This is a genomic window from Bacteroidales bacterium (assembly GCA_013314715.1).
Lineage (GTDB): Bacteria > Bacteroidota > Bacteroidia > Bacteroidales > GWA2-32-17 > Ch61.
On record JABUFC010000016.1, the window covers coordinates 1 to 57,671 of the forward strand.

Consider the following 57,671-nt stretch of genomic DNA (forward strand, 5'->3'; position numbering starts at 1 on the left):
AGGATGGACAAAGGGCAAAATAGAAATAGCAGATTTCCCAATTACTTTTGATAATCATTTTTATTTTACATATCCAGTATTTTCTAATATTAGAATAGCCATTATTGGTGGCGATAATATCGATAATTTTAAAGCTTTTTTTTATTCCGACAGTAGTTTTCAAGCAAGTTATTACAATAGCGATAATATTCCATACAGTCGTTTAAGCTCATTTGAAATTATCATTCTGAATCAAATTAAAAATATAAGTTCAGGTTTGTGGACATCGCTAAAAAACTATGTTTCAAAAGGCGGAACGGTTATCGTTATTCCTTCAGACACATGGAACAAAGAAAATATCAATAGTTTTTTAGGCGAAATCGGATTTAATATACAGGGAGTTGACACCCATCGTCTAAGTATGCAAATCAATGCTTTTGAGCAAGATTTTTATGAAGGATTATTTTCTAAAAAAGATCAGCAAGTTAAAATGCCATGGGCTCGTAATATTCTTAACGTGAAATCGATAATGAATATCAAAAATGATGTACTTTTACAATTTGAGAACGGTCAAATAGCTTTTAGTCGTGTGTTTATTGAAAAGGGGAAATGGTATTTATTTAGTTTTTCGTTCGATAAAAAAAACACTGATTTTATTATTCATCCACTTTTTGTTGCTATTATGCATCGAATAATACAATTGTCGATTCCTCAAACAAATCTATATTACACGCTAAATTCTGATACTTACATTAAAATAAATGTCGATACCAATGTGAGCGAACATGGAGTTACTATTAAGAAAAATAATTCGCAAAAAGCTCTTATTCCAATGCAGCAACAATTATTCAATGAATTAATAATACAGATAAAAGAGCAAGATTTAGAAGATGGGATATATGAATTAAAAAACGAAAATGTTGTGTTGAATTATATTGCATTAAATTATAACCGACATGAGTCGAATATGGAATTTTATAATAGCAATGAGCTTATTAAATTTTTGAAAGATAGGAATATCGAAACTATTTTGTTAAAAACGGTTGAATCAGAAGAAATAAAAAGCACGATTCAATATTTAAATAACGGAATAAGCTTATGGAAATGGCTAATTGGATTTGCTTTATTCTTTTTAATTATAGAAATGGCATTACTTCGTTTTTGGAAAGTTTAAGCTTTGAAATTCAAAAATAAATATGTAGGTTTGCAGCAAACTAAAAATCAATTTTATATGGCTACAGCAGTTAAATCAAAAACAACAAAATCAACTTCAAGCGATTTTATAGCAAAAGAAGACAAATTTGGAGCACATAATTATCATCCACTACCAGTAGTTCTAGAACGAGGCGAAGGTGTGTATGTATGGGATGTAGAAGGGAAGCGTTATTATGATTTTTTGTCTGCTTATAGTGCTGTTAACCAAGGGCACTGCCATCCCAAAATTGTTAAAGCAATGATAGAACAAGCTCAAAAACTTGCTTTAACATCGCGTGCTTTTTATAATAACATGTTGGGTCAATACGAAGAGTTTATAACCAAGATGTTCGGATACGACAAAGTATTGCCTATGAATAGTGGCGCCGAAGGAGTAGAAACTGCGATGAAATTATGCCGTAAATGGGGATATGTAAAAAAAGGAGTTCGCGAAAACGAAGGAAAAATAATAGTTTGTCGCGACAATTTTCATGGACGCACCATTACCATTATTTCCATGTCAACCGATCCGGAATCGTATGGTCAGTATGGTCCGTTTACACCTGGTTTTATTACTGTTCCATACAATGATGTAGAAACTTTTAAAAATGTTATTGAATCAGATCCCAATATCATAGGTTTTCTTGTAGAACCTATTCAAGGCGAAGCTGGAGTTGTGGTTCCCGATGATAAATTTTTGAAAGAAACCTATAAACTATGCAAAAAACACAATGTATTATTTATTGCCGACGAAGTACAAACAGGAATTGCTCGTACAGGAAAATTATTAGCTTGCGATCATGTAGGTATTCGTCCTGATGTTGTTATTTTAGGCAAAGCTCTTTCTGGTGGTATGTATCCTATTTCTGCTGTATTAGCCGATAACGATATTATGCTTACTATTAAACCTGGCCAACATGGCTCAACTTTTGGTGGTAACCCATTGGCTGCTCGCATCGCTATTGCTGCGCTCGAAGTTGTACGAGATGAAAAGTTAGCCGATAATGCCGATAAAATGGGGAAAATTTTCCGCGAAGAACTTTCAAAAATAAAATCACCTATGATTGAAACAATTCGTGGAAAAGGTTTATTAAATGCAGTAGTTATTAAACCTATGAATGGAAAAGAAGCATGGGATGTTTGTTTGGCTATGAGAGATAATGGATTGTTAGCAAAACCAACACATCAACATATTATTCGCTTTGCACCACCTCTTGTGATAAATAAAGATCAAATTCTCGAAGCAGTAGATATTATTAAACGTAGCTTAAAGTCGTTCGAAAAAAATAAAAAATAAATTGATTATAGGCTTTCCGAAGGTTTGTTTTTATAATCTTCGGAAAGCTTTTTTATTGCAAGCATTTTTTTTATACTCTCTTTTACAGGGATAAAAGAATATTGAAGCACATCTTTAATTTTATCGTTACTATAGGCTAAGTCTTTATTCAATAATTTTGCAGTTTGTAAATTTATTACATAATTCTTTTTAGAGATTAACGATATTGCTTCGCCAACATATCCTAACATTAGTAGTTTTTTCTTGCCTATTGGTTTTAAGGGGGTATTAATTTTTAATTCTTCGCATATATAGGTATATAGTTTTTTATAACTAATATTTTCAGAGGTTAAAATAAATCGCTCATTGGTAATTGAAGTATTAAAAGTAAGATGTGTCATGATTTTTACAACATCGCTAATGTCAACAAAACTACCAGAACCACATGGATAATAGTATTGTCCTTCTTGGAGCCGTTTAACTATTGATGTAAAAGTTTTCCATTGACGACTATATCCTAAAATTACAGAAGGATTTACAATTACAGCAGGTAATCCCTCTTGTATGCCTCGCCAAACTTCTAGTTCGGCCAAACACTTGGATATTGTATAAGGATGGTCTGTTTTAAGAATTTCGAATGCAGCATTTTCTCTGCCAATGCCATCAATATTATTGGTAATACTTGCTATAGAACTTACATAGCAAAAACGTTTAACTCGATGCAGTAATGCAGCATTAACTACATTTTCGGTTATTTTAACGTTTTTTTTAATCATTTGTTCTCGCGTTTTACCGTTCAAATCAACTTGTGCAGCAGCATGAAATACAATGTCTATTCCGTTAAATGCTTCAAATACATCGTTATATTTTGATAAATGACAATCGACCCAATGGATTTTTTTAAACAATTGAGGAACTCCTTGTAATTGAAATACTTTTTGAGTATATGAAACATCCGATTTGTCTCTTTTAAAAGCAACAACTGCTAAATCTTTTTTAAGAAGCTCTATTAATAAATGAGAGCCAACAAAACCTGTTGAACCTGTAACAGCTATCATAATCCAAACAAAGGTAGGTATTTTTTGGTTTATTTAACACAATCATGTAGTTTTACATCATGAAATTTAATATTTTCTTAATCTATATTATATTTTTGGTAAACTTAGCTCACGCACAGCTTTTTCCCTATTTATATTATGGAATAGAGGAAAAAACAATTGAACGAAAAATTTATGGAGATTCAAATTTGCATGCGTCAGTAAAACCGTGGTTAATTCTTTTTAATGAATGGCAACAAATCGATTCAACTCGCCCTATGGTTAAGAATAAAAATATTACAGCTTTTGTAAAACCACTATTAAATATCGAAACAAATCAGAATTTTAATCAATTTTATCAAATAGGGACAGAGGCTTTAAGTTCGTTTGGCAAAAAAATATCGCTTCATCTATCATTGAGTCAATGTATTATAAAACCAGATTCGATTCTAATAAAAATGTATGATTCTATAGGGACATGGCCTCGATGGGGCTATGTTAAAAAAAATCGTTCGGTTTGGCTGCATACTCATTACGAAGGAAATTTATTTTGGCAAGCCTTGCCATATCTATCTTTCAGAACTGGGATAAGTCGACATTTTTTAGGAGATGGATACCGATCTTTGTTTTTGTCGGATAATACAGCTCCATATCCTTATATACTAGGAATTGCAAAAATTTGGAAAGTTGAATATCTGGTTTTGTATAGCTTCTTAAATGAGCCTCAATGGCATTATTTTAATGAGATTTATGAAAGAAAAAATAGTACTTTACATTATTTAAGTTGGAATATAAATAAGCGTTTTAATATTAATGCTTTCGAAACCGTTATTTGGCAAGTTAACGATTCTATAGGATATCGTGGTTTTGATATAAATTATATAAACCCTTTTATTTTTTTCCGTCCTATAGAATTTTCTCTTGGTTCACCTGATAATGTAATCATGGGCATAGGTTTTAGGTATCGTTTTTTTGAAAATTCACATTTATATGGACAATTTTTGCTTGATGAATTTAAGCTTAATGAATGGAAAGCAAATAACGGATGGTGGGGTAACAAATTTGGTTTTCAGCTTGGAATTAAAACATATAAATTGTTTAATAGCTCCAAGTGGTTTGCTTTGCTTGAATGCAATACAGTTAGACCATTTACATATACACATAGCGATTATTTAAGTAATTGGGGGCATATGCATCAACCTATGGCGCACCCACTTGGAGCTAATTTTATTGAATGGATATCACAATTGGCTTACAATACAAAGGCATGGACTTTCAGCTTACAATTGTTTTATCAGCGACAAGGTCGAAGTAATAACACATATAACGCAGGTGAAAATATTTATTGGTCGTATAATCAAAATAGGCAAGAATATGGCTATCATTTGCTTTCTGGAGCAAATGAAAACCTTAAACAAGTCAATCTTAGGATAAGCTATGAAATAAGCCGTCGTTTACATTTAAAAGGATATATTCAAACGATTATTATACATAAAAATTTTGAAACTTTTGATCAAAATACCCATTTATATTTAAATTTAGGCATTGCTCAAACTATATATAATTATCGGTAAAACTCCAAAATAAAAAGTCTTAAATAAAACAAAATAAACTTGTTTAAACAGCGATTTTATTGTATATTTGTTGTCCCAAAATTTGGGGCTGAAATGGTTTTGACAGCAAGTGAATGGAATTGTAAGCATGCCGAGCCATGAGAATACGCTCGTAAAACAGGTTCTCGAGCCAATAAATGGCAACGTTGATTATGCACTCGCTGCTTAATAAATAGCAGTTTATTCTTCTGGTCAAGGATCAGGAGAACGAGCACTTCGCGGAAGCCTTTCCCTGTGGCGTCCGGTTACGAAGTGTCGTAAAACGGGGATAGAATCGGCAGCGCTTCGATGCCGATTCGAAAATTAGAAGCTAAGGAATAAGTAGGTTGCTTATGACCAGCTTATTCCCGACAATCAAGCATAAGCTAAGCATGTAGAAAGCAGTTTGGTTCCTTGTTTGGACCCGGGTTCGACTCCCGGCAGCTCCACATCAATTTATATATTGTATTTATTATCGCTCTTTATAGAGTCGTTAATCAAAATAGAAGTTTGACAGATTAAATAAATGCTTAAAAAGCGTACATTTTAAGAAATTTAAATCGCTGTACCAATTTTTTTCTGCTTAAAAAAACAATGACAAAATGTTTGAATCCATTAAAGAAACTTTAAATCGGTTAAAACAATGCAATTCAAATAAAGAAAATATTCAATTTGCATGTAAGCATATATATTAATTTTTTTATTGAAGAGTTTTTTTTTATTTATCAAAAAAATAATTTTACTTAGCAACTATTTACTACTTTTATACGTCCAATAAGTTAAATAAATTAAAATAATCATGAAAAAAATTCTATTTAGCCTATTTTTGTCCATTGCTGCAATTAGCTTTGGAACAAACTATTCGTGGATTATGCTTCCTGGGTCCACAGAGGCAACAGCAATTTTTAAATCGTTAAGTGCTAAAAGCGATTACACTTCAACCAAAGTGGTGTTTTCTTTAGGCGCTTATAATTTAAGGGAAGTTACAACTCCTAAAGGGACTTCCTTTGTAGTAGAAGCTCCCCATGCAGCACGAATTATGAAAACTGGAGCACCCGATTTGCCACTTTATGCTAAGTCGGTTATTATTCCCGATGCCGACAATATGGAAGTTGTTGTTAAGCGTTCCAAGTACGTTGATGTTCCTAATGTTGATGTAGCACCATCTAAAGGTAATTTGCTTCGTAATGTAAACCCTGACGATGTGCCTTATAGCTATGGTATCGAGTATCAGCAAAATGCTTTTTATCCCACACAATTGGCTTATTTGCGTGAACCTTATATTTTACGCGATTTTAGAGCTCAAGCATTGGTAATTCAGCCGGTACAATACAATCCTGTAACAAAAACATTACGTATTTATTCTGAAATAGAGGTTGAAGTTAAATCGACGGCAACACCCGGATTAAATATTTTTAATCGAACTAAGGCATTAAGCAAAATCGATCAGGAATTTCATGAGATTTATAAACGTCAATTTGTAAATTATGAGAATACGCAAAAATATACCCCTTTGAGCGATTTACCAGGTAATATGCTTATTATTTGTTACGATAATTTTATGTCAACTATGCAGCCATTTGTAAATTGGAAAATAATGAAAGGAATACCCACCGAAATGGTTGCAGTTTCAACGGTAGGCAACAATGTTACATCATTAAAAAATTATATTACTAATTATTACAATACCAAAGGCTTAAAATATTTGCTATTAGTAGGCGATTTTGCACAAGTAACCTCTCCAACTGGCAGTTTTAGTGGCGTAACCGGTGCTAAAGACAATGAATATGCTTACATAACAGGTAATGATCATTACCAAGAATTTTTTGTCGGACGTTTTTCAGCAGAAACGACTGCTGATGTTCAGACACAGGTTGATCGTTCTATTTATTATGAAAAAATCTTATCCAGTGGCGATTGGTTAGCTTCTACTTTAGGAATTGGCTCAGATCAGGGACCCGGCGATGATAATGAGTACGATTATCAGCATATCCGAAACATGCAAACCGATTTAATGGGCTTTACCTACACTACTAAATACGAATTGTTTGATGGTAGCCAAGGCGGTTTAGATGCTTCGGGCAACCCAACTGCTGCCAATGTTTCAACTGTTGTTAACCCCGGTGTTGGAAGCATTTTATATTGTGGTCATGGAGGCGATACAGAATGGGTAACGACTGGTTTCTCAAATACTAACGCTACAGCATTAACCAATGTGAATAAACTACCGTTTATTTATACCGTTTCTTGTGTTGTAGGGCATTTTAATGCAGGTACTTGTTTTTGCGAAGCTTGGATGAGAGCCAAACAAACCTCTGGTCCTGCCGGAGCAATTGGTATATTTGGTTCTACTATTAACCAATCGTGGAACCCACCCATGCAAGCACAAGACGAAATGGTGGATATTTTAGTAGAATCATACACCAACAATATTAAACGTACTTTTGCCGGTATAGGTATTAATGGCTGTTTCAAAATGAATGACGAATCAGCCGATTATGATATGACCGATACATGGACCATTTTTGGTGATCCGAGTTTGATGATACGCACCAAAGCTCCTTTGACCATGACGGTTTCGCATGCTTCAACCATTACTTCAGGAACAAGTACAGTCGATGTTAATTGCTCTGTTAATGGAGCTTACATTGCTATAACCAAAAATAATCAAATACTCGGTACCGCTTATGTAAGCGGTGGGGTGGCTCATGTAACCCTTAATCCAGTTCCTTCAAATGTGGGCGACACGCTAACAGTTTGTGCTACTGCATTTAATTACACAACGTATATTGGAACCATTGAAGTGGTAGCCAACAATATTCCTGTAGATGCTCAACTTTATTCGGTAATAGAACCCGTTCAGAATTATTTCTGTGAAAATATTCAGATATCACCTAAAATTGTTTTACGTAATCAAGGCGTTAATACATTAGTTTCGGCTGTTTTAAATTATCAGTTAGATGGTGGAACCGTTGTTTCGCAAAACTGGACGGGAAGTTTAGCAACTGGACAACAAGATACCATAAACCTTTCTCCAATAACATTAACTATTGGCAATCATTCCCTTAGAACCTTTGTTTCTAATCCAAACAATGATAATGATGGATTCCCTACCAACGATGAAAAAATAGTCAATTTTACAGTTGTAGCGAATGGTGTTAGTGTTGATTTTGCTGCAAATAATGTATCAAGTTGTCAGGTTCCATTTACAGTTAATTTTACGAATCATAGTATCAATGCAAATTCATATTTATGGGACTTTGGCGATGGTACAACTAGCACAGAACCGAATCCTACGCATACCTATACAAGTTTAGGAAATTATAATGTTATGCTAACAGCGAATGCTGGTGCTTGTGGAAATTATACCGAAAATAAAGCAAATTATATTCAAATAGGAAGCCCAATTCCGAGTGTACAAGATACAATGGTATGTATTGGGAGTAATATTTCTTTAAATGCTACATCAACTGGAACAACTAATTGGTATGTTAATCAAAACGATGTATCACCCGTATTTACTGGAAATACTTATGTGCTAAATAATGTAACTCAGAATACTACGGTTTGGGTTGAGAATTTAGTAACCGCAACTCCAGTATATGGTGGTGAGATAGCTTCTACTATTAATGGGGGATTTTTTACATCGTCTGTTGAACATTATTTAATTTTTGACTGTACAAGTCCAGTTACACTTGTTTCGGTTGAAGTAAACGCTGGAGCTACAGGTAACCGTACCATACAATTACGCGATGCGAATAATAATGTTTTGCAAACAGCAACCATAAATATTCCGGCAGGTGTTAGTAGAATTACTTTAAATTTTAACATACCAGCTCAAAACGATTTACGTTTAGTGGGTCCTGTTTCGCCCAATTTATATCGAACCGGACCGGGTAATTGTTCTTATCCTTACAATATAGATAACAAAATTTTAATCAAAGCTAGTTCTGCCAGCACAAATCCTACAGGATATTATTATTATTTCTATTCTTGGGAAGTAAAAGGTGCTGATTGTATTAGCGAACGTATTCCTGTTAATGTAAATATCGATGAAGTATCGGTTAATATTACAGCTACGGACGAAAGCTCAAATGGTGCTTACGATGCCTCAGCAACAGCTAATCCTACAGGAACCGCTCCTTTTACCTATTCATGGAGCACAGGTGCAACTACTCAAACCATTACAGGTATTACGGCAGGAACCTACTCGGTAACAGTTACTGATGCTCTTGGATGTACTACAAGTGGAACCGTTACAGTTGTTTCAACAGGGATAAATGAAGCTAATGTTTTAAATTTTAGCATCATTCCAAATCCAGCTTCAGACTTTTTGCAAATCAATTTAGATAAGAAACTTAATGTTGAATATACCGTTTTTGATATTCATGGTAAAAAAGTTTTTGATACCCAATACTTTTCTAACCAGATAGTATTAAACATTGAATCATTGGCAAAAGGCATTTATATACTACAATTAAAATCAAGTGACTTTGTAGTTCAAAGAAAATTCATTAAACAGTAATCCATTAAACAAATTACAATCAAAAAGGCTGTCAAAAAAAAAGCAGCCTTTTTTTGTAACATTGAACTATTAAATATATAACTTATGTGTGTCAATACTGATATTTTAGTTTATTGATTTTAACTAGATATTTTAAAATATAGAGCCCTTTGCAAAACTAAAAAACGTACTTGTTTATTTTGATAAAAATCTCAAACTTATTTTAATTATTTGTATTGCTTTTTATCTATTACATTAGAACAATCTAAATAAAAAAAGCAATGTGTAACTCTCACGTCGTGGCAAGCGAACGTATCCCCTAACTGTCATTGCGATTCTTCTCTTAAAAAAGAGAAGAAGAAGCAATCTCCACCCCACACACAACACAATGGAAACGAGCATCGGGAAGATTGCTTCTCCCGATTTCTCGAGATCAAAACACCATGCCAACCCTTCATTTGCAATGACGGGAAGGGATGGCAATGACAAAAAAGAGTTTTGCAAAGGTCTCATATTATTTTCCAATGCTTTCTTAATAATATAAACAAACAGATGATATGACTATTTTAGGCTTTAGATATATTTAGTTATTTTTGTCAAAAAAATCTGTGACTTTTGCTGGATTAAATTTAAGCGACAAACCCTTGTTTCTTGCTCCCATGGAAGACGTAACAGATAGCACATTCCGCTATATCTGTAAAATGATGGGGGGGGTTGATGTTGTTTTTACTGAGTTTGTTTCTTCGGATGGGTTGGTATATAATGTAAAAAAAAGTTTTAAAAAGTTGCAAATATTTGATTATGAACGACCTATTGGTATTCAAATATATGGAAACATACCTGAGCGTATGGTTGAAGCAGCTAAAATGGTAGAAGAAGCACAACCCGATTTTATTGATATTAATTTTGGATGTCCAGTAAAAAAAATTGCAAACCGAGGAGCTGGAAGTGGCATGATGAAAAATGTTCCTCTCATGGTCGAAATAACCGAAAAAGTGGTTAAAGCAGTTAAAACACCAGTTACAGTTAAAACCCGCTTGGGATGGGATGAGCATTCCAAAAATATTCTCGAAATTGCCCTAAGATTACAGGATGTGGGCATTCAAGGTTTAACGATTCATGGACGTACAAGAAGTCAAATGTACACAGGAACAGCCGATTGGACTCTTATTGGCGAAGTAAAACATCATCCGCTGATTCATATCCCCATTATAGGTAATGGAGATGTTACAAGTCCTATTATTGCTCTAGAAAAACTACAACACTATGGCGTAGATGGCATTATGATAGGGCGTGGAAGCATTGGTAAACCTTGGATTTTTAAACAAATTAAACATTTTCTTGAAACAGGAGAGTTGCTTCCAGAGCCTACCATTGACGAAAAGATAGCCATAGTAAAAACGCATTTAATGAAATCTGTCGAAGATAAAGGTGAATATGGTGGTATTTTAACGATGCGTCGTCATTATGTGCAATATTTCAAGGGATTATTAAATAGTCGTCCACTACGTATCAGATTATTAACATCAGTTGATTTTCAAGAAAATTTAAAAATATTAGACGAAATACACGAACGCTATAAAAATAATTCAGAAAAATTAGACTAATGCAAACATTGTTTTTTATATTATCGAAGTTATTTAATTTTATTTTTTCGCCCTACACATGGATATTTTTACTTTTAATCTTTGCAATATTTACAAAAAAACCTAAACGCCAAAAGAAGTTGCTTATTATAACCTTTATTGTTTTTTATTTATTTTCGAATAATTTTATTCTAGATGAAGTAATGCGTTTGTGGGAAAAGCCTCCAGTAAAAATTGATGCAAACAAAAATCATTATACCTATGTTGTTGTACTAGGTGGTGTTATGAGTTATTATGACACAAAAAATCATCAAATAGGTTTTAATAGGAGTGTAGATCGGCTTATGCAAGGGATTAAAATGTTAAATCAAAAAATTGCTGATACACTAATTTTTACGGGTGGTGATGGCTCATTATTAAAAACCATAGGACCCGAAGGAGAGTATATTAAAAAATATCTTTCTGATATAGGTTTAGATACACTTCGAATTAAAATCGAAAGTCGATCGCAAAATACATACGAAAATGCTAAAAACACTTCGTTATTATTGCATCAACATCAAAATAAAATATTACTTATTACCTCGGCTTTTCATATGCGAAGAGCTATTGCTTGTTTTAAAAAACAAGGTATTAATGTTGACTATTATCCGGCAGATCGAATTGCTGGTAAACGTAAGTTTATAATCGATCATCTTTTAATACCACAGATAGAAACGATGGATCGTTGGAATTTGCTTATTCATGAATGGATAGGGTATTTTGTATATTGGATCGTTGGATATATCTAAATAATTTTAAAAAATCGAAAAACACTTGTTTGAATTTAAAAATAATATATCTTTGCAAAAATAAACACAATAAGTAATTATACTAAAAATCAAATAGTTATGTATTGGACACTTGAACTTGCATCGAAACTAGAAGATGCTCCATGGCCTGCAACCAAAGAAGAGTTAATTGATTATGCTATGCGAAGCGGTGCTCCGTTAGAAGTAATCGAAAACCTTCAAGAACTCGAAGACGACGGCGAAATTTACGAAAGTATTGAAGACATTTGGCCAGATTATCCTTCGAAAGAAGACTTTTTATTTAATGAAGATGAATATTAATGTTAAACCGGCTGGTGCCGGTTTTTTTATTCTTTAATTCATATGTATCAACGAGATAAAGCAATAAAAGACATTATACGCCACGACGAAATGGTAGATATTATCAAACGTTGTAAAATTTGTCATGTGGGTTTTGTGGATGGCGATAAACCTTATGTTTTGGGTTTTAACTTTGGATTTGATGGTAATAAAATATATTTGCATTGTGCCAAAGAAGGTTACAAGCTCGATATTTTAGCCAAGAATAACCATGTTTGCGTATATTTCGATACCGATCATGAGTTTTTTGCACGACACGAAGAAGTTGCGTGTAGCTATCGAATGCGTTATAAAAGTGTTATGGTAATGGGTAAGGCAAGTATTGTAAACAATTTACAACAAAAGGAGAACGCATTAAAAGTATTTATGAAACAATATAGCGATCGCGAATTTCAGTTTTCTAAACCTGCTTTAGAAAATGTAAATATTATAGTAATAGAAATTGAAAAAATGACGGGCAGAAAATTTGAATATTTATAAAAAAAACACTATGTTTACAACCTCATGTTTATATTCGAACAACATAGGGCTTTAAATATAGATGAATGGTTGCACGACCCTTACAATGGAACAATAATTTATGCCTATAAAGGTAGTATAAGTGCTTCGATAGTGTCTGAGTGTGTTCAAACATTAGAAGAATATATTGTAAAAAATGGTGAAGGCATTGTTTCAAAACCCAAAACAGCAGTTCATGTTACCATTGAGCTTATTCAAAATATTTTTCATCATAGCATGCCCTATTGGGGTATAGATAAATTTGGTGCTGTAAAGCTTATACATTTGCCCAATGGCTTATTGCTCGAATTTTTAAATGTTTTATCTAAAGACAAAGCCATTATACTTGGTGAGCGTATTCAACAATTAAATGTATTATCGAAAGAAGAGCTTAAAAAACTTCATTTGCTTATTTTAAGTAATAACGAATATTCTGTAAAAGGTGGAGGTGGATTGGGATTAGTCGATGTTGCTCGTAAAACAAGTTCAAAACTTTTAGCAGAATTTTATCCATTTGAAAAAAATAATTATCTTTACTTGTTGAAAATTCATTTAAATTGATATATATTTACAAAAAATTTTGATTATGGATCCAATAGTAATTGAAGGCACATCTAAAACACCATCGGTAAATTTTAATGCATCTACCGGAGTACTTGAATTAAAAGGTCGTTCAATACCTGAAAATTCTATTGAATTTTATAAACCACTTATTGAATGGATTGAAAAATATGGCACTGCACCACAAGCAAAAACGATTGTAAATGTGCAGTTAGAATACTTTAATACGAGCTCATCAAAATGTATCCTTGATGTTTTTAAACGTCTTGAAACTATTGCTAATAATGGGCATGATGTTGTTATTAATTGGCATTATGAAGAAGATGATGAAGACATGCTCGAAGCAGGAGAAGACTATCAAAGCATTATTAAAGTGCCTTTTAAAATGATAGAAGTAGAAGCATAAAAAATATAAAATGTAATAATAAGGGAAGGCTGTCTCAAAATAGAGTCAGCCTTTTTATGTTTTTAAAATATGGATACCTGTATTGGTAAGAAATAGTTTAATTGCAATTGCAAGCAGAATTACTCCAAAAACTTTGCGTAATATCATAATACCACTTTTGCCTAATATTTTTTCGAAAAAACGAGTAGATTTAATTACTATATAAACCAATAGCATATTTAGACTTAAGCCAATAAAAATATTGACATTATGAAATTCTGCTTTTAATGAAAGCAAGGTAGTAATAGAGCCGGCTCCTGCGATAAGCGGAAATGCAAGGGGTACAATGCTCGCACCATCGGGCGTGGTTCCTTTAAAAATTTCAATATCTAATACCATTTCTAAGGCAAGAACAAAAACAACAAAAGAACCTGCTATGGCGAATGAGTAAATATCTACTCCAAATATACCTAATAACGATTCGCCAAAAAAGAAAAATGCTAGCATAATAATATACGAAACCAACGACGCTTTTCCGGCTTGAACTTTGCCATATTTAGTTTTTAGATTTATAATAATTGGTATTGATCCTGTAATGTCTATTACAGCAAACAAAACCATAAAGACTGAAAATATTTCTTTAATACTAAAATGAGTAAATAGTTCTATCATTATTTTATAAGTTTTATTTCGTTAACTAAACGCGTTGCACCAGAGTATTTGTCAATAATAAATAAAACATAACGTGCATCAACACAGATGGTTCGTTGTAGGTTTGGTTCGTAGTTGATGTCGCCACTCATTGCTTCCCAGTTGCCATCAAAGGCAATTCCAATAAGGTTTCCGTCGGCATCTAATACACAACTGCCACTATTACCACCCGTAATATCGTTAGTAGTAATAAAACAAACAGGAACTGTCCCATGTTCATTAACATATTGGCCATAATCTTTATTTTTATATAATTCTTTAAGGCGAGTCGGAACATTGAATTCTTCATTTTTTACATCTTCTTTTTCCATAATACCATCAATTGTAGTGTAATAATCGTAGTGAACGGCATCGCGTGGGATATAATCTTTTACATTTCCATAACTTAAACGAATGGTAGAATTGGCATCAGGATAAAAAATACTATCAGGATGCATTTCCATTTGGGCTTTAATCCATAAACGTTCGGCTTCGTGCAAGCTGTCTTCGTTTATATTCATAAACCAATAAGTATAAAATGCATCTTGGGCTATTATGAAAAAAGGATCGTTATTTAATATTTTTATGTCAGGTTTTTCTAAAAATTTATTGAATCGTTGTTGGTCAGAGAAAATAGATTTTGCATAAATTTTATCGGCATAAACGCTAAAATTTCCTTTATATTTTTTTTCGACCAGATTCATAACATTCAGATGAAAGGTTGGTTGTATGTCTTGTGCATACATAGTGAATAAATTAACAAATAATTCTTTATCAATTTCAGCATCGAAATTTTTATAGAAATTATCCGACTGTTTTTTTATTTCTTCAATATAAGGTTTGATTGAATCCATGGGCATTTGGTATTGAAGCAATTCATATAATCCAAGAATTTTAAATGGGAAATAAACCAGTTCGCAACCGCCAAAAATAGCTTCGTTTAAGTATTGATAAGCTTTAATACTTTCTTTATATTCTTGATAATAATTCTTAATGACAAGCAATACGCTATCGTATTCTTCTTTTTTAGTTGGGTTTTGCATGAGCCATTGGTTAAATTTATCTTCTATGGCTTTCTTTTTATCTATTACTTTGTTGCGAATGAGCTGTTCGCGCTCGCCAATATAATATTTATAATAATTCGAACATTCGCTGTATTTAGAAGCATATTGAATTTTTGTTTTAGCCGATTTTTTCATGCCTTTTTCAATAATATCTAATTTTTTTGCTCGTATTTTAATGACAGAAGGTGCTACTATATCAATTTCGTTTTGAACAGCATACGAAGTCATGTATCGGTTTGTTGTGCCCGGGAATCCTATAGTCATGGCAAAATCACCTTGTTTAATGCCTTTGATACTGACATTTAAGTTTTTGATGGGTTGATATGGAACGTTTAAAGGTGAATATTTAGCTGGTTTTCCATCGGGTGAAGTATAAATTCTGAAAATTGAAAAATCGCCGGTATGGCGTGTCCACATCCAATTGTCGGTGTCGCCACCAAATTTGCCTATTGCCGAAGGCGGAGCACCTACTAATCGAACATCGTAAAAGGTTTTATACACAAATAGCAAATACTGATTACCTCCAAACATATCTACTATTTGATAATTATTTTCGGTATCTTCTGCAAATTCACTTTCAATGGTTCTGATTTTTTCTTCAATTTTTGCCAGTCGCTCATTCAAAGGCATTTTAGCATCGATGCCGTCTAATACATCGATAGTAACATCTTCTATTTTGACTAAAATAGAAGCACAAAGATCTTCGTTTGGTAATTCATCTTTAAAATCTTTGGCCCAAAAACCATCGACTAAATAATTATGCTCAAGGGTACTATGTTGTTGTATGGCATCGAAACCACAATGGTGATTAGTAAAAACAAGTCCCTTTGAAGAAACTAAACTTGCCGAACAGAAAAAACCTAATGGACTATCGACATTGCTTAAACCTACAATTGCATCTTTTAGCGAAGCATGATTGATATTGTAAATATCGTCGGGAGTTAATTTTAAACCTTGCTTTTTAATGTCTTCATATTTTTTGTTGATGAGCGATAATACCCACATGCCTTCGTCGGCGCTTGCTATAATGGTTAAAAACACAAACCAAAATAAAAATATTTTTTTCATGATTTTAATTAGTTACTTTGTTACAAAGATAATGCAAATAAAACCAAATTACTTACATAAATATTTTTTTCGAAAGAAGTATTTAAGTGGTCAGTTAATTCTAAGGGAAATTCTGCAATAAAATAGTAAAAATTGGTAGCCTTCAAATTAATCGTCGCAATGATCGCAGTTATAGCCTTTATTAATGATTTCCATTGCACGTAGGCTCATGCCCATGCTCGAAAATCCACCGTCGTGATAAAGGTTTTGCATAGTAACTTTTTTGGTTAAATCGCTAAAAAGTGTAACACAATAATCGGCACATTCGTCGGCAGTTGCATTACCGAGAGGCGACATTCGGTCCGAAAAATCCATTAGGTTGTTCATGCCTTTTACACCCTTACCGGCAGTTGTAAGCGTAGGCGACTGCGAAATAGTATTGATTCTAATTTTTTTGTCGCGTCCGTAAATATATCCAAAGCTACGAGCAATCGATTCGAGTGTTGCTTTGGCTTCGGCCATGTCGTTGTATCGGTAAAATGTGCGTTGAGCTGCTATATAGGTTAAAGCTACAACCGACCCCCATTCGTTAATAGCATCTAATTTTCGTGCTACTTGAAGCATTTTATGAAACGAAAGTGCTGATATATCGAGTGTTTTTAAAAAATAATCATAATCTAAATTGTCATACTTATTACTTTTTCGAACATTCATCGACATACCTATACTGTGTAAAAAAAAGTCGATTTTGCCACCAAAATGATGCATGGTGTTTTTAAAGACTTCTTCTATTTCTTTTACATTTGTTGCGTCAGCTGCGAAAAAAGGAACATTATATTTTTCGCAAAAGCTTTTAATTTCGCCCATGCGATAGGCAAGAGCTGTGTTTGACATGGTTATTTCAGCTCCTTCTTCAATACATCTTTCTGCTATTTTCCATGCAATAGATTGTTCATTAAGAGCACCGAAAATTATCCCTTTTTTTCCTTTGAGTAAATTATAAGCCATAATGTTAAAATTTTAATGCAAAATTATATATTTATTTTAATACAAATGTACATATTCACATTTATGCTGTGTTTATTGAATAATATGCTTAATTTATTAGTGTTAAATATATAAAAACCTTTGGTTAAAAGCATGAAGTTCTTTTATTGATTCGCAAAAAATACATACCTTTGAAGTTCATTTTTTATTAAAAATGAATAGTACCGAATACACATTATTAGCAAAAATTCAGAACCCTGATGATTTAAAACTTTTAAATCATCAGGAATTATTGCAATTAGCTTCCGAACTAAGAAAATATATTATTGAAGTTGTTTCGTGTAATCCAGGTCATTTAGGGGCAAGTCTCGGTGTAGTTGAATTGACAGTTGCTTTACATTATGTTTTTAATTCGCCATACGATAAAATAATATGGGATGTTGGTCATCAAGCATATGGTCATAAAATATTGACTGGAAGACGCGATGTTTTTCATACACAACGAAAAAAAGGAGGATTAAGTGGTTTTCCAACACCCAAAGAGAGTGAGCACGATGCATTTGGAGTTGGACATTCGTCAACTTCTATTTCGGCTGCTTTAGGAATGGCGATTGCCGATAAACTTAAAGGGATTACTAATCGGCAGATTGTTGCTGTTATTGGCGACGGAAGTATGACGGCTGGAATGGCTTTTGAAGCATTGAATAATGCTGGGGCTAGTAAAGCCAATATGATTGTCGTATTAAACGATAATCGAATGTCAATAAGCCCTAATGTGGGGGCTTTTAGTGAATACCTGCTCGATATTGCAACTTCTAATACATACAATAAAGTTAAAAACGATGTATGGCGAATTCTTGGTAAAGTAGAAATAGCTCAAAAAGCCGTACAAAAAATAGATAATGCTATAAAAAGTATTGTATTGCGACATAGCAATTTATTCGAAGCATTAGGATTTAGGTACTTTGGACCTGTAGATGGACATGATTTACTTTATTTAACAAGAATTTTAGACGATTTAAAAAAAATTCCTGGTCCTAAACTTTTACACATCATAACACAAAAAGGAAAAGGATTTAAAAAGGCCGAACAAGACCAAATTACCTTTCATGCTCCTGGTAAATTTAATAAAGATACTGGAGAACTTATTATTGAACAAACTGAAAAATCGTCTCCTTTAAATTATCAAGACGTTTTTGGTTATACTTTAGTAGAACTTGCGAAAAATAACGATAAAATTGTTGGGATAACGCCTGCAATGCTTACAGGTTGTTCTATGCATATTTTTCAGGAACATTTCCCCGATAGAACATTCGATGTTGGTATTGCCGAACAACATGCTGTTACTTTTTCGGCGGGCTTAGCTATTGCTGGTATGAAACCCTTTTGCAATATTTATTCGTCGTTTATGCAACGTGCTTACGATCAGGCAATACACGATGTTATATTGCAAGATTTACCCGTGATATTTTGCTTAGATAGAGGTGGATTAGTTGGAGCAGATGGGGCTACTCATCAAGGTGCTTTCGATATAGCATATTTTCGTTGTATCCCTAATATCGTTATAGCAGCGCCTAAAGACGAAATAGAATTACGGAATATGATGTTTGTTGCATCACAATATCAACATCCGATGGTTATTCGTTACCCTCGTGGCAAAGGTGTTCATACTAATTGGCAACAACCATTTCAAACGATTGAAATAGGTAAAGGCGAAAAATTATTAGAAGGTGATCAAGTCGTAATTTTAGCTTTAGGCCATCCGGTAAATTTTGCATTAAGAGCTGCCAAAAAATTGGCTGAACAACATATTAATATTGGTGTTTACAATATGCGATATGCCAAACCCATTGACTTAGATTTATTATTAGAAGCTTGCCATAAATATAAACATATTATTACTATCGAAGATGGTACAATTATAGGAGGCTTTGGAAGTGGTGTTTTAGAAATAATGCAAGAAAATGAATTAAAAAACAATGTAATTCGTTTAGGAATACCCGATAAATTTATTGAACATGCTACTCAAATGGAACAATATCAGGAATGTGGCTTTAATACCCATGCAATTGTAGAAACAGTAAAATCTTTGATGGAAAAAAATCTTTAATATATTGCTTGTTTATTAAATAAATGTTAAGTTAAGTATTTATTGCTCTAATTTTGGTTTTGAACGATTAAACTTAACAATAAAAAGTAATTCGTGTGAGCCAATACTATGTTTTCTTATTTCATTAATGGAATAATCGTAGGCATAACCGAATACAAAGCGATCTTTGCGAATACCAGCATTAATAACAATGGCATCTTGTGTACGGTATCCTAATCCAACCCAAAATGATTGTTTATATATACCTTTAACATTCATTTCTCCTTGAAAAACACCCGATTCAATATATTTTACAAGTACAGAAGGTTCGATAGAATAATTGTTGTTAATATCATATATATAACCACCATTTAAAAAATAATGACGTACTTGTCGATTTTCAAGTATATTTTCCGTCATCATATCTACTTTTCGGTTAAAAAGCTGATAAGCAGCTAAACCAGCATAATAATGTTCGTTATAATAATAGATGCCAAATGCCGCATCGGGAGTGATAAGTTTTTCGCTACCATAAATAACGGCATTATCGTCTTGCTCTTCGAGTTTTAAAAGACTTTTATTAAGATAAACTTGATATAATTGAGCAGAGAGTCCTAAAGATAATTTATCGCCATTGGCACCTAATTTTAGATGATAAGCATAAGTGGCTTCGATACCCATTTTTGAAAGAGGACCCGTAGCATAATTAAATATTTTACCTCCTAAACCAACATTGTCTGATGCCTGAAAATGTGAGCTTATACTTTGCATAGCAGGAGCATCGTCCATGCCAGACCACCATCTTTTATAGTTGAAAACAAGAGGACTATAATTTTTGGTGCCCGCTACTGCAGGATTTACCATATAATTGTTTTCCATAAATTGACTTAATGAGGGAATTTGTTGAGCATTTAGGGTTATGGACATTAAAGTTACAATTACAATAATAAAAATATTTTTTGCCATATTTAATATCTATTTTAAGACGTTAAAGGTATAACTTTTTTTTTAAAAATAAAAATTTTGTTATTAATGAACTAAATTACATTCAGTTTACATAAATTTGTAGAGAAAATAAAATGAAAAAACTGCTGTTTGCACCTTTCGACTTGCTTTCGCATTACTTACGATGTTTAAGTATTGCAAATTATTTAGACAAAAATCAATATGAAATCGTTTTTCTTCGTTCGCAGCGTTATCAAAGTTTTGTCGAAGCAAATGGCTACAAAATTACAAACGCTACGGTAAATGCATACGAAAATGTTGTTTCAAAAGCATCAAAATTTAATTTTAGTTGGATTAATAAGCAATCCGTTCGACAAACGGTTAATTCTTTTATTCAAGTTATAGAAGACGAAAAACCTGATATTCTTTTTTCGGATACTTTTTTAGGAGCTAAAATAGTTGCAGAAAAACTCAATCTGAACCATGTTGCTTTATTGAATGCTTATGTTACTAATTATTATGCCGGGCTTCGAGACGTGCCCCATCACCATAAAGCCATCCGTTTTAAAAAGTATGTTTCGCCGGAAAAATGGGAACGAATTGTACGTTCTATCGAAGAAATGACTCTTAAACAGGTACATTCACCTTTTCGTAAGTTGCGATTAGAATGGCATTTGCCGCCTCAAAACAATCTCTTTGACGAATTTGCTGGACAATATAATCTTTTATGCGATGATGAAAACATTTTTCCATTGCGAACTAAACCGGATAATTATACCTACATAGGACCAGTGCTATATAATTGCTTAAAACATAGCGGAAACATAAAGAGTTTTATTGAACGAAACAAACATTTACCATTATTATACATAACATCGGGCAGTAGTGGTAAATATATTGTTCCTGATATATTGAAAATAGATGAATTAAATCAATATGCTATAATTGTAGCGGGTTATTACGAAGATGTGGAATATAAAAATATGATGTTCCGAAAATTTGTTAATTTTGATGATATTGCTCCCGATGTTGATTTAGTTATTTGTCATGGGGGCAATGGCTCTGTTTATCAAGCATTGAATGCTGGCAAAAGAATAATTGCAGTTCCGTGGATTTTTGAACAAGAGTGGAATGTTCAGCGATTTAGTCAATTAGGTTTATGCCAGGTTTTTTATCCCGATGAAAAGCCTATAAAGTTGAAAAATTTAATAAGCAAATTATTGGAACAAGAACCTCATAATTTATTTTTAGGAAAATATTTAAATATCCAACTAAGTAATGATTTTTTTGAACAGTTAAAATGATTATTTCCTATTGATATAAAAAAAACGGCTGCGGGTTACACAGCCGTTTTTTTTATGATCAAAATTGTTATTGTTTGATGAAATTTACTTTGTATGTGTGATTGTTAGTGCTGATGTTTAATAAATACATACCAGTTGTAAGCGAATGTACATCAATAGCTTCATTTGTAAATTGAACAGGAATAATTTTACCATCAAGGCTTATAACTGTAACATTTGTAATTTTGTCGGTTGACTGAATGTATAACCAGTCAGTACTTGGGTTAGGATAAATTTTAATCGATTCTTTATCAATGGATTGAATGGTTACAGGTTCTTGAATGCCTTTAATAATAATATCGTCAATGCGAGAGGTTCCTGTTGATGCTACAGTAGCTCCAGATACAGAAGTGTCAGATACCATAATCCAACGTAAACTTACCAAGTTTTGTTGATTGCACGTTGCCGGTAAGTTTATTTGATTTAATACGCCTGAGGTCCAGTTGTCGGCACATGTAATTGTAGCGGCATTGACATCCATCCAGTTGCCATCATTATTGAGCATGTACTGTAATTTAAAATCGCGAGGACCTGTGCTCGATGAACGTTGTTTGCTCGAAACATTAATTTCTTTATATCCAATAGTTGTAAAATCGACTTGCCAATATTTAGTATCTGTTCCGGCATCCCAGCCATTGATACGTGCACAATAGGTTGAAGCTCCTGAATAGGTAAACGATAAGGTGCCGGTAGCTGTAGTTGTTAAAATTCGGTTTAGATTAGCTGCAATACCACCATCGGCAATACTATCGTCAGGATTATTGGGGAATGTCCATTCAACAATTGATGTATAAACAGGAGCATCTAAAGAAACAGTAACCGTCCAAACTTTTTGATTAACACCATTTTCTGCAGTAACGGTATATTGAACAGGATTGGTAAAATCTTGAGCCACACCACTGAGCGGTGAAATACTTGCACCTTGTGAAACAGTAATGGTAGGAACTAAGGCTGTAACATCAGTGCCATAGGGCATTACAATATCTACTGTAGCATTGGTAGAGTTAATCGTACTCGAAACCTGATTGGGAATGTCAAAGCTAACAATTTCAGCTTGATTGTTCAACTGTGTTGTAACTGTTACGGTCCATGTTTTAGTAGAATTGTCTTGTGCAGTAACAGTATAAGTTACCGGATTGGTAAAGTCTTGAGCTACACCACTAGCAGGATTGATGGTTGCAAAAGGAGATACCGTAATGGTAGGAATAAGATTTGTTACGTTTGTTCCTATGGGCATAATAATATCAACTGTTGCATTGGTGCTATTTATAGTTGAGCTTAATTGTGAGGGTATATCAAAAGTAAGAATTTCGGCTTCGTTGCTAGGTGCGGCTGTTGTTACATTTACGGTCCATGTTTTAGTTGTGTTGTCGGCAGCGGTTACTGTATAAGTAACGGGATTGGTAAAATCTTGAGCAATACCACTTGCAGGGTTTATGGTGGCACCTGCTGAAATAGTAATGGTAGGAACTAAATTAGTAAGATTGGTTCCGTAAGGCATCAATACATCAACAGTGGCATTGGTAGAGTTAATGTTGCTTGATATTTGTCCGGGGATATTAAATGATAAAATTTCGGCTTCGTTGCTTAAGAATGCAATACCTTTAACATAAATATCATCAATACGTGAAGTGCCAGTTGAAGCAACCGTAGAACCGCCAACTGAGTTATTCGAGGCCATCACCCACCGAACAAATACTTGATTTTGATTATTACAAGTAGCGGGTAAAGTTACATCATTAATAACTCCTGCTATAAAATCGTTGGCTACGGTAATAGTTGTAATGTCAATCCAGTTAGTGCCATCTAAACTATATTGAACTTTAAATTCTTTAGGACCTGTACCAGATGAGCGTTGTTTTGACGATAAAGTAATATCTTTATAACCAGCAGTAGTAAAATCAATCATCCAATATTTAGTATCCATTCCATTGTCCCATCCGGTAGATGTAGCAGCAGTTGTTGTTGCACCAGATACATTAAAAGCAAGAGTTCCAGTTGCAGTACAGGTAATAATTTTATTAAGGTTAGCACTAATACCTCCATCGGCTAGGCTATCATCGGGGTTATTGGGGAATGTCCATTCTACTAATGTTTCAGCTGTGGGAGCAGCAACACTAAAATTAATAGTATAGGTTAATGTAGTGGTTCCATCTTCGGCAGTTACCACAACAGTAGCGATACCTGGCAAGGAAGAAGCTTGTGTAACTACAGCGTTGGCATTGGGGTCATTTGGAGTAGCAGCAACCGTAGGAATGGTGGTTGTTCCATAAGGTAAAACTACATCGTATGTATAAATATTTGCAGCAAAACCGTTAACGGTAGTACCGTCGATGGTTAAATCACTTAGAGTGGCGTCATTATTAAGAGCTATGGTAAAGTTTATAGTATAGGTTAATGTAGTGGTTCCATTTTCGGCAGTTACCACAACAGTTGCACTACCAGGTAAGGAAGAAGCTTGTGTAACTACAGCATTGGCATTGGGGTCATTTGGAGTGGCAGCAACCGTAGGAATGGTGGTTGTTCCATAAGGTAGTACTACATTGTAAGTGAAGGTATTTGCATCAAAACCACTAACGGTTGTTCCATTAACGGTTAAATCACTTAATGTTGCATCAGAAGATAATGCTGCAGCAACACTAAAATTAATAGTATAGGTTAATGTAGTGGTTCCATCTTCGGCAGTTACCAAAATAGTAGCACTGCCAGGTAAGGAAGAAGCTTGTGTAACAACGGCGTTAGCATTGGGGTCATTTGTGGTAGCGGCAACTGTAGGAATAATGGTTGTTCCATAAGGTAATACTACATTATAAGTATAGGTATTTGCATCAAAACCACTAACGGTAGTGCCATCAATGGTTAAATCACTAAGAGTGGCATCAGTGTTTTTAATTGTTAAAACACCATTTATATTGTTAATGCCGTCCCAAAATCCACCATTATAACCACCATAATAATAATTTCCATCATTATATTGGAATCTTGAAGCATAATAATAAGTTCCGGGTGTAGTAATGGCGGTGCCTAAATTGGCCATAAATTCGTCGTTATTGTTATAATCAAGATTAAAAGTAGCCGGTACCCAGTTTGTCCATGTATTAGGATTGGTATTGCTTGTGTTATAACCGATCCAAGCTTGTAAGCCTGGCGTTGCACCAGCTTGGTTGGTTACTCCGTTAATCCATGTTTGAGCATAAACTTCAAAATTTTGACCTAAACTAATATTACCGTTTGGAGGCCATTGTAAATTTGCCCAGTCTATTGGAACAGGGAATAGTGCACCCCAAGAAGTTGCAACGCGGATGCCGTCAATTTGTCCAGGGAATGAATTGGTGCCTTGACGTAAGGTAATTCTTGCTAAATCAGCAGGATCAGTTGTTAAAGCAGAGGTTTGAGTAGCATCAGCAGTAGGTTCTGTTGTCCCAATGGCTGGGTTAACCCAAATACTGGCTACATCGTTGGTGTTTCCACTAATAAGTTCATATTTTAATACAACAAGGACAGGTGTTCCGATCGGGAAATCGGTTGATATCCAGTTAGCTGCTGAATTAGATGAAGTTGCTCTGATACCAATGTTAAATGTATTAGCAGCACTTCCTGCTCTTAACGAAACTCGTCCTACTAAAGTACTGGTGCTAGTACTTGGGGTAAGCGATATAGTATAGTCACCTGTTGTGCTTGTATTTGCAGTAAGCCCTGTTGTTTGGCTTACATTCATTATAAATGCAGCATAAATGGTTGAGCCAGGTGTTTGAGTTGTAAATTGCCGGTAAGCATCTTCGGCGGTACCATACAAAACTTCAACTTTATTACCTATACCGGAAGAAATGTAGCCTGCATAGGTTAAGCTTCCTGCTGATACCATAAGGGGTGATGCTGTTCCACTATATGAAATCCAATTACCACCACTAACATTAGCTCCACCATTAACATCGGTTAATTGCCCTGCAGGATAATCAAAATTTTCTTCAAATAATAGGCTTTGTGCCCATGTTACGTTAGTAAATAACGTAATTAGCAATACAAAACTAAATAAATAAAATTTTCTCATATGTTTTACGATTTTTATTTTGTACAAAAGTATAGCAAAAAAATGAAATAAAGATGAACAAAAGGTTAATAAGATTGAAAAAATGTGATAAAAGCCTTATCTTTGCCATAATAAATAGTTAAATGATAAACAAATTCGTATTAAATAAGCATCAAATAAAAACTTATAATACAATTCGATCTAAAGAGAAACGAAAGCTTTTTTGCCATGCTCCTTTTTCAACTTTGCTTTTTACCGAGTATGGTGAAATGATACCATGCTATTATAATAAAAACATAGTATTCGGAAGATACCCCAAAGACAATCCCTTTAATATTTGGTTTGGTAAAGAAATGAACGAATTACGTGAGCATATAAAGAAAAACGATTTGTCTTATGGATGTCAAGATTGTTATAATTACATAGCTTCAGAAAATTATTATTCAACAGGTGCTTGGAAATACGATTATCTGCCTGTAAATAAAAGTAACTACCCAATTTCATTAGATTTTCAGATTAGCAATATATGTAATTTAGCATGCATAATGTGCAATGGTGAATATTCCCAAACCGTTCGCCAAATGCGTGAAAAAAAAGACAAGTATTTGAATCCTTACGATGAAGCTTTTGTTGAAAAAATTAAGCCTTTTTTACCCTATTTAAAAGAAGCTGCTTTTACTGGAGGAGAAGTTTTTCTTATAAAAATATACTATGATATATGGGATGCTATGGCAGAAATAAATCCTGAAATACGTATCTCAATTACAACCAATGGCACCATACTTAATAGTAAGGTTAAAGAATATCTCGAAAAACTAAAGTTTAATATTACCATTTCGCTCGACTCCGTTCATAAAGATAATTTTGAACAGATACGCCGTTTTTCAAATTTTAATAAATATTTAGAGAACTTTGAATATTTTCAACAATACACTCAAAAAAAGAATACATTTTTTACGGTTAAAATTTGTCCCATGCGTCAAAATTGGCATGAAATACCAGATATTATAAGGTTTCTAAACAAAAAAGATGTGCTTTTTCAATTTAATAATGTCGTGTTTCCTTCTTATGTTGCACTTTGGAATTTGTCGTCAACAGAGCTAAACAAAATTGTACAATTTTTAAAGGGTCAAAAATTCGAGACTAATACACCTACTCAGAATACTAATATAGAAAGGGTAAAAAATTTAATCCTTCAACTTCAAAATTGGGAACAAGAAGCTAAAGAATTTGAAAAAGCTTATCCCGATATAAACAAAAAAGACTCTAAAGAGCTTAGTATAATGCTTCTTCAATCAATACATGAATATTTTAACAAAAATCCGCATATACCCATCGTTAATTATCACAGCATTACGTATGAGTCAATGTTCCAAGAATTGATGCAAAAAATTGATGACGAAGTTGTGCTTAAAAATGCATTTTTATATTATTTTCGTATGCCTGTTAATCGGTTTGTAAGCGAGTTTAATATACGCGATATGGAAAAAATTATTGAACGTACCATTCAGGTTGGACAACCTGTTCCACCGGAAATAATGTAAATATGGATAATAAGGTTCCCAAGCATATTATTAAGGGATACAATAAAACACGTAATTTCTATTGGCGACCAAAGATTTGCTATGCCCCATTTAATTCAATACGTTTTTCGCTTTCGGGCAATATGTATTTTTGTTGTTATAATCGTTTTTATAGCTTAGGCAAATATCCGGAAGTAAGTATTCGTGAGGCATGGAATGGTGCTAAAGCTCAGGAATTTAGAAGTTATATTACAGACAAAAATCTTAGCTTAGGTTGTCATGCTTGCTACACGAAGCTTTTAAGCCAAAACTTTTATTCGGTAGGTGCACGCATTTACGATGGGTATAAGGCTCGAAAACAAGGACCTTCGCTCATGGAGTTTGAGATAAGTAATATATGTAACCTCGAATGTGTTATGTGCAATGGCGAAAACTCATCGCTTATTCGTAAAAACCGAGAAAAGGGCGAACCCTATCCCATTGTTTACGATGAGGCTTTTGTGGAACAAATTAAAGAATTTATCCCTTATTTAGAAGAGGCTCGGTTTGTGGGCGGTGAACCCTTTTTGTCTGAATTGTATTTTAAAATTTGGAATGAAATTATACATATTAATCCTAAGACAAAAATTAATGTATTAACTAATGGAACTATACTGAATGACAGAATATTAGATTTGTATAAAAAACATAATTTTCATATCTCGTTTTCAATTGATTCGGTAAAAAAAGAAACGTATGAATCAATTCGTGTCAATGCCAACTACGACAAAGTAATGCATAATTTCCAAACCATTTATGAACTTTCACGAAAACTCAACAAAGAGCTATCGGTAAATATTTGTCCAATCCAAGCCAATATGTGGGAAATTCCCGACATGATTGAATATTACTCCAAACTTAATGTTCCTATAATTATACATACAGTAGTCTATCCGGTAAATTTATCTATATCAAATTTAACAAAAGAACAATTAAAAAAATATTTAGAGTTTTTAAATGAACGATTAAAGCATAGCAAACAAGAATCAAAAAATAATAGTCATTTTCTTATATGGTCTTCGTTTATTAGTCAAGTGAATTCTTATTATAAAATGGCCAATGAAAAAATCCTTTTCGAAAAAGATATGGTAGATGATTTAGTCGAGAAATTGAAAAATCGAATTAACTCCAATGAAAATCTTAAAGAATGGTTAAAGTTAAATGAAATTCTTTCAGGGATTGAAGATAAAGCATTGTTGAGAAAGATAATAATTGGGTTATTTATTGTAGATAAGTCCTATATTTTGGCTGAACTTAAAAATAGTACTATGGAACAAATTAAACAAAGATTAATTAATATAAATTAGTTTAATGACTCAAACTATAATACACATAGGTTATCCTAAAACTGCTACATCATGGTTTACTGATTTTTTTTATCCCTATGTTCATAATGCTAATGTTAGTTATTCTGACAATATTTTTTATGATATGGATGCTAATCCACCATTTTTTAATATTGTTCATAATTCACCATTGCCACCTAAAGAACTACACATTATCATAGCTCATAAATTTGTTGGAATAGAAAATTTTAAATGGGATCATGGAGTGTATCGCCATTTTTTTTTGAAGCAACTTAAGCAAAAATATCCGAATGCTAAAATAATTGTTTTTATACGAAATCAAATAGATTTCTTAGCTTCGGTTTATTCAAGTTATCTTACACATGGAGGGAATTATACATTCAAAAAATTATTTAAACAAGGGAAATTAGGCGATGGAACTATGTTTGCTTTTGAATACATAGATTATTATAAATTAATTAAATTGTATAAAGAAACATTTGGCGAAAATAATGTATATGTATATGTATTTGAGGAATTTATGAAAAACAATAGAACGTTTCTAGATACATTTAAGTCAACTTTTAATTTAGATATAAATCTGCAACAACTGAATTATGAAAAGTATAATGAAACTTTACGCATTGGGTTAGCACGTTTAATAAAAATATCAAATTATTTTATTCGCAAGGGGGTACAGCCCAAAAAAAACTATTTTAATTTACCATTCCTTTTTAAATGGATGACTAAAAAAAATATTATTGCTATTAACCGATATCGTTTTTGGGGTAGAAAAATGAATAAAGAAGAAATTCTTGGAACCGAGCTTATCGAATATATGAAAAATTATTATAAAGAATCAAACCGAAAATTAATAGATGAACTAGGTATAAAAAACATTGCGGATTATAATTATCCTTTGTAAAAATGAAACTTTTATTTTTAAATAAAAAACAAAATAATATTATTGGTGAGTTAAGCCCCAAAATTATCAGGCAATATAATAAGAAAAGATCCGTCAAAAATAGACAAATAATTTGTCATGCACCTTTTAAATCATTAACTTTCTTTTTTGGTGGTAAAGTCATGGCTTGTTGGCATAATAAACAGTACTTAATTGGGCAAATACCCGAAAATACGATTGAAGAAATTTGGTTTGGCGAAAAATTAAAAAAACTAAGAGAACATATTATTGCTAATAACTTAAGCTTAGGCTGCTTTGAATGTGATAAAAATATTCAAAATGGATTTTATACTTCAGCAGGTGCATGGCGTTATGACTATCTTCCTGAAGCAAAATCAGAATTCCCTGTTTCGATCGACTTCCAAACCTCAAATCAGTGTAACAATGAATGTATCATGTGCATTGGAGAATATTCATCAGCGATTCGCATGCATAGAGAGAAAAAAAATAATTATCGTAATCCTTATGGAAAAGAGTTTATACAACAGTTGGAACTTTTTATTCCTCACTTAAAAGAAGCCTCATTTAGTGGAGGAGAAGTATTTCTTAGTGAACATTATTTCGAAATATGGGAAAAATTTGCTCAAATCAATCCAGATATAGTTGTTTCTGTTACGACCAACGGAACTGTTGTTAACGATCGTGTTAGATCATTACTCAATAAGCTAAAATTTAATATTAATATTTCTATAGATTCATTAGACAAAAACGTATTTGAAAGAATAAGAAAAAATTCACAGCTTGATATTGTTTTGTCTAATCTTCAATATTTTATTCATTATACTCAATCGAAAAATACAAACCTTAGTGTTCGTGTAAATGTAATGCAACAAAATTATCCTCAAATACCTGAATTGATTAAGTATTTAAATAATCAAAATATACGAATACATTTTAATCAAGTAATTTTTCCACCCTATAGTGCTCTTTGGAGTTCAGATGAATCTATTTTAAATAGGATAATTGAATTGTACCAAAAAGAAAGACTCGAAACCAATACAACAATTCAACAAGGTAACAATCAGGCTTGGAATGATTTTATAAATCAAATAAAACAATGGAAAAAAATGTCCGTTCAACATGCTCAAATATTGCAAACGCATAAAAATACGAGTATAGATAAATTAGTAGAATTTCTTTTATGTAGAATAAAAGATAATTTGAAGTCAAATAGCTGTTTTGCTTTAAACGAAAAAGACCTTTTTATTACTTTTGTAAAAACAACTCTTGATCAATGTCAAAGCGAAATAAATAATGATGAGCTTTTTAAAAGAGCTATTATTTTTTATTTAACTATGCCCATCAATCGTTTAATAGATGAATTTAATATTAGAGATACCGAAAGTTTAATCGAGTTTACTAAACAAGCTGGCACATATAAAATATCGATTTAAAACGATTTATGCAAAAAAGGAATATCATATTATTTTATTATCCACTCATTGAGAAGGGTGAAGTTTTTCCAAATATTCCATGGGCGTTTTTATATCTTGAGCGAATGATTCGACATTTAGATGTGGAAATGATTTTATTAGATGAACGATTGGAAAAAGATTTGCCAAAAACATTGAATGAATATAAGGATCGGGTTCTTTTTGCATCGGTAAGTGTAATGATAGGGCATCAGATTACTGGAGCTATCCATTTTACTCGTTTGTTCAGAAGTATATCCAATAGGATTGTGCTGTGGGGTGGATGGTTTCCAACTATTTTACCCGAAATGATTTTAAAAGATGGATATGCCGATTATGTTTGTATGGGACAAGGAGAAATTCCATTTAAATTATTTGTCGAAAATTTCTTAAATGGTAAGGATGTTACTCAAATAAAAGGAATAGGAAGTAATAAAAATGGAGAATTAATAATAAATCCCAATAACGATTTCATTAATCCCGAAACGTTTGAAAAAGTAAACTTGGATTTAATAGATATTAATCGATTAATAGACATTAATGGTATTGTACCAATTGGAAAGAGAAGTGTAGATTATTTAGCCACTTCAGGGTGTCCTTATCAGTGTAAATTTTGTAATGCGGTTCATTTATTTCATCGTAAATGGTACCCTAAAAATGTAGATCAAATAATACAAGATATTATCTATATAAAAAATAAAACAAATATTTCGCATGTAGATTTCCGCGACGATAATTTTTTTGGCAATAGACGGTTTATTCTAAATTTTTGTGAGGCTTTAATAAATGCAAATTTGGGTATTACATGGGAAGCTAATGTTCATCTTGGTTTTTTGCTAAAAAACTTTACAGATAAAGATATGCAGCTTATTTATAAATCGGGTTGCCGATTATTAAGAATTGGTGCGGAATCTGGGAACCAAGAAGTACTCGATTTTATTAATAAAAATACTACAGTTAGCGAAATTTATAAAGCAGTTCGTTTTTTAAAAAAACACAAAATAAAAACAAGATTTCTTACTATGTGTTGCTTTCCATTAAATCCACAAAAAGATTTTTGGGATACTGCAAAGTTGGTAGGAAGATCTATTCTTATAAATCCAAACTTAGAACCACGGTTTCGTTTTTTTGTACCGATACCTCAATCAGAGCTTTGGAAAATTAGTGTAGAAAAAGGCTTCCGATTGCCACCAACAACAGAAAAAATGATGGAATTTTTTACCGATTGTTTTACCTATCACTATATTACGCCGTGGAATAATAACGACTATCTTCAATACTTAAATAATTTTAATAATTTCTATTTTCTTTGGGCTAATCCGAGATTTTATAAAAAATTTCCTAAACACTTAAAACCATTAGCATTGTTGTTAACGTTATTAATTTTTCCAATAGTGTTTTTGCGATTTAAAACAGGAATTTTAAAATATCAATTTGAGGCTAAGATTTTTCTTCGTTTTACTCGTTATGTTCGTTAATTTTTACTGTTAGAATAGCTTTAATTTTATTGACTAATATACTAGCAACTATTTTATTGCCTTCTTGAGTTAAATGGCAATAGTCGGTGTAAAATTCGGTGTTTTTAGGAATATTTTGGATTTCTTTATTGAAATCGATAAACATAAAATTATTTTTTTGTGCTAATTGTTCCATTTGGACAGACAAATAATCATCGAAAAAGTATTTTATTTCTAAACTTATAAGTGTTTCAATTTGTTCTATTTGTCTTATGTTTAATGAGCTAAAGTGCATTCTAACATTGATTGGGCTAATGTTTGATTGGAATAATTGTTCAACGGGCGATAATTGTTTATTGATAGTTCGATGAAGCAAGGGTTGAAGCCCGAAAATAAAAGTGCTTTGATTGGTTTTACATACAGCATTGAAAAAAAGAACTTGTTTTTCAAATAGAAATGAATTATTCAAAAATAGATGTTTATATTTTTGATAATCGTTGTTTAAAATTTTATTGTGTTGGTAGCCATAATAATATTTTAAATTTTCATTGCTTTCTTTTTTAACAGTCTTTTTAATATTTCTAAACCTTATAACGTTTAAAAGGTTAATCGTATTTGAAATGCTTTTGTCTTGTAAAGCCTTAGATATTTGGTATAGATTTATGTAAGAATCAAATTGTAAAGCACATTTAGTATAAGGTGAAATGCCTAAAAAATCGGTGATGTCGTTCATGCCGTCGAGCGAGATTACGATATCGGGTTTGAATTGCGAGATCGTTTCCATGTAATAAATAACCGATTGGTGCACCATTCGTTGAACTCCGGTCGCATTAATGACTTCAATTTTCTTCTGTGGGAACGACTTTTCCAAAAGTCTTTTCAATTGACCTGCAATTGATGATTCATATGAATACACACCACTGGGATATTTTTTAACTATACAATAAGCCTCGCTCTGACCATTGCCGAAAGCCGCAGACCCACCAAATAAGGCAATACGAAGTGTATTTGAGTCTTTTTCAATATTTAAGGGAGGTTCGGCAATAAAGCCATACTGATTGATTACAAGGTCGTTTTCTGTTTTGTTTGTTTTTATGGTATTCGTAAATTTATAATAAGGACTATTGCCAAAAACATAGTAAGGCGATAAGGTGCGATTAAAAAGAGGAAAGGTTAATATATGACTGTTAGTAAATCGTAAAATAACATAAGAAGTTAATTCGAGTAATGATAATGTAATGATGAGAATGTAAAGATAAGATAGTGTTTTTTTAATTATTTTTTTCATATAAAGAGGGTATTAAATGGTATTGCAAAATGGCTTGATAAATGCCTTCTGACATTAGTTGATATCCTTTTGCCTTATGATGACCATCAATAGGCCAGTAGTATTTAGAAATATCTTTTGAAACCTCTATTTGCAAATAATATTCTAATAAATTGCATACAGGAATATTGTTTTGACGAAGTTTTTTAGTATGAATGTTCCAAAGCGGTAGTTTATTCTTTACTTCTTCTATACCAGGATTAAAAACAAATAAAAACTTAAAATGGTGTGTTTTACCTAATGCAACAAATTTTTTAATAGCGTCAAAAATAATTAAACTTGATTCATAAGCATATTCAAATTTGCGTTTTTTGTCAAGTAATTGTTTGTCGAAACGTAATCTAAAAAATAAACGACTAATATAACTAATAGCATAAATAGGTTCCCACCATGGTGATTTTTTGAAAATAACCTGATTGCCTTTAAATCGCTCAAAACCACCACGAATCGCTATATCGAATAAATCGCTGTGATTGATATTTACTATTATCAGATGTGGATTATATTTCAATAATCGGTTAGTTAATAAATAATATTCAAAAACAGGATCGCTGCCACATATACCAGCATTCATAATAAAAATGGAAGTATTATTAAGTTTTCGTTCTAAAAAGCGTTGCCAGGTAGAATCTGCATCAGCACCATCACCTTCAGTAAACGAATCACCTAAAGTTAGTATTCGGTATTTATTTTTTAGTTGTTTATAATTCCATTCTCTATCGCTAAAACCTTCATTATTTAATTTTCTATAGTAAGAAAATTCGGGGCTAGATAATGTAATGTCAATGGTTCGTTTTTCTGTCCAATAGCGTTGATTAGGAGTGTAAGGTGAAAAATAGTGTCCCCAAAAATGTTTTTCGCTTGAAATGGCAGTTATTCCGAATATTCTTAAAAAAAGCTCAGCAAATCCAATGATAAAGAAAATTGAGGTAAATAATAATATTAAGTTTTGCCTTTTTTTAAAATTATTTTTGTATATATGTTTAATACCATATATACAGATTAACCAAAGTGCTGTATAAAAAATAAAAGGAGTCAAATGATTGACACTATTGATGCCGTATATATAAAATCTTATTAGTTGAAAAACAAGTCCAATAAGAGTAACAATGAGCCAAAATCTTGTTTTTAAAAGAATATTAGGCATAAATTAAAATAAAGTATAAATAAAAGGAGCTAAAGAACTGCTTGATCCAAATATCAATAATGCCGATAAAATTATAAGTACAATAATAATTGGTAATAGCCAAAATTTTTTTCTTGTTTTTAATAATTTCCAAATGTCAATTAAGGTTTCCATATGGGAATTTTTACAAAAATATTGAAAATATTGATAAAATAAATTATTTTTGAAAAAAAAACATAATGTCTTCATTTAAAATTAAAGAGTTTTACCCATCATTGTCCCGAGAAAAAGTAAAAGATACTGGAATTATTGTCGCTATATTTCTAATTTTATGGGGCTATTGGTCAAATAATGATTATATTTATATTTATATTATTCCAATATTATTGATTACAATACTTATTCCCAACCTTTTTTACCCTATAGCATTCCTTATATTTGGTTTTGCCAATATTATAGGTAAAATAACTCAGCTAATTATTTTTTCAATTCTCTATTTTTTTTTAATTACTCCTATTTCTCTTTTTCGAAAAGCTTTGAAAAAAGATTCTTTAAAAATATATGGTTTTAAAAAAACAAATAATACAGCTTTTATTGATAGAGAGCACGAGTATACATACTTAGATTTAGAGAACCCTTATTGATATGGACGCAATATTAGGAATATCAGCATATTATCACGATAGTGCAGCTGCCATTATAATAAATGGAGAGATAATAGCTGCAGCACAAGAAGAGCGCTTTACTCGAAAAAAAAATGATGCTTCTTTCCCTGTTCATGCTATTGAATATGTTTTGAATGAAGCGGGTATTCGCGAGAATGAATTGAAGGCTGTAATTTTTTATGAGAAACCATTATTAAAGTTTGAGCGACTTTTAGAAACTTATCATTCTTTTGCTCCCAAGGGATTAAAAAGCTTTGTTACATCTATTCCTATATGGATAAAAGACAAAGTTTTTATGAAAGAAATAATTAAAAAAGAATTAAAAAAGCTTCATATTGCTCATGTTCCTTTATTGTTTACAGAACATCATTTAGCTCATGCTGCTAGTGCATTTTATCCTTCGCCTTTTGAAGAAGCTGCTATTATTACCATAGATGGTGTTGGCGAATGGGCAACCACTACTATTGCTAGAGGTAAAGAAAATTCAATAAAAATTTTAAAAGAAATACATTTTCCACATTCCTTAGGTTTGCTTTATTCGGCTTTTACATATTATCTGGGTTTTCAGGTAAATGAGGGAGAATATAAACTAATGGGATTAGCTCCTTATGGAAATCCATTGGCTGAAGAAACACAGTGGTTTATTGATAAAATAAAAACACACTTGATTGATATTAAAGACGATGGTTCTTTTTTGTTAAATATGTCTTATTTTGATTATGCTACGGGCTTGAGAATGACAAACCATAAAAAATGGGAGCAGTTATTTGGTTTTCCACCTCGTAAATCTGAAAGCCAAATAAAACAACATCATTGTAATTTAGCCCTTGCCATTCAGTTGGTTACCGAAGAAATTGTTTTAAAATTATCTGCAACAGCTTATCAATTAACTCATTGCGAAAACCTAACCTTAGCAGGAGGAGTAGCGTTGAATAGTGTTGCAAACGGGAAGTTGCAAAAATCAAAACTTTTTAAGCAAATTTGGATACAACCGGCTGCTGGAGATGCCGGCGGTGCATTAGGTGCTGCATATGCAGGTTATTTTATTGGATTTAAAAAACCCCGAAAAATAGTTTTCCCAGATGCTATGAAAGGTGCTTTGCTAGGACCTCAATTCGATAAAAAATCAATTGAGAAAGTTATACGAATTAATAATGCTAAGGCTACATGTTTTGAAAATATTGACGAATTATTATGTTTGATAGCCAAAAAAATTGCCGAAGGTAATGTGGTGGGATGGTTTCAGGGTAGAATGGAATATGGACCACGAGCATTGGGCAATAGAAGTATATTGGCAGATGCACGAAATCCTGATATGCAAAAAAAATTAAACCTAAAAATAAAGTTCAGAGAGGGCTTTCGTCCTTTTGCTCCTTCCGTATTAGAAGAAGATGCACAACAATACTTCGATATTGATACGTCTTCGCCCTATATGCTTTTGGTTGTTCCGATTAATAAAGAAAAACAAAACGCTCTGCCTGATAATTATAATGAACTTGATTTATACGATAAGCTTTATTATTTAAGATCAGATATTCCTGCTGTTACTCATGTAGATTTTTCTGCACGTATTCAAACCGTTCATAAAGATGTAAATCCTATTTATTGGAAATTGATCAATGAATTTAAGAAAATTACAAATTGTAGCGTAATTGTAAATACAAGTTTTAACGTACGAGGAGAGCCTATTGTTTGTTCTCCTGATGATGCTTTTAAATGCTTTATGCAAACAGAAATGGATTATTTGGTTATGGAAAATTATCTGTTTGAAAAAAATATATCTAAGGATTTGTAAGTTTTTTATATTAAGATAAAATATAAACTATTTATAGTATTTATTTAAAATATGTTTATATCTTAAATATTTTATATTAAAAATAAATATGTTTCTAAATTCTTCGTCTTTAGCATTTAATAGTAGTGCTAAAAAACCATAAAAATTTGATACTTCAGAATATTCATAAATTGGTTTATTGACGAAATGCTTTATTAACATTAATCGCTTTTTTAATTTGTTAGTATCAATAGCATTAGAAATGCAATATGGCTTTAATTGCTTATGGTACAATTCTTCTACAGAATTAATGTTAAATAAAGATATTTCGCTTGCTAGTTTATGTGCAAAAGGCGTATATTGATTTAAAAGTTCTAAATGTGTTGGGTAAATAGTGTTTTTATTTTTTTCTCTGTTTTTGTCAATCTTTATTACTAAAGAGTCTGAAGCGTTAATACTTAAAATATTCTTTTTATATATTTTAGTAAATAATGGGTTAAGCATGTAAACTAATGCTAATGTATCAGAAAATACTTCTACTTTAATTTTATCTATAAATTTATTTGATTTAATGATAGATGCCTTTAAAAGTTCTAACTCGTCAGGAACTAAATATTCTCTATTATTTATTTTTATCTTTCCTTTTCCTTCAACATCAATAAGAATTAGTGGGTTTTTGATTTTGCCATTAAACCCTTTGGGGATAAATAATTTAGCTTTGGTATTATAAGGATAAAAATCTCTTTTGTAATCAGGGTAAAAAGGGAATACAAAACTCGCTTTTGCTGGTAAATTCAATAAAAAAGTATCGTTATTTGCATTGTTTATTTCTTTAGGCTTATTGTCTTCTCCAGTAATAAAATGATTTGTGTATTTTTTAGATAGTGTTGTTAAGTTAGCCATATATTTTTTTGTTCCATTTTTTTTAAACATTAGTGGAAAATGAATAAGTTCTTTATAATTTAAAATTTTATTACCTTTTTTAAAAAACGTTTTTCTGTCTGTATCAAAAAGATGCCAGCTACCGTTGTAAAAAACTTCGCTAACGGCGTGTCCTTCTAAATGAAGAACTTTAGATTTAAAACCAGCATTATAGAGTATCTGACTAAATATTTCTGATTGCCATCCGCAAATTGCAAAACCTTTAGAATTCAATGTGGTTAATGGTATTGCTCCCCAATCATTAAATAATTTTTCGTGCACTATTGAATTTATAAAAGCATGGAATAAGTTTAAGACTATTTGTTCGCTGTCATTAGAATTTTTATTTTTTCGAATAAAGTCGTTAAGTGAAGCATAAAATTTATTGTTCAATGAAAAATTAAATTCAACGGTGTGTTGATTTTGGTTTTTAATTACAATGAGGGTGTTAACACTATCATCAGTAGTAAAAGTTAAATTCTTAATATAATTAGGCTTTAGTGAATGAATGTTTTTAAATACAAAAAAAGTGGTTAATAAAACTAGAATTAAAAAAAATAGTTTTTTCATTTCATCTTAAACATTTTCAATAAATTAAGCATGTGCCACCATGCCATACATTTCCATGCCTTAAAATAATACCATTGCATCCGATAGCCGAATTTTAAATTATATTTAGCTTCTTTATAAGCTAATGTTTCATATTCATGACCTATGGATAAAAAAATCTTGTTTTTGTATTTTCTATAAAAATCATCATGCTTATACCATTTAAGTAAACGAATGTTGTTGAGTGTAAACTGCTCGGATGATATTTTTTTACTAATACCTTCAGCATGGTCTAAATATGCCGACCAGCACTCGTTGAAATAATAAAATTTACTGTTCTTGATAATATGAAGTTGAAAAGCCCAGCTAAACGAATAGGGTGGGAAATGATAAGAATTAAAGAAGCTGTCGAAATTATGTAAGCGAAAAACCAGTGAGGCAGTCGGTATGATATTCCGCATAATCAGATGGAAGGGATAAAAATCGGTTTCGTAGTGATTAAATTGGCTGTAATATTTATATTTTTTTAAACTTTGAGTTTTTATAGGTCTGTTATGGTTTGCTTCTATGGTTGACAATATTTCTGCATCATGAAAGCAACCCATATATTCTGGATGTTGTTCAAGAAAGTTTAATTGAGTTTGGAGTTTATGTTTGTAAGTCCAATAATCGTCGGCATCGAGCCAGCAAAGATATTTACTTTTAGAATTCTGATATATTTGTTTAGCGCGTATAAACGGACCTTCGTTCTGGTCAAAAAGAAATAATTCAATTAAATTAGGATATTGTTCGCCATATTTTTTTAAAATTTCCTGTGTACCATCTGAGCTGGCATCGTCGAAAAGCAAAAGTTTGTATGAATACGTGAGTTTTTGACCCAATACGCTTTCTATAGCTCTGCTTACAGTGTTTTTATGATTGTGCGATAATATAGCTACGGTTAAATCAATCATAAATAAAGCGTAAAATTTTTTTCATTCAAAGATTTATTTTATGTATTTTAAGACTTAACAATACGATGTATTCAAACTAATTTAAAATATGCATGTTATTTTTTTTAATCGCAGAATATACAATTAAAAAATTCATTAAATGTAATATTATATCATTTTAATTTTATTTTCGATAAGTGTAACGATATCGTTTAAATAAATCAGCTTTTTTAAGTTATCGTTTTCGATTTCGATATTGAATTTTTCTTCCATATCAATAACGATATCTACTAATCGGGCTGAATTGATTTTTAAATCGTTTGTAATATGTGGATTTTCGGGTAAATTTTCGAAAATCTTTTTATTAATAGCATATTTTTTTAGAATTTCAATAATATCTTTTTTTAAATCGTTGTTCATAGTTTATATTTTTTTCAAGATTAATACAGCATTGGTATCGCCAAAACCAAAACTTGATTTAATAGCATATTGCAAAGATATATTATTTTTTGTTTGATGGGGTACTTTTTTTTCGGAAATAAAACGAGCTATTTCTGGGTGAAGGTCTTCACAATTTAAGCTTGGGTGTAGAAATTGATCTTTTAATTGTATTGCAGTGGCTATCGTTTCAATTGCTCCTGTAGCTGCAATGGCATGACCAGTCATAGATTTTAGAGAGTTTATATATGGAAAACTTTCTTTTTCTCTATTAAGTGCATTCCTCCAATTTTGAATTTCAAGCACATCGGCCATTGTAGAGCTAAGATGCCCTGATATTAAGTCTATATCGTTGAAGTGGATATTGGCTTCTTTAATAGCTTCGTGTATGCAGCGTATTACCCCTTCAGAGCTTGGGGCTGTCATGGTGCCTCCTTTTCTTTGTCCGCCACTGTTAATATGTCCACCTACCATTTCAGCAATTATGGGTGCCCCCCTATTAATAGCTGTTTGGTAATCTTCTAAAACAAGCATGCCACATCCTTCGGCTGGTACAAAGCCCTGAGCAGAAGCACTCATAGGGCGACTGGCTAATTCAGGGTGCTCATTTGAATTGCGATTGGTTACACGCATAGCATCGAAACCTGACCAACCAGCAGGAGTAAAAATATCTACTCCACCGACTAACATGCGTTTTGCTAAACCTTGTTTTATATGTCGATAACCTAAAATAATAGATTCGGTCCCTGTTGAGCATGCTGAAGAATTAAATCCGATATAATTGGCTAACCCTAATATGCCGGCTAAATTTGCCGATGGAGCACTGAGCATACTGTGTTCAACAGTAGTACTTCGTAAACGTCGTAAGGTTTTATTGTGGACATTGGGCAATATTTTATGCTCGTATATATCAACGGTTCCTATGGCACTACCTGTAATAATACCAGTGCTGTAATCGGGTTCGTTATCAAAATTTTCAGGAATATTTAAACCTGCATTTGTCCATGCTTCTAGGCCTGCTACGACAGCATACTTAACAACATTGCTGGCTTCGCTTAATAAAAATTGTTCAATATACGAATAATAGGGAGCAGATGCTATATTTATTAGACCGCCTACCTGACAACCAAAGCCCAATTCTTCGAGTATTGGAATTTTTTGAATACCACTTTTGCCTTCTTTTAGCGATTGGGTAAATCTGTGCAAATCATTTCCAATGGAGCTAAGCACTCCCATGCCCGTTATTACAACTCTGTGGTTATTCATAAATTAAAAAACTGCATTGAATTTTTGCCATTGACATTAGTTTGTGTTGTTCGTCGTAAATATGACAAATAGATGAAACATAATTTTGGCGAAAGTATTGTAATTCACTTTCTATAGTAACAAGGCTATTGGGATAAAGGGGTTGAAAAAAATTACCTTCCATTAAGCCTAGTACGGGTTCAAAAGGTAAATTATTCTTGTGTAAACCTAATAAGTAAATACCATGTAAAACACAACCAACTTGCCCCATGGCTTCTAATTGAATAACACCGGGAGTAACGGGTTTGTGTTTAAAATGCCCTTTGTAAAAATCTAAATTTTCAGAAAAATAATAGGTGGCTGTCACTTTTTTTTCGTCTATTTCAATGATTTTATCAATGAAAAAGAAGGGAGGAGCGTAAGGCATTCGCTCCAATAATTGTTTATGTAGCATTTCAGAAGACATTGCTTTCGCCTCCATCTATGTGAATGGTTTCTCCGTTAAGCCAATTTGTTTCGTCAGAGCTTAGAGCAACTAGCACGTTTGCTACATCTTCGGGTGTAGTAAGTCGTTTATAAGGATTTTTTTCGGTGATTTGTTCGATGAAATCAGCCGTATTGGGGAAAACGCGAATAGCTTTGGTATTAACAACGCCCGGACAAAGTAAATTGACCGATATTTGATGCGGGGCAAGTTCGTAAGCCATATATTTGCACATGGTTTCTAAAACAGCCTTGGCGGTCCCCACAGCAGCATAGTGGGGAATAACTCTTCGACTACCTTCACTTGTAAAACCAAAGATTTTAGCCTTTGTTGCAAAAAAGTGATTTTGAAATAACCATTGTGACCATGTTACAAAACTCAATCCCATAGAATTAACCGTATAAAGCAAATCTTCTTCAGAAAGAAAAATTTCTTGGTCGAACAAGGGTTTTATATGTCCATCAGCGACGGAGTGGAGAAAAATCTTGATGGAATGTTCGGGCAATTGACGGATTGCCTGTTTGATTTGCTCTTTCCCCTCGGAGGTGTTGGCGTTTGCATTTACAGTTATTACATCAACATTTGATGGTTTCCAGAGGCTTAAATCGTCTTGAAAAGCTTTTGTTCCTATACGTCCATCACGATGTGCAATTAACAAGTTATAACCTTTTTGTGCAAGAGCTTTGGCGCTCGCAAGCCCCATGCCACTCGAGCCTCCTAAAATAAATGCCCAATATTTTTGTTTCATCTATTTTTTTTTACAAATATAGTGAAATTTTCAAAATCTCATAAAAAAACAGTTTCAAGAATGCATTTTATCACTACTTTTGCATTCGTAAAATGCAACCCATTCATACATAAATAAGTCTTTATAAAAAATTAAAATGTTCCATACCCTATATTTAGAAACTACTCGTCGTTGTAATTTTCGTTGTGAGCATTGTTCGAGTGGCTCAAATCATCCCGAGAAGTGGGAAGAAGACAGAAGTGCCGAAGATATTATTAACAATATTTTAAGGCCAGCAAAGGAATTAGGAACCGAATTTATCGATTTTTCGGGTGGTGAATTCTTTTTAAGAAAAGATGCTTTGTATTTATTAGAAACAGCCCATCAAATGGGTTTCAAAATAGGCATTTCTACCAATGGTTCGTTGCTTACCGAAGACTTAGTGATAAAATTGAAGTCGTTATTGAATAATAATTTGTTGATATCGTTGGGTATCAATTCATTTGATGATGAAAATAAAGCTACACGCTATCGCGAAGTTCAATTTTTTATCGAAAAATTAGACTTGCTACAGCAATATAATGTAAATGTAAACATATCGGCAACGATGGGGAGTTTTAATTGCAAAACGTTTGCTGACACATTAGCCAAAATTAGAGCAATGAGCTTACCGTTTAATCGCATTCCATTTACTCCTCGCAATTCTTCAAAGCCGGAATATATGTTTGATAAAAAGATTTTGAAGGACTATTTGCATCCTGCATTAATGCAATCGCATCATGGTTTTGTGAGCTTTGTCCCTTTCTTTCTAAATCCGAATGATTATAAGGGAATTACCAAAACCAATGGTTTAAGTCCGGTTCCTACATCGCCCTCGATAGGTTGTTGGGTGGGGTCGTTTTATGCTATTAATCCGGCGGGCGAAGTGGCACCATGTCCCTTGCTTTCTGATAATATTTCAGCCGGAAATGTTTATAATACGCCATTAAAAGATATTTTATTCGAATCGGACCTTATGAAACGAATTGTGCATAGAGAAAATTTAGGTGGTAAGTGTGGCTCGTGCAAGTATAATTGGACATGTGGAGGTTGCCGCGTAATGGCTTATTATCAAACCGGTGATGTATTTGGCGAGGATCCTACATGTTTTATTGATGAACTAAGCCCCAATGAATTAGAACAGCTTGAAAAACAAACCCGTAAACATTTTAAGAATTATGTAAGAATGGACGAACTTAGTCGTTCTATTATTAAACAAAAGATAGAATAAGAATTATTCTTTAAAACCGATTAATATAGAAACACAGCCGCTTGCAGCAACGGCAACTTCTTCTTCAACTTGTGGAACTCTTACTTGTACAATAAGTTGTTGTGTTGCATTTGAATGAAAATCCCAATAATTAACGTAATCATGGTCTTTATTGTAAAATAAAGTATTACGTTCAGAATCGAGTAGTTTAAATTCAACTTTACCAAGATTTTCCTGAGAGCAAACAAAAAGTCGATAATCTTGTCCTTTATAAAAGGTAACTACTAATTCGGCAACATCGCCCGGATTTAATACAGCCATATTGAGTTGACCGTTATATGTAAAAGGTTTTATTTGTGGCACGCATTCTTTTTTGGTAAAACCCTTACATTGAGAAAAAACGCTGCTAATTGCAAATAAGGAAATAAAAAGTATCAAGCTTATCGTTTTCATAGTTTTACTATTTACAATTTTACAATATTTGTACGTATTTGTTTAGCTAAAGTTTTAATTTTATCAAAAGTTTCTTTACTAAAAGTAACTTTAGCTACACTATAAATTGTGGTTGTTTTTTTTGTTTCGTCGGTAACTACATTTCCTTTTACGTATTCAATTTTTACATTTTCGTAAAGAGCCTTTAATTCTTCGAGCATGGGCAAATATGCTTGCAAGTCTTTATCATCGGGGTATGCTTTAATAAGTTCAATCATATTTGCTAGTGAATATTTTTGCTCACCAATTCTATCTACAATTTCTTTGTTTGATGGATTAGCGTAATCGGCGATTTGAGTAGCGATGTAAAGCGATTCTATCCAACCACCCAGAATTACTAGAGTAGCAGTATTGCCGCGATCATTATCTTTTAAATAACTATCAGCAGCGGCATACGTTTCAGATATAATTTGAAGCAATGAATCTTTGTTGTCGATATTTTTTTCCATTCGTTGAATAGCTCTAGAGCCTTGTTCTTCGGGTATTTCAATGGCATCGCAAAGTTTCTTTATGCCCGATAAATAATTAATGGCAAGTTGTATTTGGTCGAATAAGCGAACGTAAGAGAGATCGCTGCCAAAAACACCTAACATGAGTGCTTGTTTGCTAATAGATGTATATTTTTCAACATCTTTATACGACCATAACACATCGCTTCTAAATTGTGCACCACTACGTTGTATAACCGACGACATTTCGATGGGCGAGGGTACATTATAGAAAATCTTTTTTACACGATTGGTGTGTACAGTATCGTTTTTTAATGATGTAGTATCTCCATCGTTTAAGTTTTGATTTTGATTATTGTTGCACCCAATAAACAGAAAGGAGAAAATGCTAAAAAGTAAGAGAATATTTTTCATAGTCATTGAATTTGAAATTTGATACAATGATAATGAAAAAAAAAGTATTTAACTATTTTTTAGGAAAAATTTTGTTATAAAAAATTATAATTAAAATTACACCCAATGTAATAGAAGAATCCGCTATGTTAAAAACGGGCCTAAAAAAAATAAATGGTTCGTTAGCCCAAATGGGGAACCACGAAGGGAAATGTCCTTCTATTAATGGAAAATAAAGCATATCGACTACTTTACCATGAAGAAATGTTCCATAGCCGCCATTGGGTGGGAAGAGTTGTGCTAATTGTCCTTCGCTACTACTATATATAACCCCATAAAAAAGACTATCGATAATGTTGCCAACTGCACCTGCCCAAATAAACGAAATAGCAGCAATAAATATAAATTTAGCTTGTTCTTTTATGAGTTTAATTAAATACCATCCAATGCCAATAGCAGCTACAATTCTTAAGAGCGAAAGAATAAGTTTACCCCAGTTGCCATCCGATAATGTAAGTCCAAATGCCATGCCTGGGTTTTCGGTAAAATGTATATAAAACCAGTTGAATATTTTATAATCTTCGCCAAGCATAAAATGGGTTTTGATATACCATTTTAGTAATTGGTCAAATAATAGAACTCCTAGTATAATTCCAACAGCGGTATAAGCTCTTTTTTTAATCATATATTAGAGTAATTTATTAAGTTCGTCGAGTTGTTTGGTTTTGTTTGTATTTCTTTTTCGTTTAGCTGTTTCAGTAAAATATTGGTGTTTTCGAATAAATTCATATTGTAGTTTGTTCCAATCGTTAAGTGAACGTATTTTTTTTCGTTCGTATAATTCTCTGAATAAGTTTTGCGATACTGGAATAAAATCGTTTCTCCCGAGATAGTCTAAGTCGGCATCGCAAATAATGCTTTCGAGTAAGTCTTTAGGTTGAGGTGGAAATTTAGTTGCTAATATTAAACGACAAATGGTATCAATTTGGTCTTGTCTGAAATTATAATTTGGTAGAATTTCGCGAGCAAATTTTACGCTTTGCTCTTCATGGTCGTCATAATTGCCGCTAATAAAGCCCGAATCATGTAAAAGAGCAGCCGTTTTAAGTATTAATAATTCTTCTCGATTAACTTTTTCGCCTAGTGCGAGCATTTCTACTTGAGTAATAACGTCGATAGTATGTTTTACGTCGTGATAGTATAAATTTTTAGGCAATTTTTTTTCTAACAATGTTAATACAAATTCTTCTAGGTCATCGTATATCAGAAACTGGCGTTTAAGTATGAATTTATCGTTAGGTTCGTTAGGATTATCGGGGTTTGCCATATCGGGACGTATTCCTTTTACGAAATACATATCTATTTCGCCTTTATGTTTTACAGGGAGTTTTCCTCTGTATTCGCATATAAAATAATCTTTAATTCGCCCGTAAACATCGCCCGAGATATTAATTTCACCAGCAATACTCGATGATTCCATACGAGAGGCGATATTGACTGCATCGCCCCATATATCGTAAGAGAACTTTTTGCTTCCAACGACTCCGGCTACAACCGAGCCACTATGAATACCGATTCGGATAGACCATTGATAACGGAAAATATTTTTGTTGTTTTTAATAAATTCTTGCATTTTTAATGCTACCAGTGTAACATCAATAGGGTTAGTTCTGTTTTTCTTAGGCACACCACCAGCACACATATAAGCATCGCCAATTGTTTTTATTTTTTCTACACCATATAAATCACAGATGTCGTCGAAATTTTTAAAAACCAAATTAAGTTCGTCGATAAGCATTTCGGGAGCCATTTGTTCTGTAATGTGTGTAAATCCCTGAACATCGGCAAAAAGAATAGAAACAAGTGAAAACTTCTTTTTTTCAACAGAACCTTTTTCTTTTAAATCTTTTACAGCTTCTTCGGGTAAGAAATTACGAATAAGCTCATCTACTTTTTCTTTTTCTTCTGCTAATTGCTTTGTTCTTAAATTAAGCTCTGTTTCGATATGGTGCTTTTCTTTTGCAAATAAATAAGCTCTCCATTGAAATATCATAATAATGAGACTGCTCACTAAAACGATGTAAATGATGTATGCATACCATGTTCTATAAATAGGTGGCAGTATTTTAAATTCAAAAATAACTTCGTTAGAAATTGTTCCATAAATATTTTTTGCGCGAACATGAAAAATATACCGACCTTCGTAAAGGTTTGTATATTCTTTAAAAGTATTGGTTGTCCAATCAGACCAGTGTTTGTCGAACCCTTCTAAATAGTATTGATATTGGATGTTATGAATACCATCAAAATAAGGAGCAATAAACTCAAAGTGAATATTATGATTTTTATATTCAATTTCTAATATATTAGGGTTTTCGGGCAAAAATGTAAAAGCAGAAATGGTATCTTTACCGGTTATGATAGACGATAAATAAAGCATAAGTTTACTGGTATCTTGAGTGAGCTTTTTGGCATCAAATCGTATAAGTCCGTCGAAAGTTCCAAACCATGTAACAGCATTTGAATCGGGGAAAATCGATTCTATTGTAAATTCACGAATTATTTTAAAAGGATTTTTAATAATCTTGTAATTATTATTTTTGTAAAAAGCTACGGCGGTTTCTTTTTCGTATATGCCTTCTTTGCCCGAACTAAACCAAATATTTTTATATTGGTCTTCTTTTAAAGGGAATATCCATGTGTTGGGTGATTTAACAAGTAAGGTGTCTTTAATAAATTCATTAATCAATGTGTTATATAGAAAAGGACCTTTTTGTGTACTAAATATAACACCTCTTCGGGTTGAATAAACGTCGATCCATCCAGTTCCAATAGGAAATCCTTTTCCCGATTTAAAATGATTTATAATTTGAGCTGTGTTATTTTTAAGGTCAACTCTCACTTGATAGGTTCCACTATAATCTGAACCGAGCCAATAAGTTCCATCCCCATTTTTAGCAATAGTTCGTATATGATCTGAAAGCTCTGAATGAATTGCTGTAAACTGGGGTTGTCCTTTTATAAATTCAATTTTTCCAATACCATTGTTTAATCCCACTAAAATTATATTGTTTAGAGTATCTAATGCTAAAAAGTCTTCAAAAATATATTGTGAATTGATAATTTGTATTTTTTCTTTTTTATTTATGAAATATAAACCGACATCGGTGCTCAGTAATAGGCCGTAAGGCGTTGGCATCATTTTATTACAGTCTACTTGAATTTCTTTTAACAGTTTAAACATATTACCTTGTACAGACTGTTTTAGAAAGAAAGTGTTATCTAAATATCTTAATCCTTGAGTTGTGGCTAAATATATTTTATTGTTAAATCTACATATATCAGATACTCCACCTTTTACGCCATTAACTGTTGAGAAATATGAAAATGCCGAATAAATTTCAATTCTCGACAAACCATTATTCATAGCAGCCCAAACATTATTCCATTTGTCGAGATAAAGTGCATTGATGTTATCGTTAATCAAAAGGTTGTCGGTAGAAAGTTCAAAAAGTGCATGCCCTTTGGTATCCATACCAATTATTCCTCCGCGATAGGTACCAAATACATATATAGAGTCAGGAGTCATTATATGACAAGAGTACTGATGTTCGTTAATATAATTTTCTATTTCGTTTTTGAAAGGGATTATTTCGCCAGCTTTGGTTAATATGTAAAAGTTTTTTTCGTTGCGAAATTTTAAAAGAAAGTTATTGTAATAAGGAATTAAAAAATCGATAATTTTATTATGAAGCGATTGAGTGCTTAACCAAAGTATCATATTGCCATTGGCATATTGATAAAGTCCGCCGGGCTCTTTAAAAATAAAAAGTTTATCGTTGATTGTATAAAGTTCCAAAAGGTTGGATGTGCTATCGATCACTCTAATATTTTTTCCGTTATAAGCGAATAAGTAAGAGTAATTACCAATAAATAAAATTTCGTCTCGGTAAGAAATAATCGATGTTATATCGCCAATTTTTTCTTTTAATGCAGATGAATTTATAAGTGATTTAAATTCGTAAATGTTTTTTTGTCCAGTAGTTATTATTCCAAAATCTTTGTAAACAGCAGCATAAACATTTTTTTTATAGTCGGTGCACAAGCGAGGAATTCCTTGTGCAGGAATCAACGACCAATGAACGCCATCGTATTGAATAATACCACTTACATTACTAATAAAGTAAATTCCCTTATCGTTTTGGGCGATAGAAAAATTTTGACTTTCGTAACCATAAACTTTTGGTGGGAAATTTTGTACCAGTGGGAAGCCAGCTTCGTCGAATTGAGCCATTAAAGCTGAATTAATTGAAACAAAAAATAATATGAATAAGTTTTTTAACAATTTAATAAATATTTATTAGTTTTGCCCAAAAATAAAGTACAAAGTTAATCTTTTATTGAAATATCTTAAAATATTATTTATGGAAAAAAATAAAAAAACGGTATTAGTTCCTTGTGATTTCACCGAAGTTGCTATTAATGCGTTGCATCATGCTGCTATTTTAGCAAAAAAAATTAATGCTAGATTGGTTGCTTTTAATGTAGTTAAAAAGGAAAAAGAAATAGTAGATACCATTGAGCAACTTAAACAATTTGTTGTTAAAGCAAATTTACCCAAAGATTTGGAATTAGAATATGCAGCAAAAGAAGGTAATATATACGATACGATTAAAGAAAAAGCCGAAGAAATTGGAGCAATCTTTATAGTAATGGGGACCCATGGTATTAGTGGAATGCAAAAGCTAATAGGTAGCAAAGCCCTTAAAGTAATTGCCAACTCTGTTATACCGTTTATTGTCGTGCAAGATAAGCCAATTCCCGATCATTATTTTTCTAAGATAGTTATCCCTGTTGATTTTACAGTAGAAAATAAAGAAAAATTAAAATGGGCACATTATATATCAGTATATTTTAATTCAACAATGATTTTGTATGTGGTGAACATTACCGACGAAGTATTATTGAAAAAAGTAAAAGCAAATTTATTATTTGCTAAAAAATATTTTGAAGAACGTGAAATTAATTACGAAATTCATATAGCAGGTTCTGATAAAAAATTCGAAGATTCTATTATTGAATTTTCTGATAAAATAAAAGCCAATGGCTTACTTATAATGACGACCAAAGATCCTCAATTTACAGATTATATTTTTGGTGCAGAAGAACAACAAATAATCGCCAATAATGCGAAAATACCTGTTATTTGCATAAATCCACGAACTGATATTAAGAAATTTCAAGGCTTTAACTAATTATTTTAGAAAGCTTTAAAGCCTATAATTTCTCTAACTTCGCGAAGTGTTTTTGAAGCGCTTTGGCGAGCTTTCTCGGCACCTAAATCAATTACTTTCTTTAAATAACTATGATTGTTCGATAAGGCTTCGATTTTTTCTCTTATAGGACTTGTAAAACGAATAATATCTTCGGCAATTTGTTTTTTCATATCGCCATATCGAATTTGGCAATGGTTATATTGTTCAAGAAAATATTGATAGGTATCGTTACTTGACATCACTTTCATGAGTGTAAATAAATTAGCAATGGGTTCTGTCATAGGTTGATTGGGTTCCGTTGGACCGCTGTCGGTAACGGCCTTCATTACTTTTTTGCGAATAATTTCGGGGCTATCGGCTAAATTTATAGCATTCCCTTCCGATTTTCCCATTTTGCCACTACCGTCTAGTCCAGGAATTTTTACAAGTTGTTCGCCAAAATTATAAGCCACTGGTTCGGGAAAATAATCTACCCCGTACATACGATTAAAGCGTGCAGCAAAATTGCGAGTCATTTCTAAATGCTGTTCTTGGTCTTTACCAACGGGAACTTTATGGGCTTTATGTATAATAATGTCTGCAGCCATAAGAACCGGATAAGTTAGTAATCCGGCATTAACATTATTGGGTTGCTTACGAGCTTTTTCTTTAAAAGTAGTACAACGTTCAAGTTCGCCCAAATAAGCATTCATGTTTAATAATAAATAGAGCTCGGGTATTTCATGTATATCGCTTTGACGATAAAGAACACACTTTTCGGGATCTATACCACAAGCTAAATATTCTACCAACACTTGTTTAGTGTTTTCGAATAAATTCTCGGGTGTAGGATGCGTAGTAAGCGAATGAAAATCGGCAATAAAAAAATAACAGGTATGTTCTTCCTGAAGTTTCAGAAAATTTTTTATGGCTCCGAAATAGTTTCCCAGATGTAAGTTCCCTGTTGATCGAATTCCGCTTACAATTATTTCTTTTTTCATGCTTGCTCGATTTATGATGCAAAGGTAGCTATTTTTATGTTTATTATAACGATGTATGTTATTAACGAATAAATAATAATTCGCGATATTTAGGAAGTGGCCAATATTCGTTATCGATAATAAGTTCAATTTTATCGGAATGATATCTTATTTTATCAAGATAAGGTTTAACATTGTTGGCATACATTTCAGCTTTTTGACGAATATTGTTTACTGCATTAGCCAGTTTCCGTTCGTTTTCCATTTCTTGTTTTAATTTATACAATGCTTGTGTATGTGTATTTAATTCTTTCAAGAGTTTGGTATGCATCGAAAAATGTTTCGATGACATTTTAAGTTGTTTATAGTGGCTAATGATATCGAGTAATAACTTCTCGTATTTTAATGAAGCAGGTATAATATGATTATCGATTAAATTTCCTAAAACACGCGATTCGATTTGAAGTTTTTTAATGTAAAATTCTAACCGAACTTCGTAACGTGCTTCTAATTCGTATTCTTTAAATACAGATAATTGTTCAAAAAGCTTTATAGACTTAGGGCTTATATAGGCTTTAAGTGCTTCAACGGCTGAATTAGTAGTTGATAATTTTCTTTTTTTTGCTTCTTCGTGCCATTCGGTTGAGTAACCATTTCCATCGAAAACAATATTTTTGCTTGCAGTAAAGAACGTTTGTATTGTTTTCAGAAGAGCCTCGTCTTTATTAAATTTCTTTTTTATAAAATTGTCGAAGGTTTCTTTAAACAAAATCATTTGTTGAGCTACGGCAGTATTTAGGGCTATGAGTGAGGCCGCTGGATTGGCAGAGGAGCCCACTGCCCTAAATTCAAAACGATTACCGGTAAAGGCAAAAGGTGAGGTTCTGTTGCGGTCGGTATTGTCGAGTAGAATTTCGGGTATGCTACTAATGTCAATTTGAAGTGCTTTTTTTTCAGAAACGGTCATTTCTTTTTTAGAAAGCGTTTTGTCAATTTCGTTTAAAACAGAAGAAATCGTTTTACCCAGAAACACGCTTATAATATTGGGTGGTGCTTCGTTTCCACCTAACCTAGCTTCGTTTCCTAATGTTGCAATCGAAGCTTTGAGTAAGTCGGAGTGTTCGTACACGGCTTTAATAACAATGGCTATAAAAGATAAAAAACGAAGATTAGATTCGGTAGTATGCCCTGGTGAAAGTAAATTGGTCCCTTCATTCGTCATTAAAGACCAATTACAGTGTTTACCAGAGCCATTTATTCCAGCAAAAGGTTTTTCGTGAAGTAGAATTCTAAAGTTATGTCGTTCGGCAACCTTACGCATAATGTCCATTAGTAGTATATTGTGGTCGTTGGCTAAATTGGCATATTCAAAAATAGAAGCACACTCAAATTGATTAGGTGAAACTTCGTTATGCCTTGTTTTTAGTGGGATTCCTAATCGCCATGCTTCTATTTCTAAGTCGGCCATAAATGCTTTAACTCGTTCTGGAATACTGGCAAAATAGTGATCTTCGAGTTGTTGGTCTTTAGCTGATGCATGCCCTAATAAGGTTCTGCCAGTAAGCATTAAATCAAATCTTGCATTGTATAGCGATTCGTCAACTAAAAAATATTCCTGTTCCCATCCAAATGTAACGGCTACTTTTGTCTCTTTACCGAGAAACAATTCGCATAATGGTGCTGCAGCTTTTTCAATTGCGTGAATCGACTTTAAAAGTGGCATTTTGAAGTCTAGTGCTTCGCCTGTATAGGAAATAAATATAGAGGGGATACAAAGTGTTTTACCAATGATAAAAGCTGGCGATGATGGGTCCCATGCTGTATAGCCTCTTGCTTCGAATGTACTTCGAATACCGCCACTCGGAAAGCTTGAGGCATCAGGTTCTTGTTGTACAAGTTTATCGCCCGAAAATTTTTCGATTACATTACCATCTGAGTCGGGCTCAAAAAAAGTATCATGTTTTTCTGCACTTGCTTCATTTAAAGGTTGAAACCAATGGGTATAATGTGTTGCTCCGTTTTCTATAGCCCATGCTTTCATGCCTAACGCTATTTGGTCTGCAATTTTTCTCGAAATGCGTTCACCCTTTTCAATGGATAGAAATATTTGGTTATATGCTTCTGAAGATAAATATCGACGCATCTTAGATTTGTCGAAAACATACTTACCAAATTCTTCAGGTACAGATTTAATCTCTATGGTAGCAACCGGTTTATGCTTAAAAGACTCTTCTAAAGAACGAAAACGTAAAGTACTCATGTTTTTTTTTGTATGCAAAAATAATTATTTTTCTTTGTTTATCCATTTACAATTTTGACGATGGAGCATAATAGAAAAAGATTAACAATAAAATTTGGTTATTGGTAAACTTTTAAGGCTGTTTTAAAAGATATAAAAAATTAAAATTTACTTAACATACGTTTTTTTTAAGTTACAAATTATCAGTTTTATACGTATTCTAAAAAAATATAAAAAAACTGATAAAGATTGAAAAAAATGATTTAATTTTGAGTTCTAAAATTTATGAGCTATGACAAACGAAGAAACCGAAAAAAACCTAGAGGCTGCACGTCAGCTAATTGAAAAAATTAAAGAACAACTTGGTTACGAAAACGAAAAAATAGAGGAGTTTAAACTTAAAATGTATCGCGAAAATGATTTTAAAGTAAGCAAATTTCAAGCTTACACGGGTCCAAATTATTATTTAGACCGTGCTGCATTAGTATTTAACATTTTTATATCACCTGTTGGTGATAGTGTTGATTTTTTTAAAGAACACGTTTCGAAAGTTTTTCCCAAAGCTTTAGAATGGGAAACGCCGTATGTTATTGACTTATTCTGCAAAGTTTTGCTCGAAACGTTGAAAATGGATATAGATTTGTTTATCAATAAGTATTCTATTTCGACCGATGGCGATGAGTATGTTGTTGCCATAGAATATCTCGATAAAAAAGTAGCTAAAGAAGCCGTTTATTTAGTTTCCGATTGGTTTTATGCTATTACCAACGACGATTATAAATTCGATTTCGTTAAGAAATGGCAAGAGCTTCAAGCAAAATTTGACAAAACCTTATATGGTGGACCCACAATATATTCGCTTATTGAAGCAGGTTTAAAACGCGATATTCCTGTTATTTATCTATACGAAGAAAATCAATTCATGTGGGGTTATGGGAAAAAACAACTCAGAGGGCGCTCTACCACTTTCCATAATGACGGAATAAAAGATACAGAGTTTACCATGTATAAGGATATGGTAGGCGATTTTCTTGTAAAATGTGGATTCCCAACTCCTCAAGGAACCAATTGTTATACTGAAGAAGAGGTATTAGAGGCAGTAAAAAAATTATCTTTCCCTGTAGTTGTAAAGCCCGTTGCTGGACATAAAGGACAAGGAGTTACTACCGGAATAGAAAATGAAGCACAAGCATTAGAGGCATTCAGAAAAATTGTAAAAGCTGCTCAAGAAGAAGGAGTAAATTTTGATGGTGCTTTGGTTCAACAGCAAATTTATGGAACCGACCACCGTTTATTAGCAGTAGGTGGAAAATTTGTGGCTGCCCTTGAGCGTGTTCCGGCCTATGTTGATGGTGACGGTATTAATACCATTGAAAAGCTTATTGAAGAAGAAAATAAAAAAATAATTCGTTTAGATAATGCTCGTTCGCCTTTATGTAAAATTAAGATTGATGATAATTTAATTGAATTTTTAAAATTACAAGGCTTAACATTAAATGATGTGCCTAAAGCTGGTGAGCGTATTACTTTACGTCGTGTGGCTAATATTTCGGCCGGTGGTGTGTCAATAAATGTAACAGATAAAATTCACCCACTTAATGTAAAAATGGTAGAAGACATTGCTTCGTATTTCAACGTGCGTTGTTTAGGTATAGATGTTTTGGCTCAAGATATTGCTAAACCTTGGACTGAAGGTAATTTTGGAATTATCGAAATAAATGCAGGTCCTGGAGTATTTATGCATTTAGCTCCTGCTTACGGTGGTAGCATTGATGTGCCAGGCAAAATTATTCTTTCACATTTTAAACGTCCCGAAAATTCTCGCATTCCAATAATTGCTGCTAATTATGTTACACAAGAATTCGCTAATTTGCTTAATGCAAAATTACACGAAATCAATCCTAAAGTATTTTTCAGCAGCTTAACACGTAAAGGAGTGTATTTTAATGGCGAATATTTCTATAATAATCCCAATCATGATGCTAACGTAGAAAACATGCTACGTCATCCTAAAGTTGATTTTGCACTGATTATGCATGAGTCGGATGATATTTATGATTTTGGAATGGTTCATCGTGGCGCCGATCTTGTTATTCTTGACGAGCCTCGTTATGCAGAAGAAAAAACATTATTAAGTCAATTATTGCCAGGTGGGCATGTTTTATGGGTAGATGGTAATCAGATTTATTTAAAAAATAACGGCGATGTACTCAATTCAACAACATTCGATGAAAATAATCCCGACGATAAAGAACAAAAAATGTTATCGCTTATTGAACCATTGTTGCCCGAATTATTATATAAATATGAATTCAACGATTAAAATTATCAATAAAATTATTTAAGAAAGAGGCTGTCTCAAAAGAGCAGCCTTTTTTCTAACAATTAAATAGAATTTGTATCTTTGAGCAAAAATTAATATTATATGAAACACTTAATTACATTAATATTATTATTTTTTTTTACAAATATATTTGCACAAATAACTATTACACAAACCGATTTGCCGACGGTTAATGATACTATTTATTATAAAATGGGAATTATAAATAATTTCGATTCAAATGTTACGGGGGCAAATGTAGTATGGGATTTTAGTCAAGTATCTTTTAATAATCAACGGGCAGATACTATTATTTCTGTAACATCAACTCCAATTGTATATAATGTAATTTTTAACTTTACTATAGCCAATTTAGCCTTTATAAATCAAACTCCGCCAAGCTTGGGGGTTGGAATAACCGTATCGGATTATTATGATTTTTATAAAAAAACGAGTTCTTATTATCGTAAGGCTGGTTTTGGAGCCACTATCAATGGGGTTCAAACACCGGTAAAATATGACTATCCTGAATTATATTTTAAATTACCTTTAACTTATGGAACAACTGATTCGTCGGTTTCTTCATATGGCTTATCAATCCCCAATTATGGTTATTATGGACAAACGATCAATCGCAAACATATAGCCGATGGATGGGGGACGCTGATAACTCCTTTCGGCACTTACAATGCCATTCGTGTAAAGGAAACGGTGAATATTACCGATACAATATTTAGTGAATCAATGAATTTTGGATATACCATAAATCGACCTGTTAGTTACGAATATTATTGGTTGGCTAATGGAATGAAAGGTCATGTAGTGAAAATAACTAAAAATGGACCATCTAATATTATTGAAGTTCGTTATGATCCTCTACTTTTTGTAAATAATTTGTCGAATACCGATATTTATGTGTTTCCCAACCCAGCTGCAAACCAATTATTTATTAATCAACTACCTGAAGGTGTTAAGCATATTGCTCTAACGAATATATTGGGACAAGTATGTTTTAATAGTCAAAGTATTGAAAAAAATATAATGCTTAATATAAGCACATTGCCTAATGGAATATACTTTATTGAAATAAAAACTTCCAAAGGATGCTTTAAAAAGACCATCGTAGTGGATAATAAACAATAATTGACCTTGATAAAATAAGGAATATTCGAGCAAAACTCGTTTAACTAAATAAATACGTTTTACAAATAGAAGACCTAAGGCGATTTATAAAGTTATAAAAAGCTTCTTTTAATTTTCAAGCCAAATTAAACCAAAATTAATCATTGAAACCTTTGCAAAACTTCTTTTTTGGTCGAGTCCAACCTTTCTCTCGTCATTCTGAGCTTGTCGAAGAATGACCCCATTGCCCATTTTGTTTTGCGTATGGTTATACCTCGACAGGCTCGGTATGACGGTGGGTGTAGAGTTTATTCTTCTAAAAATATTACTTTGAGACCTTTG

At 32.5% G+C, this 57,671-nt stretch carries 43 protein-coding genes and 1 other RNA gene; 24 read left to right on the forward strand and 20 right to left on the reverse strand.

What is annotated here, in order from left to right; translation table 11 throughout:
• Both HPY79_05210 and rocD read left to right on the forward strand, forming a co-directional pair.
• Window positions 1-1,153 (forward strand): hypothetical protein (locus tag HPY79_05210; GenBank protein NSW45193.1); only part of this gene is annotated, 1,153 nt, incomplete at its 5' end.
• Window positions 1,154-1,210: 57 nt separating this feature from the next.
• Window positions 1,211-2,470 carry an ornithine--oxo-acid transaminase gene (gene rocD, locus HPY79_05215; protein NSW45194.1) on the forward strand — a complete coding sequence of 420 codons (1,260 nt, stop codon included), beginning with the start codon at window positions 1,211-1,213 and terminating at the stop codon, window positions 2,468-2,470.
• Between the two features lie 5 nt (window positions 2,471-2,475).
• Here rocD and HPY79_05220 read toward each other — a convergent pair whose 3' ends face one another.
• Window positions 2,476-3,507 carry an NAD-dependent epimerase/dehydratase family protein gene (locus HPY79_05220; protein NSW45195.1) on the reverse strand — a complete coding sequence of 344 codons (1,032 nt, stop codon included), beginning with the start codon at window positions 3,505-3,507 and terminating at the stop codon, window positions 2,476-2,478.
• Window positions 3,508-3,566: 59 nt separating this feature from the next.
• Between HPY79_05220 and HPY79_05225 the strand changes: the two genes are divergently transcribed.
• The 9 genes from HPY79_05225 to HPY79_05265 all read left to right on the forward strand — a co-directional run bounded on the left by HPY79_05225 (window position 3,567) and on the right by HPY79_05265 (window position 13,784).
• Window positions 3,567-5,060 carry a hypothetical protein gene (locus HPY79_05225; GenBank protein ID NSW45196.1) on the forward strand — a complete coding sequence of 498 codons (1,494 nt, stop codon included), beginning with the start codon at window positions 3,567-3,569 and terminating at the stop codon, window positions 5,058-5,060.
• A gap of 84 nt (window positions 5,061-5,144) precedes the next feature.
• Window positions 5,145-5,530: a transfer-messenger RNA gene (gene ssrA / locus HPY79_05230) on the forward strand.
• Window positions 5,531-5,877: 347 nt separating this feature from the next.
• Window positions 5,878-9,603 carry a T9SS type A sorting domain-containing protein gene (locus HPY79_05235; protein ID NSW45197.1) on the forward strand — a complete coding sequence of 1,242 codons (3,726 nt, stop codon included), beginning with the start codon at window positions 5,878-5,880 and terminating at the stop codon, window positions 9,601-9,603.
• A 587-nt stretch (window positions 9,604-10,190) separates the two neighbouring features.
• Window positions 10,191-11,189 (forward strand): tRNA dihydrouridine synthase DusB, encoded by a 999-nt coding sequence (dusB, locus tag HPY79_05240; GenBank protein NSW45198.1) that lies wholly within the window; start codon window positions 10,191-10,193, stop codon window positions 11,187-11,189.
• On the forward strand, window positions 11,189-11,959 hold the full coding sequence (locus tag HPY79_05245; GenBank protein ID NSW45199.1) for a YdcF family protein: 771 nt from the start codon (window positions 11,189-11,191) through the stop codon (window positions 11,957-11,959). The genes dusB and HPY79_05245 overlap by 1 nt, the downstream gene beginning before the upstream one ends.
• A 99-nt stretch (window positions 11,960-12,058) precedes the next feature.
• Entirely contained in the window at window positions 12,059-12,280 is a 222-nt protein-coding gene (locus tag HPY79_05250; protein ID NSW45200.1) for a DUF2795 domain-containing protein, read from the forward strand.
• Window positions 12,281-12,322: 42 nt separating this feature from the next.
• On the forward strand, window positions 12,323-12,799 hold the full coding sequence (locus HPY79_05255) for a pyridoxamine 5'-phosphate oxidase family protein (protein NSW45201.1): 477 nt from the start codon (window positions 12,323-12,325) through the stop codon (window positions 12,797-12,799).
• 24 nt (window positions 12,800-12,823) lie between these two features.
• The gene (locus HPY79_05260; protein NSW45202.1) at window positions 12,824-13,378 is read left to right on the forward strand and encodes a hypothetical protein; all 555 of its coding nucleotides are present in this window, start codon (window positions 12,824-12,826) and stop codon (window positions 13,376-13,378) included.
• Window positions 13,379-13,403: 25 nt separating this feature from the next.
• Complete coding sequence (locus tag HPY79_05265; GenBank protein ID NSW45203.1) at window positions 13,404-13,784, forward strand: DUF1987 domain-containing protein; 381 nt, start codon at window positions 13,404-13,406, stop codon at window positions 13,782-13,784.
• Window positions 13,785-13,838: 54 nt separating this feature from the next.
• On the opposite strand, the gene HPY79_05270 is transcribed toward HPY79_05265, so the two are convergent.
• From HPY79_05270 to HPY79_05280, 3 genes are all read right to left on the reverse strand, one after another.
• Complete coding sequence (locus tag HPY79_05270; protein ID NSW45204.1) at window positions 13,839-14,435, reverse strand: MarC family protein; 597 nt, start codon at window positions 14,433-14,435, stop codon at window positions 13,839-13,841.
• Window positions 14,435-16,585: a S46 family peptidase gene (locus HPY79_05275; GenBank protein NSW45205.1), complete on the reverse strand. Its 2,151-nt coding sequence runs from the start codon at window positions 16,583-16,585 to the stop codon at window positions 14,435-14,437. The genes HPY79_05270 and HPY79_05275 overlap by 1 nt, the downstream gene beginning before the upstream one ends.
• Before the next feature lie 147 nt (window positions 16,586-16,732).
• Window positions 16,733-17,572, reverse strand: a complete 840-nt coding sequence (locus tag HPY79_05280; protein NSW45206.1) for an SDR family oxidoreductase — start codon at window positions 17,570-17,572, stop codon at window positions 16,733-16,735.
• Between the two features lie 193 nt (window positions 17,573-17,765).
• Between HPY79_05280 and HPY79_05285 the strand changes: the two genes are divergently transcribed.
• Window positions 17,766-19,661 (forward strand): 1-deoxy-D-xylulose-5-phosphate synthase, encoded by a 1,896-nt coding sequence (locus HPY79_05285; GenBank protein NSW45207.1) that lies wholly within the window; start codon window positions 17,766-17,768, stop codon window positions 19,659-19,661.
• A 39-nt stretch (window positions 19,662-19,700) separates the two neighbouring features.
• Here the strand turns inward: HPY79_05285 and HPY79_05290 are convergent, their stop codons facing one another.
• On the reverse strand, window positions 19,701-20,606 hold the full coding sequence (locus tag HPY79_05290) for a type IX secretion system membrane protein PorP/SprF (GenBank protein NSW45208.1): 906 nt from the start codon (window positions 20,604-20,606) through the stop codon (window positions 19,701-19,703).
• 113 nt (window positions 20,607-20,719) lie between these two features.
• On the opposite strand from HPY79_05290, the gene HPY79_05295 reads away from it, so the two are divergent.
• On the forward strand, window positions 20,720-21,889 hold the full coding sequence (locus tag HPY79_05295) for a hypothetical protein (GenBank protein ID NSW45209.1): 1,170 nt from the start codon (window positions 20,720-20,722) through the stop codon (window positions 21,887-21,889).
• Between the two features lie 67 nt (window positions 21,890-21,956).
• Here the strand turns inward: HPY79_05295 and HPY79_05300 are convergent, their stop codons facing one another.
• The gene (locus HPY79_05300) at window positions 21,957-25,979 is read right to left on the reverse strand and encodes a DUF5018 domain-containing protein (protein NSW45210.1); all 4,023 of its coding nucleotides are present in this window, start codon (window positions 25,977-25,979) and stop codon (window positions 21,957-21,959) included.
• A 122-nt stretch (window positions 25,980-26,101) separates the two neighbouring features.
• Here HPY79_05300 and HPY79_05305 point away from each other — a divergent pair, with 122 nt between their 5' ends.
• Genes HPY79_05305 through HPY79_05325 form a run of 5 tightly spaced genes read left to right on the forward strand, consistent with a single transcriptional unit; the run spans window position 26,102 to window position 32,660 of the window.
• Window positions 26,102-27,502, forward strand: coding sequence for a radical SAM protein (locus HPY79_05305; protein ID NSW45211.1), 1,401 nt, complete (start codon window positions 26,102-26,104; stop codon window positions 27,500-27,502).
• Window positions 27,503-27,504: 2 nt separating this feature from the next.
• On the forward strand, window positions 27,505-28,827 hold the full coding sequence (locus HPY79_05310) for a radical SAM protein (GenBank protein ID NSW45212.1): 1,323 nt from the start codon (window positions 27,505-27,507) through the stop codon (window positions 28,825-28,827).
• Window positions 28,828-28,831: 4 nt separating this feature from the next.
• The gene (locus tag HPY79_05315; GenBank protein ID NSW45213.1) at window positions 28,832-29,731 is read left to right on the forward strand and encodes a sulfotransferase domain-containing protein; all 900 of its coding nucleotides are present in this window, start codon (window positions 28,832-28,834) and stop codon (window positions 29,729-29,731) included.
• 2 nt (window positions 29,732-29,733) lie between these two features.
• Entirely contained in the window at window positions 29,734-31,164 is a 1,431-nt protein-coding gene (locus tag HPY79_05320; GenBank protein ID NSW45214.1) for a radical SAM protein, read from the forward strand.
• A gap of 8 nt (window positions 31,165-31,172) precedes the next feature.
• Window positions 31,173-32,660 carry a B12-binding domain-containing radical SAM protein gene (locus HPY79_05325; protein ID NSW45215.1) on the forward strand — a complete coding sequence of 496 codons (1,488 nt, stop codon included), beginning with the start codon at window positions 31,173-31,175 and terminating at the stop codon, window positions 32,658-32,660.
• Here HPY79_05325 and HPY79_05330 read toward each other — a convergent pair.
• Together HPY79_05330 and HPY79_05335 are read right to left on the reverse strand one after the other, a co-directional pair.
• A complete protein-coding gene (locus HPY79_05330; protein NSW45216.1) occupies window positions 32,641-33,927 on the reverse strand; it encodes a hypothetical protein in 1,287 nt (428 codons plus the stop codon). The genes HPY79_05325 and HPY79_05330 overlap by 20 nt on opposite strands.
• A complete protein-coding gene (locus tag HPY79_05335; protein NSW45217.1) occupies window positions 33,911-35,113 on the reverse strand; it encodes an SGNH/GDSL hydrolase family protein in 1,203 nt (400 codons plus the stop codon). Before HPY79_05335 ends, HPY79_05330 begins: the two co-directional genes overlap by 17 nt.
• A 218-nt stretch (window positions 35,114-35,331) precedes the next feature.
• Here HPY79_05335 and HPY79_05340 point away from each other — a divergent pair, with 218 nt between their 5' ends.
• Window positions 35,332-35,736 (forward strand): hypothetical protein, encoded by a 405-nt coding sequence (locus HPY79_05340; GenBank protein NSW45218.1) that lies wholly within the window; start codon window positions 35,332-35,334, stop codon window positions 35,734-35,736.
• A 1-nt stretch (window position 35,737) separates the two neighbouring features.
• Complete coding sequence (locus HPY79_05345) at window positions 35,738-37,552, forward strand: carbamoyltransferase (protein ID NSW45219.1); 1,815 nt, start codon at window positions 35,738-35,740, stop codon at window positions 37,550-37,552.
• 27 nt (window positions 37,553-37,579) lie between these two features.
• On the opposite strand, the gene HPY79_05350 is transcribed toward HPY79_05345, so the two are convergent.
• From HPY79_05350 to HPY79_05375, 6 genes are all read right to left on the reverse strand, one after another.
• A complete protein-coding gene (locus HPY79_05350; GenBank protein NSW45220.1) occupies window positions 37,580-39,022 on the reverse strand; it encodes a hypothetical protein in 1,443 nt (480 codons plus the stop codon).
• Complete coding sequence (locus HPY79_05355; GenBank protein NSW45221.1) at window positions 39,019-39,954, reverse strand: glycosyltransferase; 936 nt, start codon at window positions 39,952-39,954, stop codon at window positions 39,019-39,021. The genes HPY79_05350 and HPY79_05355 overlap by 4 nt, the downstream gene beginning before the upstream one ends.
• 147 nt (window positions 39,955-40,101) lie before the next feature.
• Window positions 40,102-40,353: an acyl carrier protein gene (locus HPY79_05360; protein ID NSW45222.1), complete on the reverse strand. Its 252-nt coding sequence runs from the start codon at window positions 40,351-40,353 to the stop codon at window positions 40,102-40,104.
• Between the two features lie 3 nt (window positions 40,354-40,356).
• Window positions 40,357-41,637, reverse strand: a complete 1,281-nt coding sequence (locus HPY79_05365; protein ID NSW45223.1) for a beta-ketoacyl-[acyl-carrier-protein] synthase family protein — start codon at window positions 41,635-41,637, stop codon at window positions 40,357-40,359.
• Window positions 41,630-42,097, reverse strand: a complete 468-nt coding sequence (locus HPY79_05370) for a hydroxymyristoyl-ACP dehydratase (GenBank protein NSW45224.1) — start codon at window positions 42,095-42,097, stop codon at window positions 41,630-41,632. The genes HPY79_05365 and HPY79_05370 overlap by 8 nt, the downstream gene beginning before the upstream one ends.
• Window positions 42,072-42,848 (reverse strand): SDR family oxidoreductase, encoded by a 777-nt coding sequence (locus tag HPY79_05375; protein NSW45225.1) that lies wholly within the window; start codon window positions 42,846-42,848, stop codon window positions 42,072-42,074. The genes HPY79_05370 and HPY79_05375 overlap by 26 nt, the downstream gene beginning before the upstream one ends.
• Window positions 42,849-42,984: 136 nt before the next feature.
• Between HPY79_05375 and HPY79_05380 the strand changes: the two genes are divergently transcribed.
• Window positions 42,985-44,097 carry a radical SAM protein gene (locus HPY79_05380; GenBank protein NSW45226.1) on the forward strand — a complete coding sequence of 371 codons (1,113 nt, stop codon included), beginning with the start codon at window positions 42,985-42,987 and terminating at the stop codon, window positions 44,095-44,097.
• Between the two features lie 3 nt (window positions 44,098-44,100).
• On the opposite strand, the gene HPY79_05385 is transcribed toward HPY79_05380, so the two are convergent.
• From HPY79_05385 to HPY79_05400, 4 genes are read right to left on the reverse strand one after another with little or no spacing between them, the layout of a single operon-like run.
• Window positions 44,101-44,529, reverse strand: a complete 429-nt coding sequence (locus HPY79_05385) for a hypothetical protein (GenBank protein NSW45227.1) — start codon at window positions 44,527-44,529, stop codon at window positions 44,101-44,103.
• Window positions 44,530-44,540: 11 nt separating this feature from the next.
• Window positions 44,541-45,431: a hypothetical protein gene (locus HPY79_05390; GenBank protein NSW45228.1), complete on the reverse strand. Its 891-nt coding sequence runs from the start codon at window positions 45,429-45,431 to the stop codon at window positions 44,541-44,543.
• Between the two features lie 52 nt (window positions 45,432-45,483).
• Complete coding sequence (locus HPY79_05395; protein ID NSW45229.1) at window positions 45,484-46,095, reverse strand: lipoprotein signal peptidase; 612 nt, start codon at window positions 46,093-46,095, stop codon at window positions 45,484-45,486.
• Window positions 46,096-46,098: 3 nt separating this feature from the next.
• Window positions 46,099-49,704 carry an HD domain-containing protein gene (locus tag HPY79_05400; protein NSW45230.1) on the reverse strand — a complete coding sequence of 1,202 codons (3,606 nt, stop codon included), beginning with the start codon at window positions 49,702-49,704 and terminating at the stop codon, window positions 46,099-46,101.
• Between the two features lie 130 nt (window positions 49,705-49,834).
• Here HPY79_05400 and HPY79_05405 point away from each other — a divergent pair, with 130 nt between their 5' ends.
• Window positions 49,835-50,665 carry a universal stress protein gene (locus HPY79_05405; protein ID NSW45231.1) on the forward strand — a complete coding sequence of 277 codons (831 nt, stop codon included), beginning with the start codon at window positions 49,835-49,837 and terminating at the stop codon, window positions 50,663-50,665.
• Window positions 50,666-50,670: 5 nt separating this feature from the next.
• Here HPY79_05405 and trpS read toward each other — a convergent pair whose 3' ends face one another.
• Together trpS and HPY79_05415 are read right to left on the reverse strand one after the other, a co-directional pair.
• Complete coding sequence (gene trpS, locus HPY79_05410) at window positions 50,671-51,666, reverse strand: tryptophan--tRNA ligase (GenBank protein NSW45232.1); 996 nt, start codon at window positions 51,664-51,666, stop codon at window positions 50,671-50,673.
• Between the two features lie 61 nt (window positions 51,667-51,727).
• Window positions 51,728-53,905, reverse strand: a complete 2,178-nt coding sequence (locus HPY79_05415; protein ID NSW45233.1) for a glutamine synthetase III — start codon at window positions 53,903-53,905, stop codon at window positions 51,728-51,730.
• Window positions 53,906-54,176: 271 nt separating this feature from the next.
• On the opposite strand from HPY79_05415, the gene HPY79_05420 reads away from it, so the two are divergent.
• Together HPY79_05420 and HPY79_05425 are read left to right on the forward strand one after the other, a co-directional pair.
• Window positions 54,177-56,207, forward strand: coding sequence for an acetate--CoA ligase family protein (locus tag HPY79_05420; GenBank protein NSW45234.1), 2,031 nt, complete (start codon window positions 54,177-54,179; stop codon window positions 56,205-56,207).
• 102 nt (window positions 56,208-56,309) lie between these two features.
• Entirely contained in the window at window positions 56,310-57,350 is a 1,041-nt protein-coding gene (locus HPY79_05425; GenBank protein ID NSW45235.1) for a T9SS type A sorting domain-containing protein, read from the forward strand.
• The last annotated feature ends 321 nt before the right edge of the window (window positions 57,351-57,671 follow it).

Excerpts from the sequence above, each read along its gene's own strand:
- HPY79_05390 (NSW45228.1), bottom strand. The coding sequence starts at position 45,431 with ATGAAAAATATTCTCTTACTTTTTAGCATTTTCTCCTTTCTGTTTATT.
- HPY79_05265 (NSW45203.1), top strand. The coding sequence starts at position 13,404 with ATGGATCCAATAGTAATTGAAGGCACATCTAAAACACCATCGGTAAAT.
- HPY79_05315 (NSW45213.1), top strand. The coding sequence starts at position 28,832 with ATGACTCAAACTATAATACACATAGGTTATCCTAAAACTGCTACATCA.
- HPY79_05290 (NSW45208.1), bottom strand. The coding sequence starts at position 20,606 with ATGGCAAAAAATATTTTTATTATTGTAATTGTAACTTTAATGTCCATA.
- HPY79_05365 (NSW45223.1), bottom strand. The coding sequence starts at position 41,637 with ATGAATAACCACAGAGTTGTAATAACGGGCATGGGAGTGCTTAGCTCC.
- HPY79_05385 (NSW45227.1), bottom strand. The coding sequence starts at position 44,529 with ATGAAAACGATAAGCTTGATACTTTTTATTTCCTTATTTGCAATTAGC.
- HPY79_05380 (NSW45226.1), top strand. The coding sequence starts at position 42,985 with ATGTTCCATACCCTATATTTAGAAACTACTCGTCGTTGTAATTTTCGT.
- HPY79_05330 (NSW45216.1), bottom strand. The coding sequence starts at position 33,927 with ATGAAAAAAATAATTAAAAAAACACTATCTTATCTTTACATTCTCATC.
- HPY79_05335 (NSW45217.1), bottom strand. The coding sequence starts at position 35,113 with ATGCCTAATATTCTTTTAAAAACAAGATTTTGGCTCATTGTTACTCTT.
- rocD (NSW45194.1), top strand. The coding sequence starts at position 1,211 with ATGGCTACAGCAGTTAAATCAAAAACAACAAAATCAACTTCAAGCGAT.
- HPY79_05260 (NSW45202.1), top strand. The coding sequence starts at position 12,824 with ATGTTTATATTCGAACAACATAGGGCTTTAAATATAGATGAATGGTTG.
- HPY79_05355 (NSW45221.1), bottom strand. The coding sequence starts at position 39,954 with ATGATTGATTTAACCGTAGCTATATTATCGCACAATCATAAAAACACT.
- HPY79_05225 (NSW45196.1), top strand. The coding sequence starts at position 3,567 with ATGAAATTTAATATTTTCTTAATCTATATTATATTTTTGGTAAACTTA.
- HPY79_05220 (NSW45195.1), bottom strand. The coding sequence starts at position 3,507 with ATGATAGCTGTTACAGGTTCAACAGGTTTTGTTGGCTCTCATTTATTA.
- HPY79_05350 (NSW45220.1), bottom strand. The coding sequence starts at position 39,022 with ATGAAAAAACTATTTTTTTTAATTCTAGTTTTATTAACCACTTTTTTT.
- HPY79_05320 (NSW45214.1), top strand. The coding sequence starts at position 29,734 with ATGAAACTTTTATTTTTAAATAAAAAACAAAATAATATTATTGGTGAG.
- trpS (NSW45232.1), bottom strand. The coding sequence starts at position 51,666 with ATGAAAAAAGAAATAATTGTAAGCGGAATTCGATCAACAGGGAACTTA.
- HPY79_05245 (NSW45199.1), top strand. The coding sequence starts at position 11,189 with ATGCAAACATTGTTTTTTATATTATCGAAGTTATTTAATTTTATTTTT.
- HPY79_05295 (NSW45209.1), top strand. The coding sequence starts at position 20,720 with ATGAAAAAACTGCTGTTTGCACCTTTCGACTTGCTTTCGCATTACTTA.
- HPY79_05250 (NSW45200.1), top strand. The coding sequence starts at position 12,059 with ATGTATTGGACACTTGAACTTGCATCGAAACTAGAAGATGCTCCATGG.
- HPY79_05255 (NSW45201.1), top strand. The coding sequence starts at position 12,323 with ATGTATCAACGAGATAAAGCAATAAAAGACATTATACGCCACGACGAA.
- HPY79_05395 (NSW45229.1), bottom strand. The coding sequence starts at position 46,095 with ATGATTAAAAAAAGAGCTTATACCGCTGTTGGAATTATACTAGGAGTT.
- HPY79_05300 (NSW45210.1), bottom strand. The coding sequence starts at position 25,979 with ATGAGAAAATTTTATTTATTTAGTTTTGTATTGCTAATTACGTTATTT.
- HPY79_05415 (NSW45233.1), bottom strand. The coding sequence starts at position 53,905 with ATGAGTACTTTACGTTTTCGTTCTTTAGAAGAGTCTTTTAAGCATAAA.
- HPY79_05235 (NSW45197.1), top strand. The coding sequence starts at position 5,878 with ATGAAAAAAATTCTATTTAGCCTATTTTTGTCCATTGCTGCAATTAGC.
- HPY79_05375 (NSW45225.1), bottom strand. The coding sequence starts at position 42,848 with ATGAAACAAAAATATTGGGCATTTATTTTAGGAGGCTCGAGTGGCATG.
- HPY79_05280 (NSW45206.1), bottom strand. The coding sequence starts at position 17,572 with ATGGCTTATAATTTACTCAAAGGAAAAAAAGGGATAATTTTCGGTGCT.
- HPY79_05400 (NSW45230.1), bottom strand. The coding sequence starts at position 49,704 with ATGGCTCAATTCGACGAAGCTGGCTTCCCACTGGTACAAAATTTCCCA.
- HPY79_05420 (NSW45234.1), top strand. The coding sequence starts at position 54,177 with ATGACAAACGAAGAAACCGAAAAAAACCTAGAGGCTGCACGTCAGCTA.
- HPY79_05340 (NSW45218.1), top strand. The coding sequence starts at position 35,332 with ATGTCTTCATTTAAAATTAAAGAGTTTTACCCATCATTGTCCCGAGAA.
- HPY79_05275 (NSW45205.1), bottom strand. The coding sequence starts at position 16,585 with ATGAAAAAAATATTTTTATTTTGGTTTGTGTTTTTAACCATTATAGCA.
- HPY79_05345 (NSW45219.1), top strand. The coding sequence starts at position 35,738 with ATGGACGCAATATTAGGAATATCAGCATATTATCACGATAGTGCAGCT.
- HPY79_05325 (NSW45215.1), top strand. The coding sequence starts at position 31,173 with ATGCAAAAAAGGAATATCATATTATTTTATTATCCACTCATTGAGAAG.
- HPY79_05405 (NSW45231.1), top strand. The coding sequence starts at position 49,835 with ATGGAAAAAAATAAAAAAACGGTATTAGTTCCTTGTGATTTCACCGAA.
- HPY79_05360 (NSW45222.1), bottom strand. The coding sequence starts at position 40,353 with ATGAACAACGATTTAAAAAAAGATATTATTGAAATTCTAAAAAAATAT.
- HPY79_05270 (NSW45204.1), bottom strand. The coding sequence starts at position 14,435 with ATGATAGAACTATTTACTCATTTTAGTATTAAAGAAATATTTTCAGTC.
- HPY79_05425 (NSW45235.1), top strand. The coding sequence starts at position 56,310 with ATGAAACACTTAATTACATTAATATTATTATTTTTTTTTACAAATATA.
- HPY79_05310 (NSW45212.1), top strand. The coding sequence starts at position 27,505 with ATGGATAATAAGGTTCCCAAGCATATTATTAAGGGATACAATAAAACA.
- HPY79_05370 (NSW45224.1), bottom strand. The coding sequence starts at position 42,097 with ATGGAGGCGAAAGCAATGTCTTCTGAAATGCTACATAAACAATTATTG.
- HPY79_05305 (NSW45211.1), top strand. The coding sequence starts at position 26,102 with ATGATAAACAAATTCGTATTAAATAAGCATCAAATAAAAACTTATAAT.
- HPY79_05285 (NSW45207.1), top strand. The coding sequence starts at position 17,766 with ATGAATAGTACCGAATACACATTATTAGCAAAAATTCAGAACCCTGAT.